Source organism: Nitrosomonas ureae (assembly GCF_900108305.1).
Lineage (GTDB): Bacteria > Pseudomonadota > Gammaproteobacteria > Burkholderiales > Nitrosomonadaceae > Nitrosomonas > Nitrosomonas ureae_B.
Genome location: NZ_FNUX01000017.1, coordinates 1 through 57032, shown reverse-complemented (window position 1 = coordinate 57032; position 57032 = coordinate 1). Strand labels below are relative to the sequence as shown.

Annotated in this window: 60 protein-coding genes and 1 pseudogene (1 of these 61 running past the window's edge); 25 read left to right on the top strand and 36 right to left on the bottom strand. The window is 46.6% G+C overall.

What is annotated here, in order from left to right; genetic code table 11:
- The 5 genes from C4S39_RS10160 to C4S39_RS10135 form a co-directional block, all read right to left on the bottom strand.
- Positions 1-588 carry the 5' end (the start) of a reverse transcriptase domain-containing protein gene (locus tag C4S39_RS10160; protein WP_219817944.1) on the bottom strand. Its footprint begins 2442 nt before the window's first position, so the window shows 588 of its 3030 coding nt (coding positions 1-588); the start codon lies at positions 586-588; its stop codon lies beyond the left edge, outside the window.
- A 51-nt stretch (positions 589-639) separates the two neighbouring features.
- A complete protein-coding gene (locus C4S39_RS10155) occupies positions 640-3825 on the bottom strand; it encodes a type I restriction endonuclease subunit R (protein WP_103966893.1) in 3186 nt (1061 codons plus the stop codon).
- 2 nt (positions 3826-3827) lie between these two features.
- A complete protein-coding gene (locus C4S39_RS10150) occupies positions 3828-5039 on the bottom strand; it encodes a restriction endonuclease subunit S (RefSeq protein ID WP_103966892.1) in 1212 nt (403 codons plus the stop codon).
- A 2-nt stretch (positions 5040-5041) separates the two neighbouring features.
- Positions 5042-6664 carry a class I SAM-dependent DNA methyltransferase gene (locus C4S39_RS10145; RefSeq protein WP_103966891.1) on the bottom strand — a complete coding sequence of 541 codons (1623 nt, stop codon included), beginning with the start codon at positions 6662-6664 and terminating at the stop codon, positions 5042-5044.
- A 610-nt stretch (positions 6665-7274) separates the two neighbouring features.
- Entirely contained in the window at positions 7275-7676 is a 402-nt protein-coding gene (locus tag C4S39_RS10135) for a hypothetical protein (RefSeq protein ID WP_103966890.1), read from the bottom strand.
- Positions 7677-8286: 610 nt separating this feature from the next.
- Between C4S39_RS10135 and C4S39_RS10130 the strand changes: the two genes are divergently transcribed.
- From C4S39_RS10130 to C4S39_RS10120, 3 genes are read left to right on the top strand one after another with little or no spacing between them, the layout of a single operon-like run.
- Complete coding sequence (locus C4S39_RS10130) at positions 8287-8583, top strand: type II toxin-antitoxin system ParD family antitoxin (protein ID WP_013646132.1); 297 nt, start codon at positions 8287-8289, stop codon at positions 8581-8583.
- Positions 8570-8917: a type II toxin-antitoxin system RelE/ParE family toxin gene (locus C4S39_RS10125; protein ID WP_013646133.1), complete on the top strand. Its 348-nt coding sequence runs from the start codon at positions 8570-8572 to the stop codon at positions 8915-8917. Before C4S39_RS10130 ends, C4S39_RS10125 begins: the two co-directional genes overlap by 14 nt.
- 1 nt (position 8918) lies before the next feature.
- Positions 8919-9869 carry a tyrosine-type recombinase/integrase gene (locus C4S39_RS10120; RefSeq protein WP_013646134.1) on the top strand — a complete coding sequence of 317 codons (951 nt, stop codon included), beginning with the start codon at positions 8919-8921 and terminating at the stop codon, positions 9867-9869.
- Between the two features lie 210 nt (positions 9870-10079).
- Here C4S39_RS10120 and merR read toward each other — a convergent pair whose 3' ends face one another.
- Complete coding sequence (merR, locus tag C4S39_RS10115) at positions 10080-10514, bottom strand: Hg(II)-responsive transcriptional regulator (protein ID WP_013646135.1); 435 nt, start codon at positions 10512-10514, stop codon at positions 10080-10082.
- 71 nt (positions 10515-10585) lie between these two features.
- On the opposite strand from merR, the gene merT reads away from it, so the two are divergent.
- From merT to C4S39_RS10085, 5 genes are all read left to right on the top strand, one after another.
- On the top strand, positions 10586-10951 hold the full coding sequence (gene merT / locus C4S39_RS10110) for a mercuric ion transporter MerT (RefSeq protein ID WP_013646136.1): 366 nt from the start codon (positions 10586-10588) through the stop codon (positions 10949-10951).
- 15 nt (positions 10952-10966) lie between these two features.
- Positions 10967-11248 (top strand): mercury resistance system periplasmic binding protein MerP, encoded by a 282-nt coding sequence (gene merP / locus C4S39_RS10105; RefSeq protein WP_013646137.1) that lies wholly within the window; start codon positions 10967-10969, stop codon positions 11246-11248.
- A 27-nt stretch (positions 11249-11275) separates the two neighbouring features.
- Entirely contained in the window at positions 11276-11716 is a 441-nt protein-coding gene (merC, locus tag C4S39_RS10100; protein WP_013646138.1) for an organomercurial transporter MerC, read from the top strand.
- Positions 11713-13398 (top strand): mercury(II) reductase, encoded by a 1686-nt coding sequence (gene merA, locus C4S39_RS10095; RefSeq protein WP_013646139.1) that lies wholly within the window; start codon positions 11713-11715, stop codon positions 13396-13398. The genes merC and merA overlap by 4 nt, the downstream gene beginning before the upstream one ends.
- A 314-nt stretch (positions 13399-13712) precedes the next feature.
- Positions 13713-13931: a carbonic anhydrase gene (locus C4S39_RS10085; RefSeq protein ID WP_083810606.1), complete on the top strand. Its 219-nt coding sequence runs from the start codon at positions 13713-13715 to the stop codon at positions 13929-13931.
- A 166-nt stretch (positions 13932-14097) separates the two neighbouring features.
- Here C4S39_RS10085 and C4S39_RS15525 read toward each other — a convergent pair whose 3' ends face one another.
- The 14 genes from C4S39_RS15525 to C4S39_RS10025 form a co-directional block, all read right to left on the bottom strand.
- Complete coding sequence (locus C4S39_RS15525; protein ID WP_013646140.1) at positions 14098-14220, bottom strand: KfrB domain-containing protein; 123 nt, start codon at positions 14218-14220, stop codon at positions 14098-14100.
- A 112-nt stretch (positions 14221-14332) separates the two neighbouring features.
- Positions 14333-14791, bottom strand: coding sequence for a transglycosylase SLT domain-containing protein (locus tag C4S39_RS10080; protein ID WP_013646141.1), 459 nt, complete (start codon positions 14789-14791; stop codon positions 14333-14335).
- A gap of 28 nt (positions 14792-14819) precedes the next feature.
- The gene (gene trbL / locus C4S39_RS10075) at positions 14820-15911 is read right to left on the bottom strand and encodes a P-type conjugative transfer protein TrbL (RefSeq protein WP_013646142.1); all 1092 of its coding nucleotides are present in this window, start codon (positions 15909-15911) and stop codon (positions 14820-14822) included.
- Between the two features lie 48 nt (positions 15912-15959).
- Complete coding sequence (locus C4S39_RS15340; RefSeq protein WP_013646143.1) at positions 15960-16133, bottom strand: hypothetical protein; 174 nt, start codon at positions 16131-16133, stop codon at positions 15960-15962.
- 23 nt (positions 16134-16156) lie between these two features.
- The gene (gene trbJ / locus C4S39_RS10070; protein WP_103966896.1) at positions 16157-16957 is read right to left on the bottom strand and encodes a P-type conjugative transfer protein TrbJ; all 801 of its coding nucleotides are present in this window, start codon (positions 16955-16957) and stop codon (positions 16157-16159) included.
- Between the two features lie 17 nt (positions 16958-16974).
- Positions 16975-18387, bottom strand: coding sequence for a TrbI/VirB10 family protein (locus tag C4S39_RS10065; protein ID WP_103966889.1), 1413 nt, complete (start codon positions 18385-18387; stop codon positions 16975-16977).
- Positions 18388-18400: 13 nt separating this feature from the next.
- On the bottom strand, positions 18401-18919 hold the full coding sequence (locus C4S39_RS10060) for a conjugal transfer protein TrbH (RefSeq protein WP_258039395.1): 519 nt from the start codon (positions 18917-18919) through the stop codon (positions 18401-18403).
- 2 nt (positions 18920-18921) lie between these two features.
- Entirely contained in the window at positions 18922-19836 is a 915-nt protein-coding gene (gene trbG / locus C4S39_RS10055) for a P-type conjugative transfer protein TrbG (protein WP_181023804.1), read from the bottom strand.
- Positions 19837-19851: 15 nt separating this feature from the next.
- A complete protein-coding gene (locus C4S39_RS10050) occupies positions 19852-20628 on the bottom strand; it encodes a VirB8/TrbF family protein (protein ID WP_103966888.1) in 777 nt (258 codons plus the stop codon).
- Positions 20625-23162, bottom strand: coding sequence for a VirB4 family type IV secretion/conjugal transfer ATPase (locus C4S39_RS10045; protein WP_103966887.1), 2538 nt, complete (start codon positions 23160-23162; stop codon positions 20625-20627). The genes C4S39_RS10050 and C4S39_RS10045 overlap by 4 nt, the downstream gene beginning before the upstream one ends.
- A complete protein-coding gene (locus C4S39_RS10040) occupies positions 23159-23470 on the bottom strand; it encodes a conjugal transfer protein TrbD (protein WP_103966886.1) in 312 nt (103 codons plus the stop codon). Before C4S39_RS10040 ends, C4S39_RS10045 begins: the two co-directional genes overlap by 4 nt.
- A 19-nt stretch (positions 23471-23489) precedes the next feature.
- Positions 23490-23885, bottom strand: coding sequence for a TrbC/VirB2 family protein (locus C4S39_RS10035; protein WP_103966885.1), 396 nt, complete (start codon positions 23883-23885; stop codon positions 23490-23492).
- Between the two features lie 21 nt (positions 23886-23906).
- Entirely contained in the window at positions 23907-24866 is a 960-nt protein-coding gene (gene trbB / locus C4S39_RS10030) for a P-type conjugative transfer ATPase TrbB (RefSeq protein ID WP_103966884.1), read from the bottom strand.
- An 82-nt stretch (positions 24867-24948) separates the two neighbouring features.
- On the bottom strand, positions 24949-25311 hold the full coding sequence (locus tag C4S39_RS10025) for a helix-turn-helix domain-containing protein (protein WP_103966883.1): 363 nt from the start codon (positions 25309-25311) through the stop codon (positions 24949-24951).
- 428 nt (positions 25312-25739) lie between these two features.
- Between C4S39_RS10025 and C4S39_RS10020 the strand changes: the two genes are divergently transcribed.
- A complete protein-coding gene (locus C4S39_RS10020) occupies positions 25740-26804 on the top strand; it encodes a ParB/RepB/Spo0J family partition protein (RefSeq protein ID WP_103966882.1) in 1065 nt (354 codons plus the stop codon).
- Positions 26801-27166 (top strand): KfrB domain-containing protein, encoded by a 366-nt coding sequence (locus C4S39_RS10015; RefSeq protein WP_103966881.1) that lies wholly within the window; start codon positions 26801-26803, stop codon positions 27164-27166. Before C4S39_RS10020 ends, C4S39_RS10015 begins: the two co-directional genes overlap by 4 nt.
- A gap of 27 nt (positions 27167-27193) precedes the next feature.
- Here C4S39_RS10015 and C4S39_RS10010 read toward each other — a convergent pair whose 3' ends face one another.
- The 3 genes from C4S39_RS10010 to C4S39_RS10000 all read right to left on the bottom strand — a co-directional run bounded on the left by C4S39_RS10010 (position 27194) and on the right by C4S39_RS10000 (position 29208).
- Positions 27194-27547: a hypothetical protein gene (locus C4S39_RS10010; RefSeq protein WP_103966880.1), complete on the bottom strand. Its 354-nt coding sequence runs from the start codon at positions 27545-27547 to the stop codon at positions 27194-27196.
- A complete protein-coding gene (locus tag C4S39_RS10005; protein WP_103966879.1) occupies positions 27540-28232 on the bottom strand; it encodes a ParA family protein in 693 nt (230 codons plus the stop codon). Before C4S39_RS10005 ends, C4S39_RS10010 begins: the two co-directional genes overlap by 8 nt.
- 601 nt (positions 28233-28833) lie before the next feature.
- Entirely contained in the window at positions 28834-29208 is a 375-nt protein-coding gene (locus tag C4S39_RS10000) for a YciI family protein (RefSeq protein WP_103966878.1), read from the bottom strand.
- A gap of 618 nt (positions 29209-29826) precedes the next feature.
- On the opposite strand from C4S39_RS10000, the gene C4S39_RS09995 reads away from it, so the two are divergent.
- The gene (locus C4S39_RS09995; RefSeq protein WP_103966877.1) at positions 29827-31011 is read left to right on the top strand and encodes an ATP-binding protein; all 1185 of its coding nucleotides are present in this window, start codon (positions 29827-29829) and stop codon (positions 31009-31011) included.
- Positions 31012-32195: 1184 nt separating this feature from the next.
- Here C4S39_RS09995 and C4S39_RS09990 read toward each other — a convergent pair.
- The 4 genes from C4S39_RS09990 to C4S39_RS09975 form a co-directional block, all read right to left on the bottom strand.
- A complete protein-coding gene (locus C4S39_RS09990; protein ID WP_258039394.1) occupies positions 32196-33203 on the bottom strand; it encodes a hypothetical protein in 1008 nt (335 codons plus the stop codon).
- Positions 33204-33326: 123 nt separating this feature from the next.
- Positions 33327-33770 carry a conjugal transfer protein TraM gene (locus C4S39_RS09985; protein WP_103966875.1) on the bottom strand — a complete coding sequence of 148 codons (444 nt, stop codon included), beginning with the start codon at positions 33768-33770 and terminating at the stop codon, positions 33327-33329.
- A complete protein-coding gene (locus C4S39_RS09980) occupies positions 33767-34498 on the bottom strand; it encodes a nucleotide-binding protein (RefSeq protein ID WP_103966874.1) in 732 nt (243 codons plus the stop codon). Before C4S39_RS09980 ends, C4S39_RS09985 begins: the two co-directional genes overlap by 4 nt.
- The gene (locus tag C4S39_RS09975) at positions 34498-34839 is read right to left on the bottom strand and encodes a TraK family protein (RefSeq protein ID WP_103966873.1); all 342 of its coding nucleotides are present in this window, start codon (positions 34837-34839) and stop codon (positions 34498-34500) included. Before C4S39_RS09975 ends, C4S39_RS09980 begins: the two co-directional genes overlap by 1 nt.
- 369 nt (positions 34840-35208) lie before the next feature.
- On the opposite strand from C4S39_RS09975, the gene C4S39_RS09970 reads away from it, so the two are divergent.
- From C4S39_RS09970 to C4S39_RS09930, 9 genes are all read left to right on the top strand, one after another.
- Positions 35209-35562 carry a plasmid mobilization protein gene (locus tag C4S39_RS09970; protein ID WP_103966872.1) on the top strand — a complete coding sequence of 118 codons (354 nt, stop codon included), beginning with the start codon at positions 35209-35211 and terminating at the stop codon, positions 35560-35562.
- A gap of 15 nt (positions 35563-35577) precedes the next feature.
- Complete coding sequence (gene traI / locus C4S39_RS09965) at positions 35578-37200, top strand: TraI/MobA(P) family conjugative relaxase (RefSeq protein WP_103966871.1); 1623 nt, start codon at positions 35578-35580, stop codon at positions 37198-37200.
- A complete protein-coding gene (locus C4S39_RS09960) occupies positions 37200-39044 on the top strand; it encodes a type IV secretory system conjugative DNA transfer family protein (protein WP_103966870.1) in 1845 nt (614 codons plus the stop codon). Before traI ends, C4S39_RS09960 begins: the two co-directional genes overlap by 1 nt.
- A 29-nt stretch (positions 39045-39073) precedes the next feature.
- Positions 39074-39613, top strand: a complete 540-nt coding sequence (gene traF, locus C4S39_RS09955) for a conjugative transfer signal peptidase TraF (RefSeq protein ID WP_103966869.1) — start codon at positions 39074-39076, stop codon at positions 39611-39613.
- A 25-nt stretch (positions 39614-39638) separates the two neighbouring features.
- The gene (locus C4S39_RS09950) at positions 39639-39857 is read left to right on the top strand and encodes a conjugal transfer protein TraD (protein WP_103966868.1); all 219 of its coding nucleotides are present in this window, start codon (positions 39639-39641) and stop codon (positions 39855-39857) included.
- The gene (locus C4S39_RS09945) at positions 39844-42735 is read left to right on the top strand and encodes a zincin-like metallopeptidase domain-containing protein (RefSeq protein ID WP_103966867.1); all 2892 of its coding nucleotides are present in this window, start codon (positions 39844-39846) and stop codon (positions 42733-42735) included. The genes C4S39_RS09950 and C4S39_RS09945 overlap by 14 nt, the downstream gene beginning before the upstream one ends.
- Positions 42736-42869: 134 nt before the next feature.
- Positions 42870-43250, top strand: coding sequence for a type II toxin-antitoxin system RelE/ParE family toxin (locus C4S39_RS09940; RefSeq protein WP_103966866.1), 381 nt, complete (start codon positions 42870-42872; stop codon positions 43248-43250).
- On the top strand, positions 43237-43551 hold the full coding sequence (locus tag C4S39_RS09935; RefSeq protein ID WP_103966865.1) for a helix-turn-helix domain-containing protein: 315 nt from the start codon (positions 43237-43239) through the stop codon (positions 43549-43551). The genes C4S39_RS09940 and C4S39_RS09935 overlap by 14 nt, the downstream gene beginning before the upstream one ends.
- Before the next feature lie 56 nt (positions 43552-43607).
- On the top strand, positions 43608-44021 hold the full coding sequence (locus C4S39_RS09930) for a hypothetical protein (RefSeq protein WP_103966864.1): 414 nt from the start codon (positions 43608-43610) through the stop codon (positions 44019-44021).
- Positions 44022-44170: 149 nt separating this feature from the next.
- Here the strand turns inward: C4S39_RS09930 and C4S39_RS09925 are convergent, their stop codons facing one another.
- The 4 genes from C4S39_RS09925 to C4S39_RS09910 form a co-directional block, all read right to left on the bottom strand.
- Positions 44171-44896, bottom strand: coding sequence for a DUF2971 domain-containing protein (locus tag C4S39_RS09925; RefSeq protein ID WP_258039393.1), 726 nt, complete (start codon positions 44894-44896; stop codon positions 44171-44173).
- A gap of 188 nt (positions 44897-45084) precedes the next feature.
- Positions 45085-46092 (bottom strand): hypothetical protein, encoded by a 1008-nt coding sequence (locus C4S39_RS09920; protein ID WP_146059762.1) that lies wholly within the window; start codon positions 46090-46092, stop codon positions 45085-45087.
- Positions 46093-46255: 163 nt separating this feature from the next.
- Entirely contained in the window at positions 46256-47350 is a 1095-nt protein-coding gene (locus C4S39_RS09915) for a DUF3800 domain-containing protein (protein WP_181023803.1), read from the bottom strand.
- A gap of 507 nt (positions 47351-47857) precedes the next feature.
- Positions 47858-48190, bottom strand: a complete 333-nt coding sequence (locus tag C4S39_RS09910) for an HU family DNA-binding protein (RefSeq protein ID WP_103966860.1) — start codon at positions 48188-48190, stop codon at positions 47858-47860.
- A gap of 206 nt (positions 48191-48396) precedes the next feature.
- Between C4S39_RS09910 and C4S39_RS15335 the strand changes: the two genes are divergently transcribed.
- The 5 genes from C4S39_RS15335 (at position 48397) to C4S39_RS09890 (ending at position 52119) form a co-directional block, all read left to right on the top strand.
- The gene (locus tag C4S39_RS15335; RefSeq protein WP_181023802.1) at positions 48397-49143 is read left to right on the top strand and encodes a hypothetical protein; all 747 of its coding nucleotides are present in this window, start codon (positions 48397-48399) and stop codon (positions 49141-49143) included.
- 155 nt (positions 49144-49298) lie between these two features.
- On the top strand, positions 49299-49619 hold the full coding sequence (locus C4S39_RS15520; RefSeq protein WP_219817943.1) for a type I restriction-modification system subunit M N-terminal domain-containing protein: 321 nt from the start codon (positions 49299-49301) through the stop codon (positions 49617-49619).
- 2 nt (positions 49620-49621) lie between these two features.
- The gene (locus C4S39_RS15515; RefSeq protein WP_219817942.1) at positions 49622-49894 is read left to right on the top strand and encodes a hypothetical protein; all 273 of its coding nucleotides are present in this window, start codon (positions 49622-49624) and stop codon (positions 49892-49894) included.
- Complete coding sequence (locus C4S39_RS09895; protein ID WP_103966859.1) at positions 49885-51204, top strand: cobyrinate a,c-diamide synthase; 1320 nt, start codon at positions 49885-49887, stop codon at positions 51202-51204. The genes C4S39_RS15515 and C4S39_RS09895 overlap by 10 nt, the downstream gene beginning before the upstream one ends.
- Positions 51205-51213: 9 nt before the next feature.
- A complete protein-coding gene (locus tag C4S39_RS09890; protein WP_103966858.1) occupies positions 51214-52119 on the top strand; it encodes an ABC transporter substrate-binding protein in 906 nt (301 codons plus the stop codon).
- 191 nt (positions 52120-52310) lie between these two features.
- On the opposite strand, the pseudogene C4S39_RS15845 reads toward C4S39_RS09890, so the two are convergent.
- The 5 genes and pseudogenes from C4S39_RS15845 to C4S39_RS09855 all read right to left on the bottom strand — a co-directional run.
- Positions 52311-52825, bottom strand: a pseudogene (locus C4S39_RS15845) (IS3 family transposase); the annotation flags it as partial.
- Positions 52826-53987: 1162 nt separating this feature from the next.
- On the bottom strand, positions 53988-54839 hold the full coding sequence (locus C4S39_RS09870; RefSeq protein ID WP_103966854.1) for a hypothetical protein: 852 nt from the start codon (positions 54837-54839) through the stop codon (positions 53988-53990).
- An 11-nt stretch (positions 54840-54850) separates the two neighbouring features.
- Positions 54851-55516: a helix-turn-helix domain-containing protein gene (locus C4S39_RS09865; RefSeq protein ID WP_103966853.1), complete on the bottom strand. Its 666-nt coding sequence runs from the start codon at positions 55514-55516 to the stop codon at positions 54851-54853.
- A gap of 19 nt (positions 55517-55535) precedes the next feature.
- The gene (locus tag C4S39_RS09860; protein WP_103966852.1) at positions 55536-56339 is read right to left on the bottom strand and encodes a TIGR04255 family protein; all 804 of its coding nucleotides are present in this window, start codon (positions 56337-56339) and stop codon (positions 55536-55538) included.
- Positions 56340-56448: 109 nt separating this feature from the next.
- Positions 56449-56853 carry a hypothetical protein gene (locus tag C4S39_RS09855; RefSeq protein ID WP_103966851.1) on the bottom strand — a complete coding sequence of 135 codons (405 nt, stop codon included), beginning with the start codon at positions 56851-56853 and terminating at the stop codon, positions 56449-56451.
- Positions 56854-57032 lie beyond the last annotated feature (179 nt).

The window sequence follows — 57032 nt, the reverse complement described above, 5'->3', positions numbered from 1 at the left end:
CAAGCCCCTCTCACGCCAAGTGCGATAGGCGGAAAAATAGGGGGCGAAAAGACCAGTTGCGATCAAATTTATCGCTGGCTCACCGACACGCACATCACCGAACTCGCTGTAGGAACGTCGAAGCCTATTTCCGTACGACAGCCGCGGATTGATCACCCCATCGAAGAGGTGACCAACTTTGATGATCCAGAGAGCCGATACGATCTGAAAGTCGACGGTCGGACGAATTACCAACCTTAACTTCGCAGGAGCACGACTTTTTGATTCGCTGAACCGCTGCTCCCAATCAACCAAGGGGTCTAGTGCACGGAAATGTCCATCCGCATCACTGTCCCATGCTGAGGAATCGACTGACTTCGGCAAATACGCGAAGTCCCCAATAAACGCAAGATCAGATGCCCAAACGAAACCAGGCACCAGTAGCAATTGATGCAGACAACTCAAATTCTCGTGGAGGTTCTGCTCATATTCCGTAAAGGCCAGCGCGTGAAAATGGGTATTTTCGTAGTAAGCCTCAACTTTGGCTTTTCGATAAGCAACGTAGAGGTCACCTACGCTAATGAACACCCCGGTTAACCGACCGGTCACGATACGTCTCCTTGCTCCTGTTCAGAACACCAAGGGTTCATTTGGAATGAATTAGGCATACACCCCTGCATTGCGCTCCGGGTAGCTCTCATACACATGCTCGAATACCGCTGAGCATTTCTGGTTGTACAGATCGGGGGTATAGGCGCGAGGCAGACCGGAGTCGAGAGTGTCTTCGATGGTCAGCTTCAACTGCGAGCGCGCCGCAGCTTTCTGTCGCCAGTTCAGGACCAACAGCGCCTTGAACCTGGCCAGCAATTCACGAGCAGCCTTCTTCACCTCGGCCCGTTCCTCAGTTGATAGTTCCGGCGCCGGCCGCGTCAGAATGTCGAAAATGACCAGTTCCTCCTCGCTCATGTTCTCGCGCACATGCCGTTGCTGCTCGTCGTTCAGGCTGTTAGAGATTTGCAACAGTTCCTCGAACAGTTCCTCAATGCTACGGCTGCCGGCGTTGTAGCTTTCGATCAGCGCCTCGAATTTTTTGGCGAAATCGGCGCGGGTGCGGTTCAACTGGATCATCTTTTCAAGTTGGGCGCGGATTGCTGCCTTGAGCACTTCGAGGTCGGTGTTCTTGTGCTTCGATTCCTTGAAGCGTTGCACCAGCGCTTCGAAGTTAATCTTCGATAGATCGAGTGCAGGTGGCCCCTGCTCGCGGATTTCGTGGCCGGTGATGGATTCGTCGAGAAGGCCATTGATCTGCCCCATCACCTGCGAGATGTCCGGTGGGCTCGGGTTGAGCGTGGCGCGGATCGCTTCTGCCAGAGTGGTCAGACAGGCGACTCGGCTGGCGAATTCCAGCGCCGACAGGTCGGGCTTCACGGCGCGGTAGAGCGTGCTGACCAGCCGCCCATGGGCGAAGAAGTCGCGGCGCAGCGGGTCGGGGGAGATCAGCGCGTTCATGCCGTCCTGAATGCGCGACAGGCGCTCCATGCTGCCAGCAGGTGTCGCTTCGATCTCGCCCAGCATCACGCCGTGCGCGGCGCAGAAGGTCGTCGCATCAACCACCGACTTGCGCAGTTCCTCGACCAGTTGCTGCTTATCCTTGACTGGGCTCTTGCCATCCTTGCCCGCCCCATAGATGGCTAGCGCCTTTTCCAGCGAGGCGAAGACGTTGGCGTAATCGACGATGACGCCGCTGTGCTTGCCGGGGAATACGCGGTTGGCGCGGGCGATAGTTTGCATCAGCGTGTGGTTGCGCATCGGCTTGTCGAGATACACCGTTGAGCAGCTCGGCGCGTCGAAGCCGGTCAGCCACATGGCGCAGACGAAGACCAGGCGCAGTGGGTCTTCGGTGTCCTTGAACTTCTCGTCCAGCCCCGGCTGCGATTCGTTCATGCGCTTGCGGTGCGGCTCGATGTCGAGACCCAATGTCTGCATCTGCTGGATTTCGTTCTGCCCCGACGAAACGATCACGGCCATGTCGGTGCTGGTCAGCACGGCTAGCCGCTGTTTCAGCTCGGCCATGCGCAAGTCACATCGCGCCTGTTCGGGCGTCATGCCGCCACCAGGCTGGTAATGCAGTTCGCCCAGTTCGTTCTGTACCCGAACGGTTTCCGCCGCCCAATGCACCTTGACCTTGTCGTGCATGCGCAGCGCGGTGGCCTTGTCGATGGACACCACCATCGCCTTGCCGACGAAGCCCCGGCCGAGGAAGTGCCGCACAATGTCCTGCGCCACGGTTTCCAGCCGGTCGTCGCGGGTGATCAGGTGGTATTGCCGCCCCAGCACTTTCTCAAGCTTGGCCTCTTGATCTGCGTCGAGGTCGGCATCCTCGATCAGACGGTAAATGTCTTCGTTCAAGTCGGGATTAACGAGCTGCAACTCCGGCGTGCGGTTCTCGTAGAACAGCGGCACGGTGGCGCCGTCTTCGATGGACTGCTGGAAGTCGTAGATCGAGACGTAGTCGCCGAAGACTTCCTTGGTGCGCTCTTCGCCGGCGATCAGCGGCGTGCCGGTAAAGGCGAGGAACATCGCCTTGGGCAGCGCGGCGCGCATGTTGAGCGCCAGCGTGTCGTACTGGCTGCGGTGCGCTTCATCGGTCAACACGATCACGTCGGAGCGGTCGCAAAGCAGTTCCGGTGTCTGGAACTTATGTACCAGCGTGAAAACGTAGCGGTGATTGCCGCGAAGCAACTCGCGCAGGTGAGCGCCGCTGGCGGCATGGCATTCGTCGCCCTCGGCCTCGCTCACCGCGCCGGTGGTCTTGAAGGTCTTTGCGATCTGCTCGTCCAGTTCCACGCGGTCAGTGACGACCACGAACGTCCAGTTGCCGGCCAGCTTGCGCAGCACCTTCTGCGCAAAGAACACCATCGAAAAACTCTTGCCGCTACCCTGCGTCTGCCAGAACACGCCGCCGCGCCCGTGGCCCAGCTTACGCGCTTCGAGCATCGAGGCGATGGCGTTATTAACGCCGAGGAACTGGTGGTTCTGGCCGATGATTTTGACCAGCCCGGCCTTGTGCTCGGAAAACAGCGTGAAGTTCTCCACCAGATCGAGTAGGCGGGCGGGGTCGCAGGTGCCGCGCAGCATCACCTCCAACGACACGCGGCGCGGTTCGTCCTCGCGCTCGATGCGTTTCCACTCCACCCAGCGCCCCCAGTCGGCGGTGAGCGAGCCGACGCGGCTATCAGTGCCGTTGCTAGCGATGAGCAGCGCGCTGCTCCAAAACAGCGCCGGAATCTGCTGTTTGTAGTGAGTGAGGTTTTCGTCGAAGGCGGCGCGTGCCGGCACGCCAGGTTTCTTGAGTTCGATCACCACCCAAGGCAGACCATTGACGAAACCGACCAGATCGGGCCGGCAGGTGTAGAGCGCGCCGGTGACACTGAACTGGCTGACCAGGAGGAAGTCGTTGCTCTCCGGGTATTCCCAATCCACCACGCGCAGGCGTTCCGTCTTCTGCCCGCCGTGTTCGCGGTCAGGGACAGACACCGTGATGCCTTCCTTGAGTAGCCGATAGACCTCGCGGTTGGCAGCCTCCGGACTCATCGCCGTGCGGTCGCGAGTCAGTTCATCAATGGCGGTTTGAATTGCCTCCGGCGGCAACTTGCAATTTAATTTGCTCAACGCCGCTTTCAGGCGTTCGACCAGCACCACCTCGCCCTTGGTCTCGCGCCCCAGCGTACCGCCGGCACCGAAGGTTTCTTCCAGCGCCGACACCGTCTGCCAGCCGAGCCTGGCAAACAGACCGATCGCGGGTTGCTCGACCAATTGGTCTTCGGAGTAGGCGTGGGCGCTCATGATCAGGCGGCTTCGACTTCGATCTGGCCCGAGAGCAGGCGCGGAAGCAGGAGGTCGCGGGTGCGGCGGAGCTTTTGGACTTGGCGCTGGAGAATGTGGCTTTGTCTAATCATTGGCTCCACTAGCCGGTTGAACTCCAAATGCAAATCCTCGGGTCCGCAAAAGAACGGGATTCGGTTCATGTTCTCTTGTGTAATCTTCGGCTGCGCAGCACCGGTGATGTATGGGGAGATGTCCACTTCGGAAAGCCCGAGATACAGAAAATGTGTCGAGAATGGAGGCTTACCCCGAAGAACGTGCGTGTGATTGTTCGGCCAAAACTTTTCATTGACCAACTGGAGGACCGGCGTACGCTCCGGAGTAATAACTGAACCGTCTTCTGCCAGTAGCAGGTATTCGCCGTCAAAGATGTAGTCATTGACGTAATCGAAGACCTTGGCGGCGCCGTAGTACGGATACTCACCCTGCAACTGGGAACGCTGCATCTTGGACAGAGGCTTGCGCATGCGATCAAAGTTTTCGGCGATGTCGCCCAACTTCTTCACCTCCCACCCCTGCGGAATCTCGCCGAGGGGGGAAGCGACGCGGGGGTGGTTTTCGTGGCCGAGGAAACGGAAGTGGACGAAACACTCGCGGTAGAGGGCGCGGGCCATAGCCTCCAGAATTTTGATGCGCCGCCGGCTGTTCTCGATGAGTTCGTCGTAGGCCGACAAGATGCTTGCGATGCGTCTTTGGACGGGGAGCGGGGGAAGCGCAAACTCGTAGTCGAGAATTTGCTTTCCGCTGATGTGCGGGACATTCACACCCGTTGTGATAGGAATCACGTATGATTCGAAGCCCGGACCTCCAATAACGAAACGGAGAAAGTCTTGGTCAAGCCTCGGCGTGTTGCTTCTGAGGCGAGAGCACCGTTGGACAAGTAAGGCTTTGGGATCGTCGCTGCGGATATAAGCCCATTTCAGACCGGCAGGAACCCACGGCCGATCCATAGCCACAACAACGTCGCCCAAGCGAAGTTGGTATTTTTCCAAGTTCGGCCAATCGGCGGCCGACCAACGTTTTGAAATCTCCCAGAGGATGCAGCCTTGGCTGACGTTCTCACCCTTTACCAGCGGAATGTCATCGGGCCTGTCGGTGAAATGCTGGCTCTTAAACGCGAAGCCCGCGAGAAGATCAACGCAGTCAGCGAGTTTCACCGTTGGAAACGCAGCCATCCTCACGCTTCCAAAATTCCGGCCACATTCGCGGCGATGGCCTGCTCCAGCTTCCACGCCTGGGCGTTCAGCGATTCCAGTTCCTCGTTCAGGGTTTCGAGCTGCTCCTTGAAGTCCTCGTCGCTGACGTGCTCGCCCGGCGCAACGCCGACATAGCGACCAGGGTTGAGCGACCAGCCCTGCGCCTCGATTTCGGGAAGCGTTGCGGCCTTGCACAGGCCGGGCACGTCACGATAGGTCGGCGTCCCGCCAAAGACTTCCATAAGCTTGGCCGCTGTGTCGCCAGCACCGACTTTCGGGGATTCGAGCGCCTCGCCGCGATAGAGGCGGACGAGGTTGGCGATGAAGCCGATCTGCGCCGGTGTCCACTCGCGGTGGGCACGATCGACCTGCCGGTAGATGTGGCGGGCGTCGATGAAGAGTACGGTGTCGGCGCGCGGGGTCTTGGCCTTGCCCTTGTCGAGGAACCACAGCGTGCAGGGCAGCGTGACGGTGTAGAACATATTGGGGCCGACGGCGACCATGACATCCACCGCCCGCGCTTCGATCAGCTTCTGCCGCAGTTCCTGCTCGGACGAGCGGGCATCGGAGGCCGAGTTGGCCATGACGAAGCCGGCGCGGCCGGTGGCGTTGAGTGACGAGTAGAAGAGCTGAATCCACAGGTAATTGGCGTTATCGGAGCGTGGCAGGCCCAAGGGGAAGCGTCGACCGGCGCCGACCATGTCCTTGAGCCGTTCCTTGTCCACCGCATTGACGTTGAAGGGCGGATTGGCGAGGACGAAGTCGAACTGGTCGATGGCGGTGTGCGGATCGTCATAGTAGCTGTTGATGTTGCCGCCGTGTTTGATGTCGCCTTCCAGTCCATGCACGGCGAGGTTGAGGCGGCACAGTCGGCCGGTTTCGTCGGTCTTTTCGACGCCGCAGATGGCGAGTTCGGCGGCGGGATTCTTCTGATGCTCGGCTACGAAGCGCGCCGACTGCACGAACATGCCTCCGGAGCCGCAGGCCGGGTCGAGAATGCGACCGTGAAAGGGTTCGATGATCTCGGCCAACAGCTTGACGATGCTGCTCGGCGTGTAGAACTCGCCGCCGCCCTGGCCTTCAGTCATAGCGAAGGCGCCGAGGAAGTATTCGTAGATGCGACCGAAGGCGTCGTAGTCGAGCGTGGCCGGAATCTCGGAGACCTTCTTGAGCAGTTCCTTGAGCAGGGTGCTTGTGAACAGGTTGTAGGTCTTGGGCAGCACGCCAGCAAGCTGCTGGTTGTGCTTCTCGATCTCGCGCATTGCGGCGTTTACCTTGGCACCAATGTCAGCAACTTCGGGCAGCGTCAGCAGGTAATCGAAGCGCGCCTCTGGGGCGAGGTAGAGGATGCCTTCGGCGTGGTAGGCAGAGGGTTCATTGACCCGGCTGCCGCGCCGGGATGACGCGCTGGCGCCTTCGAGCTTGCTGCGCTGGATGGCGAAGCGGACTTCGGCAAATCGCAGAAAGATCAGGCCGAGAATGGGGCCGGAGTATTCCTGCGCCTTGAGGCCGGAATTGGCGCGAAACTGGTCAGCGGCATCCCACAGGCGCTTTTCGAGCGAGGTGGTGGCGGCGTCTTTTTCGGTAAGGGCAATCCATTGCATGGTTAGTTGTAGTTCTCGTTCTTAATATTTCTCTTGCGAAAAAAAGGCCGCTTTCGAAGCAAATGCCTCATCTCTTAGGCTGCCCTCTATTTACTGAAGGCAGCGGTCGGTTAAGAAATTCGTGATCCAGCCCTCTGGTATGCGCGTTATATGCCCACCTCGCATACTGCTCCAGGAGCATATTGTTCTCAGACTCAAGCCGCCGATTTTCGGCCTCCAAGCGAGCAATGCGATCCAAAGCGATCTGCGATTGGGGTGACGTAACCCGTTTGGTATCCGTACCCTCACCAGACAATTCATTTTTTTAAGTTCGAAGGCATGGCGTATGCGCTCATGCTTGTAAAGAGCCTACCGAGTGTATCGATTGAACATGCGTAGTTCAATGGCATCAATCAGCAACTCCCAACTTAATTTATCGAACCATCCATCAAGAATCTCGACAATTTGCTTGATTTCATCATCGCCGAGGTTCTTTGATCTTTTTTAGGTTGCTGCTTCGCCATATCAACCTCCCATTGACTCTAGGATTTCCGCCAACAATCCAGCCGGAGGATTGATTGGCTGAGTTGGCGGTAAAGCAATGTGTGATGAATCACTGACCCAGTTTACCCTACGTGGCGGTGCCAGTTGAACGACCGCTCCGTATGTTGGGGTCATCTATAATCGAACACAATTGCGATAGACGCTCTACCGCCGACAGATGGTGTTCCAGCCAGCGATCACCGCCGGCATACCCATCGCTTACCGCATCTTCAGCCTTCCGAAGTAAGTCGCGGGCCTCATCCAGATTCTGGCGAAGACGCATCGTTTTCTCTTCGTCGCCCTTGACACAGACAAGGTCTTCACAATGGATGCTGTCCCGGTACAAATGGCACGGGGACATTGTGTAATTCAGGGCCTCATAGGCATAAATCGAAAAACAAGATGCTGCGATCTTTAATTTTGCATTCGGACGAACGAATTCTTTGAGATCATCACCAAGAAAAGCATTAATGTTATCGATGATATTCATCGTTTATATTCTTTTTATTTAATTTATAGGATTACTGCATTTATCCATTTATGTGCATGAATTGAAACTATACTAAATACGATTATTAACCATATCACCATTCCAGCTCACTATTTATTACGTATTAAAACTGCAAATATTCAAGTTTTGCCGATTTTATTGAGTTATATATCTAAAGAACTCCGAATGTAATGCATTGCTGTCAGGATTTTCAATTAATTTTCTGAAGATTCATGTAAATCAGTCCTTCATAAATAAAGATAGGAAATACACTATTACTTTTGAAAAACCTGAAGGGGTCTTGTCCCCTCAAAAGTCAAGAAAAATGACGGTTTCCATTTGGCGCTACGCTGAATAGACCCTCCGCAATTTTTCTGGATTTTTTTCACCATCGCTCTAGTCGGCAGAGGTTATGCGCGAGGCAAAACGCTTCGCTCAGAACCTCAACACCGAATTAAGGAGAAAAGGCTTTACTTTACTATTGATAAAATATGTTATCAATAGTAAAGTGGTATTGAAAATTAGAAAGATTAAAATATTTTTTGCTTTATTAAATTTCATTGAGTAGGATAATATCCTACCGATCGGAAACATACATAGGGAATAAAAAATGAAGCGCACCGATAAAGCAGAAAAAATCAGTATTACACTCCCACCTGATATGCTGAATATTATTAGGGAAAAAGTGAAAGACGGTGCTTACGCTTCCACAAGTGAGGTTATTCGTGAAGCAATGCGTTTATGGCAAAGACAAGAAGAAGAACATCACGCGAGAATTGCTTCCATTCGAGCGCGTCTGGAACAATCCGCACATAGTGGTGAACCTGTTTTGCTGGATGCGGCGTTTGAAAAGCTCGAGCAGCTTCATCAACAACGCATAAGCGCATCAGGCTATGAAAAGCTATGAGGTGTATTTGACACCTGATGCTATAAAAGACCTGACTGATATTTATGAATATATAGCTGCAAAGAGCGGACTTCCTGAAGTCGCGTGGACATATATAGAAAAATTACGCCAAAAGTGTCATGAACTTAGAAAGGCGCCTCTGATAGGACAACAGCGTAATGACCTACGTAAGAATCTCAGAATTGTTGCCATTAATAAAAACGCAATTGCGGCTTTTGAAGTTATTGAGGATAAAAGAATCGTCACTATTCTTAATATTTTTTATGGTGGCAGAGATTATGAGGCAATTATGGGTAGTGAAACACCGCATAAAAATGATGAGCTAGAGAAATAACATGACAGATCTTATTTCTAAAGGCAATCGCGCACTCACTGCGAAAGAATTTCAGGGTCTGGCTGATATTCCACCTGAGATTGAATGGTTCGCCAATTTAGGTAACGTCGAGACTCGGCGTGCCTATGAAAATGCCTTAAAGGATTTTATGAATTTTACTGGCATTCAGAATCCGGAAGAATTCAGGGTTGTAACTCGTGCCCATATTATCGCCTGGCGCGATGATTTGATGAATCGATCATTAAGTAGTATGAGCATTCGCCACCGTCTGGCGGCACTATCCTCTTTATTTGAATATTTGTGTGAAAAAAACACGGTTACGCATAATCCAGTCAAGGGTGTGAAGCGACCAGCGGTGGAAAGTTATGAAGGAAAAACTCCGGCAATCGGAGATCATCAGGCACGCAAATTGCTCGATGCACCGGATGGTAGCTCACTTAAGGGCAAGCGTGATCGTGCGATACTGGCCACCCTGCTTTATCACGCATTGCGGCGTGATGAGTTGTGCCGGCTGAAGGTTAAGGATTTTAAGCAGGAGCGGCGCGGTGTGCCACACATGAAAATATCCGGCAAAGGAGGCAAGACACGTTATGTACCTTTGCACCCTGCGGCCAGTGGCTTAATCCATGATTATCTCGATGCTGCTGAACATGGCCTGGAAGATACTGGTGCATTATTCCGTTCAACCAGTAATAACCGAGATAAGGAATCACAAAAACCGATTACGCCAGACGGCGTTTATAAGTTGGTACAGAAATACTCTGAAAAGCTGGGGTTCAAAATCGGCGCACATTCATTACGCGCAACAGCGGCCACCAATGCACTGGATCATCAAGCAGATATTGCCAAAGTGCAAGAATGGTTGGGTCATGCCAATATTGCTACTACAAGGATTTATGATCATCGCAGAACCCGGCCAGAGGATAGTCCGACGTTTAAGGTTGTATATTAAGTTTATTCCGGACTCTCTCAAAATTTCTTTGCGACAATTGTGTATCTGGATAAACTGAAGCTCGGCTGTATAAGTAGATATGCTATCGTTGGTGCCGGTTATATCGACAAACGGAAGATTCAATTCGCCCGTAGTCTGATTGAACAGAGCATTATGGGGTCAGCTCACGAAACGGAAAAAATCGTACGCTAAGCCGTAGCCGCCTCTCGACTACGTCACGGCGGCACTATGAGGTTCTTTCTTCCCTTGCAGAGACGCAATCAGCGGGCAGGAAACATTCCCCTTCCGCGCATGGCAGGCGCACACCAGATCAGACAGCACGGCCTCCATGCGCGCCAAGTCAGCCATTTTCTCGCGCACGTCCTTGAGCTTGTGCTCGGCTAGGCTACTGGCTTCCTCGCAATGGGTGCCATCCTCCAGCCGCAGCAGCTCGGCGATTTCATCCAAACTGAAGCCCAGCCGCTGGGCTGATTTCACGAACCGCACCCGCGTTACATCCGCCTCGCCATAGCGGCGGATGCTGCCATAGGGCTTGTCCGGCTCCGACAACAAGCCCTTGCGCTGATAAAACCGGATGGTCTCCACGTTGACCCCGGCTACCTTGGCGAAAACGCCGATGGTCAGATTCTCCAAATTGTTTCCCATTTCGCTTGACTCCGTACATGACTACGGAAGTAAGATTATGCTATTCAATTTAAATTCAAAAGGACAAGCATATGTCTGAACCACAAAAGTCTGAACCACAAAACGGGCGCGGCGCGCTCTTCGCTGGAGGGCTGGCCGCCATCCTAGCCTTGATGTGCTGCCTTGGGCCGCTAGTCCTGGTCGCTTTGGGATTCAGCGGCGCTTGGCTCGGCAACCTGACGGTGCTGGAGCCGTATCGACCGATCTTCATCGGCGCGGCGTTGGTGGCGCTGTTCTTCGCCTGGCGGCGTATCTACCGCCCGGCGCAAGCCTGCAAACCGGGTGAGGTCTGCGCGATTCCCCAAGTGCGAGCTACTTACAAGCTCATTTTCTGGGTCGTGGCCGCGCTGGTTCTGGTCGCGCTCGGATTTCCCTACGTCATGCCATTTTTCTATTAATCACAGGAGTTCATCATGAAAAAACTGTTTGCCTCCCTCGCCCTCGCCCTCGCTGCCGTTGTTGTCCCCGTGTGGGCCGCCACCCAGACCGTCACGCTGTCCGTACCGGGCATGACCTGCGCCGCCTGCCCGATCACCGTCAAGAAGGCGATTTCCAAGGTCGAAGGCGTCAGCAAAGTTGACGTGACCTTCGAGACACGCGAAGCGGTTGTCACCTTCGATGATGCCAAGACCAGCGTGCAGAAGCTGGCCAAGGCAATCGGAGACGCGGGCTATCCGTCCAGCGTCAAGCAGTGAGCCACTGAACCCGAACCTGGGGCGATCATGGGACTGATGACACGCATTGCCGACAAAGCTGGCGCGCTTGGCAGCGTTGTTTCCGCGATGGGATGCGCCGCCTGTTTTCCTGCCCTCGCCAGCTTGGGCGCGGCCATCGGCCTGGGCTTTCTACAGGAATACGAAGGGTTGTTCATCTCCAAGCTGCTGCCGCTGTTCGCAGTCGTGGCTTTGCTGGCGAATGCACTGAGCTGGCTGAGTCATCGGCAATGGCACCGCAGCCTGCTCGGCATGATCGGGCCAGCCATCGTGTTCGCTGGGACTGTCTGGTTGCTTGGTAACTGGTGGACGGCGAACGTGGTCTATGTCGGCTTGGCGTTCATGGTCGGGGGGGCCATTTGGGATTTTGTCTCACCTGCGAACTGCCTCCCCCGCGCGGATAACAGTCTAGGCCGTTGCCAACATAAAAAAATAGGAGTTGTTGCATGACTAATCTAAGAATCACCGGCATGACCTGCGACTCGTGCGCGGCGCACGTCAAGGAAGCGCTGGAAAAGGTCCCCGGCGTGCAGTCGGCGCTGGTGTCCTATCCGAAGGGCACAGCGCAACTCACCACCCTGCCGGGCACGTTACCGGATGCGCTGACTGCCGCCGTGGCCGGACTGGGCTACAAAGCAACGCTCGCCGATGTTCCACCGACGGACAACCGCAGCGGACTGCTCGACAATGTGCGCGGCTGGATGGGGGGCGCTGATAAACGTAGCGACGGCGAACACCCGTTGCAAGTAGCCGTCATTGGCAGCGGTGGAGCCGCGATGGCGGCAGCACTGAAAGCCGTCGAGCAAGGCGCGCACGTCACGCTGATCGAGCGCGGCACCATCGGCGGCACCTGCGTCAATATCGGCTGCGTGCCGTCCAAGATCATGATTCGCGCCGCCCACATCGCCCATCTGCGTCGGGAAAGCCCGTTCGATGGCGGCATGCCACCCACACCGCCGACGATCCTGCGCGAGCGGCTGCTGGCCCAGCAGCAGGCCCGTGTCGATGAGCTGCGTCATGCCAAGTACGAAGGCATCCTGGACGGCAATTCAGCCATCACCGTTCTGCACGGTGAAGCGCGTTTCAAGGACAACCAGAGTCTTGCCGTCCATTTGAACGATGGCGGCGAGCGCGTGGTGGCTTTCGACCGCTGCCTGGTCGCCACGGGTGCCAGTCCGGCCGTGCCGCCGATTCCGGGCCTGAAAGAGTCACCCTACTGGACTTCGACCGAGGCCCTGGTCAGCGACACCATTCCCGAACGCCTGGCCGTGATCGGCTCGTCGGTGGTGGCGCTGGAACTGGCGCAAGCCTTCGCCCGGCTGGGTAGCCAGGTCACGATCCTGGCGCGCAGCACCTTGTTCTTTCGGGAAGACCCGGCCATCGGCGAGGCCGTCACAGCCGCTTTCCGTGCCGAGGGCATCGAGGTGCTGGAACATACACAAGCGAGCCACGTCGCCTATGTGGAAGGGAATTTCGTGCTGACCACCGGGCACGGCGAAGTGCGTGCCGACAAGTTGCTGGTCGCCACCGGCCGGACACCGAACACGCGCAGCCTTCTACTCCCAGCAGCGGGTGTTGGAGTCAATGCGCAGGGTGCCATCGTCATCGACAAGGGAATGCGCACGAGTAACCCGGACATCTACGCGGCCGGCGACTGCACCGACCAGCCTCAGTTCGTCTATGTCGCGGCAGCGGCCGGCACCCGTGCAGCGATCAACATGACTGGCGGAGACGCGGCCCTGGACCTGACCGCGATGCCGGCCGTGGTGTTCACCGATCCGCAAGTGGCGACCGTGGGCTACAGCGAAGCGGAAGCGCACCATGACGGCATCGAGACCGATAGCCGGCTGCTGACGCTGGACAACGTGCCGCGTGCGCTCGCCAATTTCGACACACGCGGCTTCATCAAGCTGGTGGCCGATGCCGGCAGCGGGCGCTTGATCGGTGTGCAGGCGGTGGCTCCGGAAGCGGGCGAGCTGATCCAGACGGCGGTCCTGGCTATTCGCAACCGCATGACAGTGCAGGAACTGGCCGACCAATTGTTCCCCTACCTGACGATGGTCGAAGGGTTGAAGCTCGCGGCGCAGACCTTCAACAAGGACGTGAAGCAGCTTTCCTGCTGCGCCGGATGAGGAAAAAGGAGGTCGCCTACACAGTGTCCCGGCTGGCCCTTGATGCCGGGGTGAGCGTGCATATCGTGCGGTTTACGCATATGATAGTATTTGGAGAGTATCGATTTAAACAAGTAGTTTATGTGGCAATAAATTCAAGCTGAAACACTATGTGGAATTATCGTTTTTGATGCAGTAAGTGAAATAGACAAGCTTTTCTGAAAGAGGGTAAATTTTTCGCCTTTTGAAGTAGCGAATTAAGCTTTCTTAACTGAGAATTTTTAACTCTGATGGTAAAAGATTTTTGATTATCGAATGAACAATTCCCAGGACACATTCAAACAATAGCGACTGCATTATCGCCAGCAATTAGGGCAGCGAAAGATATGCCTGGAACATTGTATGAAAATGCGATAAAGATGAATGTCATTCACGCTGTTGATGAGCTAAAGAATAGCGCACCTATCTTAAGTCGATTTGTGCAGGAGAAAAAAATTAAAATTGTAGGCGGAATATACCATTTAGAAACTGGCAAAGTAGAATTAATATCTTAGGATCAAGATCTTAATGGCACCAAGAAGTTAAAATAGGTTTAAAGGTTAAGCTATGAAGAACACCATTGTCATCCACATGGGTAATTTTTAACTGGAACCAATACCGAGAACTTAAACTGCCAGAGGCATCAATGTATAAACTGGATTAGATCTGAACTGATCTATATCATGCGACAAATCTTTTTTCTTGTTCTTGAGCTTTAGTCTCTATTTTCCATACCCCATTATCTTCGTTCTGAAGGATTTTCTGTCCATTCATAATGATTAATCTTTTCAGTTTATTAATCATAAACTAGATTGCCTTTAATTAAGGCATAGGTAATTAACATCTCCTATGCGTAACATAACTCTGTTATTCACAACCTTTTACACAGAATTTGTGGATAACACATAGAACTGACTCAATCCATATGAATGCTGGGTATTTTATAGTTTTCCGTGATAAAACGATTTTCTAGCCAATCAGCCCATTTAGTGGCTTTGGCAATCAGATCAGCGCGATACTTTGCATTATATTTTGGAGTACGCGAATGATAATTAGCCACTCTTGTCCAGATGTCGCCTTTATCATTTTTGATATGTAGCCGCACACGCCATGCGGCCAGATCATAGGAATAACAACCCCGATTTGCTACATGATCCGACGTGATGCCATATTTGGATAAGTCTTGAAGATACGCGGTATTAAACTGCATTGAGCCAACATCGTGAGTACCGTTACTGTTACGCACCCATTGGCCCGGTTTGCCGCCCTCTTTTTCGGCTATCGCCAGCAAGATATTGGCTGGTATTTCATACTTGATGGCGGCTGTAATTGAGCACACCACTCTTTCCTGCATATCCGGTGGCAAATCCATCATCAATCAAATCGCTTAAATACCTTATCCATTATTTACCCCCTCCTTGCGAAATATTGTTCATACCCGCAGATTCCTGAGCCTGACCCTTTTCAATAGCGCTGCGTAAAGCATCCGGCCCCGCACTTCTTGCCGCTGCTAGCCGACCGGCTGCCAGTGATCCACCATAAGATGCAACGGCTGCCGCCGTACCAGCCGCTGCCATAAAGCCACCGGCGCTATAATTTCCAATTCCGGCGCTCGAGCCTATGCTACTACCCGTTATAATGCCAGCCAGTAACGATGGTAATCTGGAAATCAACACAAAAAATGCAATTGTAAAAATCAGCATAACCGCCAGTTCTTCATAATTCAGAACATTTTTACCCATTTTAGCGTAAAAACTGGATAACAGGTCACTACCAATACCAACAATCAGGAGCATCACAAATAGCTGAATACCGATACTCAGCACCGTTTTAAAGTAGTTAATGGCGATGTCGGATGTCCAACGCGCTCCGCCAAAGCCAAGTAAAAAGATACCCGCATACATCAACACCCAGGATGAAATTAGCAAGAGCAGCATATTGACTGCAATTACAGTCAATATAATCAGAATAATTAATGACATAATGAGACCGATTAAGCTATCTATGGGATCCAGTATATTCAAATTATTCATGGCTTGTTTCCAGATCAAAATGCCAATATCTACAATGCTGGAATGGCTGGAGCCACTTGGCAAACCGGCCGCACTTCTACCTAAATCCTCCATTGATATAATAAGAGTTCCAGCAATATTGTGACCTGATACGGCGTTGGTCAGCAGCCAGAAGTAAAACCCTGTGAAGATAATAAAACGGGTAAACTCGGCAAAGAAATCGCCAATATCGGCTTTACGCAACAACATCATGCCAAATGTCCACACCATCGATATGATCACCAGCGTCCAGAACAAACGCTCGGCTGCAGATTGGATAATGTTCTGCCAGGACTTTACTTTGCCACCAAACTTTTGAATAACCTGATCTAGTACGCTTTGATTAGTTGCCGGATCAATATAAGAAAGCTCTGCAAATGCACTAGCAGAAAAACACATCAGAAACAACATAATCATAAAAGTGGATGGGCTTATTCTGAGCATCTGCATGTCTCCCTGATTAAATTTTAGCCATGAGCTTTTTGCTACTCTTTACTCATCAAAACCTTCAGCATCTCTAACAGACCAATTCTTTCTTTCCGGCATCTCACTTAACTCTTTTCTAGGCTCCTTCAATTTAAGCTGGCCATCGGTTTTTTCGCATCCGGTTAAAACCAAAACTGAAATCGCAATAATGGCAATTATCAACATGTTGATTGTTTTCATGACTCTCTCCTTCGATTAGTGTTTTAAAAAGCGTCTCTTACAGACCAATTTCTACCAACTGGCAATATTTCAGGACTCAATCGCTTGGTTGCTGCCTCACGTGCAGCCTGTTGCATGGCCTTCAGATCTACCTCGGCCTGATTTTTTGTATTGAAAGCATTGTGCTGAGCTATCAGCATTTGACGCATTTGCAACAGCTGATTCGCTTGGTAGGCGGCCAATTGATTGGCATACTGAAAAGCTTCCATTTGCCCTTGAGCTGATTGAGTTTTTTGTTGTAAAAGTTGCAAATGAGCCGCATCCAGAGGAATCTGATTTTGATGCTCACTAAGCCCTCGTAAAAGGGAATCATTAGCATGTTTTTGTGAGTCTGTGCTCGTGTTTTGTCCATCCTGTAATAGTTTCCAGGCGGAATCGTTACATTTTTCCTCTAAAGTGAAGCAAGATGAGCTACGGTAATATTCAACATTGCGAAACCGTTGCATGTAGCTGTCTAGACCTCCATATTGTTGTTCATAATACCGTATGGAATTGGATAAATTGATTAGCTTAGTCATGGTGTATTCTACCTTCGCCCATACATAAGCAGGTGGTGCCAAAGTATTGCGAATCATGTTTTCATACTGCTGCAACTGGGTTCTGTATTGCTCAATTTGCTTTTCAGTTTGATTGATTGCTTCAATCGCTGTAATCGTAGATTGTTTTACATTCGCCATATCTATGACAGCCATTCCACCGGCTTTATTGATTGAGGAATAGCTTAAAATACCCAGGCTTAATACTATTGTGATCCACTGAATAGCTAGATTTTTACTATTTATCATAATCGAATGCTCCGGCATTAATAATCAAACGACTGATAGGGTTTAGAAAACTTCATGTCTTTGGTCACAATAATGTTAAAACGATACCCCGGCCTGATTTCCAATGTTGGTGAGATATTTAGATTCTTGCGAATCAAATTGGCGGTGACCAATCCCAATTGCTGACCCAGCGATTGGCTCATGATGCTACCGGCATTTTGCCGCCCGAACGCCCCACCTGCATCGCGCTGGCTATAAGTTGAACCGGCGACAATGGCTGACATAATCAGGGCTGAACCAAAGATGCGCAGGTAATGGTTATTGACCTGATCTTTAAACCCAGCATAACCCACCCCGTCAGCACCCGGCATGGCACCGATATCCATGGTTTTGCCATCCGGAAAGATGATGCGTTGCCAGGCGACCAACACACGCGCCTGACCAAACTCCACTTCGCTGGAATAAGTACCCACCAGCCTGGAGCCTTGTGGAATCAGGCGCCATTTGCCTATCGGAGAATCATAAATATGCTGGCTTACCTGTGCCATGATCTGGCCCGGCAAACTGGAATTAATACCGGATATCAGCGTTGCCGGTATGACAAATCCAGTTTGCAAGACATACGGTGTGGGAGGTTTTTTGACTTCACTATCCAGATTCCAGCGTGCATCCCCTTTTGCCGAATCAAAACGCGAATAATCTTGAGCCTGTCTGCCAACATCATCATCCAGCAAACGAGGAGCGCCATCGTTCATGAATTCATCACCCCTGCCCGCGCCCATTCCTCCCGCTATACTTGATTCCCCATCCTGTCTCAACCGCGCCAGACGCGCATGATACGCAGCCGTTGGATCCTCACGCAGATTTGCATCGATCTGTTGACGAACTGATGCCAATTTAGCCAACATTTCCTCGCGCGTTTTAGGTGCACCCGTGTTGGTTAAATCCGGGGATGATCCAGTACTTCTGGGTGCAATCACATTCACATTTGTTTTGGCCTTGATCGCTTCTTCCAGTTGCTGGCGTTTCAGCATCCGAATATGCTCGATGTCAGCATGATGCGAGGGATCAGTAACTGCATTCAGGGATGGCGGTAGAGGCGGCCTATCCAGATCCGATGGCCTCTCGATAATGATTCCCTGAATGGGTGATTTTGCAGGTGAATCCGAATTTATAGATTGGGCTTTAGGTTCTATGATGCCGCCGATATAGTCTTTGGCAATGAGCGAAGCAAAGAAATTGCTCGACTGAATATCACTATTAGCATTAGAATCGTATTGGCCTCGCTCAGCTGCGCGATTCATCGCGACGATCATCATAAGCAGCATGAATATCAGCATAATCGCGCCAAAAATGACAATCGGAAGGTTATTAACGCGCCGCACACCGGCGCTTCTTGCGACTACATCCGGCGATGAATCGGGTGATAAGAGTTTTGAATTGGTCGACATCTCCCCTACCCCCTTATTCTTTTCTTACCCAAAGACCGGCTGGATGAACACTGTCTGCCTGTGCCACAAATGCACGTGACAAGCGCGTATCGTCAATCGTAATATTGACATGATACAAATCACCCGACTGGTCAATTATGTAACTCAACGCCAATCCTGTCGATTGACTGGCACCATCTGTCTCATGATTAATAGCGATATCCGGAATGCTGTCGCCCATCAGAATTCTTGAAACAAAAAGAGAATTATCAGAATTGATTCTCTCCTGAACCGCAAACCCTTCGAGACGAAGATTTTCTATCAAGGCATGACCAAACGGGTCATTGACTGTATGACGCAGATTAAATTGCGTGTTTGCAGCCGGATACAGGCGCATTAATTGGGCGGTCACATCATCGGCCATCGCTTTGCTGGTTGCGAGTGACGGATTCTGAATAAAATTACCATAGGGTTGCGTGGCACAACCATTCAACAGAAATAAAACCGACATAAAGATAAAAACAGGGTTGGAGGTAAAAATCATTTTTTGCATAATCAATTCCCCCGCGTAATCATCACCCGGCTCTGATTGCCGCCCACACCCGCTATTAGAATAGCCTTATCGAACACGGTATCCACGATATAGCGATCACCCTGTAATCGGTAATTCACCATAACCGTTTCATCTTCACTAAAAAATCCACCTTCCTTAGTTAAAAGTAGCAAAGTCGGTGCTTCTGTCTGCGCCATGATGGCAGGCATCTGTATGATGGTCTTCTGGCCGTCGTTATAGACACGCAGCGGCTTCCAGGCGGCATCTCCGGCAACTGAATAGGCGAAGTCCAAGTTGCCCAGATATTCTCCGGTTTGCGCTATCGTATTTGAGCGTCTCACATCCATCGCATGACTCTCACGGGTCTTGATGGCATCCCATTTGGCAATCGCATCCTCGGGGTAAGTAAAACCCACTCTCGGCATGAAATCACGCCGATGAGACCGAAGCCGCATATGATACGTTCGCCGGTTGGTGGTTACCACGAGCGATGTCTCCAATCCAACATCCAGGGGTTTAACAATTAAATGCTGCACCTCTAGAGCTCCCTGCCCTGTCACGGCCGGTTCCACCAGCCATCGTGCCTGATCGCCCAGATGGATGGAATTCACCTGTTCTCCCGGCTGCAATTCAATATCGCATACCTGCAATACTGCACAGACGATGCTGGGTTGCTGTGAACCGAACAGAAAACGGATTGATCCATCCGGTCCCGCAACAGGTTTTGTGCCGCTAGGATTGGCTGCCTGCCATTTCTTCGCCAGATCAATGGCCGCGCGCTCCTGTGGCGTGAGCTGCGGGTTTTTATCGGTGAAATACGCATCCGACAAACCAGCAGCATAGCTTGGTGCAACCAGTCCTAGAGAGAAAATCAACATGCCAAGCCAACTGGTACTTAAAGAGAATAACGGTTTCATGATGAGTGACCCCCTTTATGTTTGTTTCGACCAGGAGAAATCCTGGATATAAATACCCAGCGGGTTATTTCGGATCTGTTCTTCTGTTGTGCTTTGGGTTGTCGGCTTGTTATAGACTCTCAATAAAGCACGCATCTTGAAAGGTGGCTCGGTTAAGTGTCCCTGCCGGTCATAGATTTTCTCCAGCCAATCAACCTGCCAGGTCTCCGGTGATTGGGGTATGACCGATATGATTTCAACATTGACGGTTTGTGTTTCAGCACGTTTGAAAGGACTGCTGGCTTCACTACTGTTGAACCATTCATTGGCTTTTGCAGTGGCCGGATCATTATTGGACAGCATGGCATAGGCACGAAAGATGGCGCGACGCTGCAAAGCAATATCTGGCGTCACTATGCGCAAATCATTGATGAATGCTGCAACTGAAGCATGCACTACGCGCTGATCGGCAACAGCAGCAATATCCGCCCGGGAAACCGCCACTGCTTCACCCAGTTTATTGACCTGAACGACATAGGGGATGAATTTGGATTGACTGCCGATAGCAATCACTCCACCCACTCCTGCCAGAGCAATCAATAAACAAAGAAGAGCAAACATTTGCCACATATTGCGCGAAGCCTGAATCCCGCGCATATGGTCATTCCAGGTACGCCGTGCTGACAGATAAGGATTTTCATTTTCACCGCAGCGGCGACCACCTTCCATGAATTCGTAATCCTCACGGATTTGTTTGTTCGAGTTAATTTTTCCGGCAATTCTTAATTTAAATAAATCACTGATTACACTCATCCAGCCACTCCATAGTCAGATAACGTTAACCCTTTAATCGCCAACCACTCGATAACCCACTTGTCACCGTACTTATCATGCAGGTTTTTGATGGTTGCAATCGATTCCTTATCGGTGGATCCTACAAAAGCTAGTGCCAATGGCCCGAGTGACAGGTCATAGAGTCGTCTGCCGTTCTCTGACACAGTGTAATATTGCTTTTTAGGAATGGCAGAAGCCAGAATCTCAATCTGGCGTGAATTGAGGCCCATGCGCCGATAGAGTGCTGCTGCTTCCTCGTCACGCGCGAATACATTGGGTAAAAATATTTTGGTGGCGGTGGATTCAACAATCACATCGAGAATGCCACTGTTTGCGGCGTCCGATAAACTTTGGGTTGCCATCAGTACTAAGCAGTTATTTTTACGCATGACCTTGAGCCATTCGCGGATCTTGGCGCGAAAGACCGGATGACCCAACATCAGCCAAGCTTCATCCAGAATGATGGCGGAAGGCTGACCATGCAGGCTGCGCTCGATGCGGCGAAACAGATACAGCAAGGTCGGCAGTGCGTATTTCTCACCGAGATTCATCAATTCCTCGATCTCGAATGTGGTGAATGATGAGAGACTCAATCCATCCTGTTCGGCATCGAGCAAATGTCCCATCATGCCATCAATGGTGTATTGCCGAAGCGCTTCACGGATGGTTTCATCCTGTATCGTCACCAGAAAATCCGATAAGGTTCTGGAGCCGCTTTGATGCATGTTAGCAATGGCGTGACTGATTTCATTGCGCTGTAACGGGGTGACTGTAATGCCGTTGAGTTCAACCATCAAACAAATCCATTCCAGCGCCCATGCACGATCGCTTTTAGTTTGCAAGAACTGTAATGGGCAGAAAGACAGTGATTCATCATCCCCTGCTACGGTGAAATGCTGACCACCCACAGCCCGGGTCAATGGATACATCGACATTCCCTTGTCAAAGCAATAAATCGATATGCCGGGGTAACGTCTCAATTGTGCGGCAATCAGCGCCAGGTGCGTAGATTTACCGGCTCCTGTCGGGCCGAACATGAAGGTGTGACCTAAATCGCGTACATGCAGATTCAGCCGGAAAGGGGTAGCGCCTTGAGTGACACAGTGCATCAAGGGCGGTGAATTGGGTGGATACATCGGACAAGGTGCTATAGGTTTACCTGTCCAGATGGTATTGACCGGCAACAGATCAGCCAGATTCATGGTATTGATGAGGGGTCTGCGTACATTCTCGACACCGTGGCCGGGTAGGCTCCCCAGATAGGCATCCATCGTATTGATCGTTTCAACCCGTGCAGCAAAGCCCAGATGATTGATTGCTTTCTCGACTCTGCGCCCTGCTTCTTCCAACGCAGTCCGATCTTCCATCATCAACACGACTACGCTGGTATAGTAGCCTTGGCCGACCATGCCGCTATTGGTCTCAGCAATGGCTGACTGCGCATCTTCAGTCATATTGAGCGCGTCCTCATCAATGTTGCTGCTTTGCAGGTTAAACACCTGATCAAGAAACCCACGAATTTTTTGTTTCCATCGCCTGCGGTATCTCTCCAGATGATTGACCGCTTCATGCGTATCCATAAAGATAAACCGCGATGACCAGCGGTACACGCCCGGCAACTCAGATAGGAGATTTAACATGCCGGGTGAGGATTCCAACGGAAAACCCTCAATCGAGACTACCTGAACGAAATTTCGACCAATTTTAGGCACCACCCCGCCCCACATTTCCTGACCACCCAGCAGCGTATCCAGATACATGGGATTGGCAGGTAACACCATTGGATGATCCAAACCGGTAATACATAATTGCAGCCACTGTAGAAAATCATCATGTGTCACCAAAGAACCATCTTCATTGACCTGCTTTTGACTTTTTAAGCGCGACAGATGAAATACGCTGGATAATCTGGATTCAAAATTGGCACATTCACGCTGGAAATATTCCAGCAATCCTTGCGTTCTGGCTTTTTGATCCGGTGCCTGAGTATCGTCATCAAACATCAGTTCGACGAACTTGCGCTGTGCCAGCATCGGCGGTAAGTATGACAGTGATACGATAAAGCAGCTCTCATACATGGTGCCGATACGCTCGAACAGATTGCGCCGTTCCTCATCAATGGCAGCGGTCACAGGATCAGGATAATTGGATAAGGCTTTGTCTGAATACGCTAACGCTGGTTTGCGAATGGCATCCACATGAATCATCCAGCCATTGCCCAAACGAGATAAGGCTTGGTTAATGCGGAATGACACGCGTTCACGCTCAGTATCGGTGCTGCTGGCGGTATCATCGCCGCAGAATATCCATGCGGCCATTAATGCACCGTTCTTGCCGACAATCACGCCATCTTCCACCACTGCCGCATATACCAGCAAATCGGCAAAACCCATTTCTTTTGATCGATGTTGATCCAGCCTTAATTCTTTGCCAGCATCACGAATACGCAGAAACAGCATCAGAAGCAGCAAAGCACCACACATTGCGATGAGGATGATCATTGCGGCAATCATGCGTGCTGTTTCTCCTGTGTGAGCGTATTGTCATAAAAAGGGGTGCTGCGCGCAGGATAGTATTTCTTGTATTGAATCTGACGTAAGTAAACATGACGCAGTTGCGGATCATTTTTAGCCATCAGTCGCAGTGCAAACAGCGCAAAAAACCACAGCCCTATGCCAAAGATCGTTGCCTTGATTTCCATCGCAACAAAGATGGATGTGGCTGCAATCAGGATAGAAAACATAACGAGTTCGCGGTCACCGCCCATAAACAAGTTGGGCCGATTACCCGATTGACGGATAGGTATGGTTCGAAGTGCCATGAGTTTGCCTCCTGTTTGACTAACTTTGAGGGATAGCTTCTTCTAACGCTACAATTGTCCCTGACGCTTCACCCGGAATAACCGCACCCTGGAATAGATTGGTCATCACATTGTTGGCTCCAACGAGTAACGCCATCACCAATACGATAAAAATCAAGGTGCGGAAAAAAGCATTGAGTTCGCCACCAAAGATCAAAATGCCGCCTGCAACCACAATGCCAACAATAGACAAGGTAAACGCAACGGGGCCGGTAACGGAGTTTCTGAGACTCACCAGCCAGGTTTCATAGGGAAGTGCTCCACCTGCGCCAACGGTTGCTTGGGCTTGATCAGCAAACGATAGCAATAAAAACAAGACGGCGAATGAATAGAAACAACTGAATGGAGAGACACCCTTGGTACTGATTAACTTCATTGATTGAATCCTATGACATATTTACAGCTTTTTAATTTGATAATTTCCTCTTTTAAAACCTTGTACTTCAATGATTTGTTGGATTTGTCTGCCATGTGGTGCGCGCGTGATATGCACCACCATATCAACCGCCTCTGCGATCAAAGGCATGATCTCTTTAGGTGCTGAAGGATTACGTGAAATCAGGGATTCCAGGCGGGTGAGTCCTGACATTGCATCATTGGCATGCAATGTAGCGGCACCGCCCTCATGACCCGTGTTCCAGGCATCGAGCAAATCCAGGGCTTCTGCACCTCTTACCTCACCTACCAGAATGCGATCCGGACGCATACGCAATGTTGTTTTTAACAACTGCGTCATGTTGACATCGAGTGTGGTGTGATACTGGACGAAATTCTCGGCAGCGCATTGAATCTCGCCGGTGTCCTCCAGGATAAAGATGCGCTCATCCGGGTCACTCCGAACCATTTCATTGATGATGGCGTTGATCAAAGTTGTTTTACCTGACCCGGTACCACCAATGACTAAAATATTGCGGTGCTTGCGCACAGCCTCTTTAATGACATCACAGTGTCTTGGCGACAGCACGCCAGATTCTACATACTGCTCAAGCGTAAAAATATTGATGGCTTTTTTACGGATGGCAAAAGTGGGCGCTGTAACAATGGGGGGTAATTGACCGGCAAAGCGTGAGTTATCGAGTGGAAACTCACCTTCAATGATTGGATTGAATCGATTGATTTCCTTGCCGTGGAAACCCGCTACCGTTTTAATGACAGCCTCAGCCTGGGCAGCCTGGATATTTCCGATATGTTGTATCTTTTGACCAAGCTTCTCCTGCCAAATCCGGCCATCGGCATTGACCATGATTTCAACCGTCTGAGGATCTTGCAGTGCAGACAGTATTTCCCGTGCATCGCGCTCCAGCTTGCTTTTAGCCCGATCTTTAACGGTTGTGATGTTAGGTGAGTGGTCGGACATTGTTATATCGGTGCAGCAATAAATAAATATTGCTTACAACGATATAATAATAATTAATACTATGCAATATATTTTTATTGTTTCATTTTATTTTCCTCATGATCTCGCGGTTTTCGCGATCCCATTGCGCGACCTGGAATGCCTGAAACTCACTCAATACAGCGCCCTTCCAGACAAATCCCTTAGCCAGATGTCCAGCACTGCCATCTGCTAATAAGGCTCGCTCTGCTGTACTCATATCCGAATTGTCGAACAATAGCGGCAGCGGCGTATCCAGCGCCTTGGCAATCGCTTCTATGACTCTGAGCGATGGATTGGCTTTATCATTGGTCAGTTCAGTAATAAAAGAGATTGAAATACCCGCTTTTTCTGCCAGCTCAGCTTTTGTTATTTTCTTCTCGCGCAGAATTCTTAAAATGTTTGTTGTTAGAATTAAATTATACATATCGTAAATTGCGGCTCCCTTAACCGTTAAGTATTTGTCTTTTGGTTTAATTCATAATCATTTTTAATATACATAATTGTATTAAGGTTATAATGCATGTTCATGGATAAAATATACAATTCCCCGGTCAAATAAATATTTATAACAGATAGAATATCGCCTGGTTGCGATGTTTTTGGCGTCTATGATTCTTAGCTGTGTTTCCAGGCTAGTTCATAACAAGATCAATGGTTTAACTTTGGAGGGTATTTTATCAAATGTTTATGTCTATTCCTTTTCTTGCTTTGAGCAAGTCATTTTTATCTGAAAAGATACATTCCCCATTCACTTAAATTGAGAAGAATTATAGTAATGAAATATTGCCCTTAATTTTCACAGAATTCTATAACTCAGGAAATTACTTCTAAAACAAAGTAATAATTAAATCAATGACAAGTAAGAAAACTTTATCCGATGAGAGGAATAAAGCGCCTGATGTGTTGGGCGCGAGTCAGATTTCACTTGATTTAATTATGGAAGATGCAGCTCAACCTAGAAAAACTTTTGATGCGGCTTCACTCGCAGAATTAACAGAAACGATTAAACTGCGAGGTGTAAAAACCCCTATATCAGTGCGTCCCAATCCAGACAAACCCGGAACCTATATTATCAATCATGGCGCCAGAAGATATCGCGCCAGTAAAAATGCAGGACTTAGATCAATACCCGCCTATATTGATGCCGATTACAGTTTGGCGGATCAGGTAGTTGAAAACTTGCAACGGGATAATCTGACATCACGCGAAATCGTTGATTATATCGGGCGTGAGATTGCTGCTGGTAAAACCCATGAACAAATAGGCAAATTCATTGGCAAATCGGCTTCCTATGTGTCATTACATGCAGCGGCCATGGATTTACCCGATCCTATTGCCGAGCTGTTTAATTCCGGAAATTTGACAGATATAGCAGCCATATTTAATCTTAAAAAGATATTCAAAAACTATCCATTGGAACTGGTCGATTGGTTGAAATACAGCCGACCAGAAGACATTACCCGCACTAAAATACAGCAGTTTAGAAAATTCCTGGAATCAAAGGATGATGAAAAAGGAATTGTGGATGAATTAACCCGCCAAGCCCCCTACCCCTCTACAGACAGTCTTGAGATCAAAGCAGAAAAGAAAGAACGCAGCCATAAATCCCCTGCCGATCAATTGCTGGTCTATATTTATATACGTCTAAAGAAAAGAACGCATCAACCAAAAGACATCATGAGAAAACTATCTGATGCGCAAAAGACAATGATTATCGATGCGCTTAAAGTCTACTTTATTGCCGGTCGAAAGTGTAAGGATCTTTTTCACTCTATCTTATATTCATTGAAAGACGGCGACTTTGATGGAACAGGTCGCGGTGCTTTTAACCTGACCGCCTTCTTTTTTGGTGTAAACAAGAAAGAATTTGACTTGGAAATGATCATTCAAGAAGTCTATCTCAATTTATCCAAATGAAACAACGTCTCTTAGTCATGAACGGGCAGAAAATCCTTCAGAATTTTAATGAAAATGAATGGAAAACTACCGGATTAATTAAGAAAGCTGAGGAAGGTATCAAGCCAGGTATCTATAATATTTATTTGGCAAAAAAAGCTGAAACGGAAAATAAAGCCTATGAAGGTTTAATTCTCTTTATCGACAAGCAAGAAGGTGTTGTTTATCAACAAGTAAGAAAAGACTTTATAGCGCACAAACTGGAATCCTTTAGCTCTCCCCCACCCATTGGTAAGAATGTTTCTATTCAGTACGACAATCATGAGAAATTGAATCTGATTAAAGTAGATGCTGTTAGCAATAAAAAAATGCACAAAATATAATCACAAATAAAAACTATTCTATTGTATTTATTTTATGATCTCCTTATAACCTTGCAATAAGTCTTTTAAATCATTTTTTTCAATCAGCGCCAAAAGTGCTTGTTCAAAAGTTGTATGATCGTGAACCCCTAACTGTTCACCAATATCCTGAAATAATTCTTTTATTCCATCTCGACACTTTAAATTTAATTGATTTTTAAAAGGTGATTGTGGTTTTCTTCTCCTCTGACTTTTATTTTTCCTACTTACAAAACCTGATTGCTCTGCCACTTTTTCAAGAGTTTTTATTTCTGTTTCCCTATTTTTCTCTTTTTTAACTGGTATAAATTCTGATATATCAAGATCATCACTTAAATTTAAATGTGCACGTTCTTTAGTCATGATTTTGGCCTCTTTCTCTCTTTATACCCTTGATTCTTTCGATAACTTCAACCGCCAGAGCATGGGCATTTGCAATTGCTTTTTCAATACCAGATACTTGTCTTGGATCTAAATCATTGACCGTACCACCGAAAGACCTAATGGCTCTAAATGCTTCTCTATCGATCAGGCTAGTTTTAAAAATATCAACTCCTGCATCACGAAATTCATTCATGATATGTTTTAAAGTACGTGGCGTAATTGCTGGATTTGTGCGCGTCATAAGTACAGCAAAAGGAATTGAGCGACTTAATACCTTTGCCTGCCGATTAACTAATTTAATGGTTTTTGCTGCTTCGTCTGCATCATCTTGTGAACCTTGACATAGCGTGATTACTAAATCTGCACGGCTTATTGCGCTAGCAACCGCCATACTTGCCGTTCCTTCTAAATCTACAAGAACAAAAGCTGTTTGTTCTTGAGCATTATCTATATCATCTATAATCGTTTCTTCAGTCGATTTTTCAACAAGCTTTATATTCGATGGACAACCATCTTTCATAGCCCATTTTGCACTATGTTGGTTTGGGTCAGCATCAATTAATGTAACACTTGTATTATGTTGTGCAAGTTCTGATGCCAGAACAATAGCTGCGGTGGTTTTCCCTGCTCCACCTTTAGATGATGCAAAAACAATTATCGGCATGTTATGCCCTTCCTTTTTATAAACGATAGCTATCTAGCTAGCTTAAATAGAATGATAGTCAGATAGCTATCTTAGTATTAACCACTATCCTACGGATAAAGCATTAGATACATGTTATCATAGATAGCTAACAAGCTATCTAATATTATTTATAGCTGGATAGCTATCTTTATAGAAGATAATTTCCTAAGCCTCTTAACAAGAATTAATCATCTCAGGATTGTTAAAAATCGCTAAATATAGTTAGCTATCATGCTATCTAATATTACAAGGATATCCAGATAGCTATCTTATTATTAATCATTATTGGTAGGATAACCCCAGATGCATATTACTATAGATAATATACCTATGAACATATATAGATAGCTTGTTAGCTATCTATATAAAAATCAACTCAATAACTTCACGGCTTTTAATTTTTATATTCATATAACAAGCATAATGTTGATAGCTATCTAGGTAGCTTAAATTGAATGATATCTGGATAGCTATCTTTAGAGGATATCATTTCATGAATCTCTTAATAAAGTTTAATCATCCCAGCGTAGAGCCTCAGTTTTAAAATGGTGAGGCAAGATTCAATTCCCGATGTGCGGATTCATTCTAAATCAGACATCTCGTATAGCGGGCGGATTTCGATCTCGCTCGGTCCCGGCATGGGATTGGGGCAGCGCTTCACCCAGGCGACCGCCTCGTCCATATCCTTGACTTCCCAGAGCCAGAAACCGGTGACCAGCTCGCGCGGGTGGGGGAAAGGCCCGTCAATAACTGTACGGTTGGGTCCATCGAACGCAATACGCTTGCCCTGCGAAGATGGCGTAAGGCCGTCACAGTTTCCGTCCTTCATAATGCCTGCCGTAACCAGCTCGTCATTAAATCTGCCCATGGCCTCCATCATCTCCCTCGTCTCGGCCGTCGGGACAAAGCCCTTTTCGCTGTCTTCGGTAGCCTTCACTAACACCATCACACGCATCGTCTGTCTCCTTATTAGAGTCGGCTCACCAGCCTAGTATACAAAGGATGATTATTTTAGGTTCCTGAAAATTTATTAGATGGTTAAGACGCAGGGCACTATTGGCGGCTGAAAACCGTCACGTTACTTTCAACTGAAACACTACCCATCTCATTTTTGTTAAAAAATAACTTAACATAGTTAGCTATCCAGCTATCTATAATAGATAAGATATCAAGATAGCTATCTTAATATTTTTAAATGCAAGAAATTAATATGTAAAATCGAATGGGGGATTCCTGACCTAGCTATTACTAGTTATAGAGACAATATATGTGACAACTCCGCCATTTTTTCAAGTGGCGGAGCTGGTATATCACCGTTTGCAGTCATCGGCATCCCTGCCTGTACTGCATAATTACTATAACCTAATTTAGAAAAACATGTGAACCGAATAAATATCCGGCTTCATATGACGAAATCGGAAGGAGTATCCGTGTATAAATGGGAAAAGAGGGGAGGGGGATTTATAACAATATCAGTGACATACTGTTTGAAACAACATAAACATCCACTAATCACTACATACTTCAGAGCAATAACTATGCAATTTTAATATTTAATGTTATATATGCGCAGATGATAAAAAGGCATCTTGAAGATAAAATTCGTTCTGCTCTGGCAACCAATTCGTCTGTGGCTCTTATGGGGCCACGTCAAGTAGGAAAAACGACGCTTGCTATTAATATTGCGGATACTATTCCATCTGTTTATCTTGATCTTGAAAACCGAATTGATCTTCAGAAAGCACAGGACATTGAAGCCTTTCACAAAGAAAACAGCGATAAGCTGATTATTCTAGACGAAGTACAACGATTACCGGATATTTTTGCGCCGATCCGTGGATTAATTGATCAACAACGAAGAAAAGGAAACAGGGTAGGGCAGTTTCTGTTTTTAGGATCAGCCTCAATTGATCTGCTGAAACAATCCAGCGAAACTTTGGCCGGGCGTATTTCTTATATCGAAATGTTTCCGGTTAATGTCCTGGAATATACAAAAAGTGCTCAACATTCCGAAGCAGTAAATGATCTCTGGTTGAAGGGTGGTTTTCCTGACAGTCTGTTGACCAGTAATGACGAAACCAGCTTGAACTGGCGCTACGATTTTATCAGAACCTACCTTGAACGGGATATTCCGCAGTTGGGACCAAGAATTCCTGCAGAAACATTAGAAAGATTCTGGACGATGCTGGCGCATAGCCAGGGAACAAATATTAATGCCTCAAAGCTTGCATCCAATATCGAAGTTTCAAGCGTAACAGTGGCTCGTTATATTGATCTTCTGGTTGATCTACTTCTAATTCGTAAAATACATCCTTATACGGCCAATATTAAAAAGCGCCTTGTCAAATCGCCTAGAATCTATGTGCGTGATAGTGGCATCACTCATGCACTGTTGAATATCGGTTCTTATAATGATCTACTAGGTCATCCGGTCGTCGGAAAAAGCTGGGAAGGGTTTGTTATAGAAAATATAGCATCTGTTTTACCTCCTCGCGTAAGGTCATATTACTATCGAACGGCAGGCGGGGCTGAGATTGATCTTGTCCTGGAATTTGGTGTTAATGAAAGATGGGCAATAGAAATTAAAAAAGGCACATCTCTTAGCTTAGGACGTGGATTTCATGAGGCTTGCGAAGATATTAAGCCGCAAAAAAAGTTTGTCATTTATGCTGGAAAGGATAGATTTCCATTACCGCATGATATTACGGCCATCGCCATATATGATTTTATGGATATTCTGAAAGGAAAAAGGGAATAATGAAATTTGGCTGCTATCCATAGTCTGCACTATAGATTTGATATATCTAGGTAGAGATTGCCTTTTGCTGCAAGGGGGCGTTTTGAAATCACTAAAACCCCTTTTACCTCGCAGTGTTTGCGTTGAAAAGTAAATATATTACAAGTCATTGAATATAATTGTTCATTTATACATGTACATCACTGTTTTTTAAATATCCTCGGGGTTTGGGGCAGACAGCCCCAATATTTTTGTGAGTGAAACGATCTTGATTAGTAGATTATCATTCAGTTGTTTAATAAAGTGTATTAAACGAGCTCAGTTGTGTTATATCGATCAAAGGTACGGAATGGGTTCATTTATTTATTCGGCGCGCTTGTGATGCGATCTAAGGCAAACTAGGTGTATTCTGAATTGATTATTCTTCATTATTCTTTATCTTTGTAAGGCTCTGTACTTTGGTGGTTTAATTAAATCGTTTAAAATGTTATCCACATGTCCACAGGTATGATTAATTAAAGACTAATATAAAAAAGATTAAAAGAAGAAAAGAATAGGGTTTTTTTGGATATTTATTTTCTTAATATAATCATAAAGATATCGAACATTTATATATTCAAACTGTGAGTTATAACTACTACTTGTAGTTATCTGTGAGGTGTACCTTCTACATTTTGGCTTATCTGTGAGTTATACCTTCTACGTTGCGTGTACTAAACCTTCTACCTTTTTAATGATGTGTGAGTTATACCTTCTATCCTTTTATAAAAATTCAATAAAATTAAGCTAAAAATTAGCTACAAAAAATTGAAAAGTTTTAAAGGTGAGTTATACCTTCTACTAAATGTGAGTTATACCTACTACTTATTAATTGAAGTGTGAGTTGCGCCTGCTACTTTGTGTGGGTTATACCTACTACTTTATATGGTTTTATCCACAAGATTTGAGTTTAAGTTCTTGATTTGGTTTTTTGTGTTGTTGATGTGTGAGATAAACCTTCTACATTCTTGCTGATGTGTGAGTTATACCTGCTACGTTATGCGGGTTTATTGATAGATGTTGGGTTTGCATCAATAATTTGTTTTTTTTATGTTCTATTAATACATTTATTTGTGACTTTTTAGAATTCTAATGTGAGTCACACCTTCTACTTTTTATCAGATATGTGAGTTATACCTACTAGTTTACATGAGTTTATCCAGATATTATGCCTTTGTATCAATGACTTGTTTTTCTGTGTCATTGACACGTTTATTGGCGGCTTTTTGTTCGCTTATAAATTGATTAGAAGGAAAAATTGTATATTTCACATCAGTTATTGCACGGCTTTCTTTACGTTCGTCTGTTTCATAGCTCGCTATGATATTTTTTTCTTTTAATTCGTCTAATGCTGAAAGCACTTTTCTTCTGTTATCAATTTCTCTGCTCTGCTGCAATAATCCGCTATTTTTCAAATCTGAAAACATGAAATGATAATTATTGATAAGATTGGCGTGCCGGTAACGATTGATTAATTTCTTATAAATAAAGCGAGAGAGTTGTTCATCGCAGCTCATCAGACGATCATAGTTAAATTGTCTGTATTCAAGGCGATTTATTGCATGGCTGATAAACAGAGGTAATCTGCCAATATGGTGAGCGTCGGTATCAGCTAGATATTCCTCACGGCCAACGGTTACCAAATCTTGTAGTATAGCTCCACTCCAAACTTCTTTTTTATCCTTGAACAAGGAAATGTTACATTTATTCATGACTTCGATAGCGTGTTTTATCTCATTCCGACTTCGGGTGCGTCCTCTTGATTTAAGCTCCCGATGTATCATGCTTAAAGAAAAACGAACCCAGGTTTCAGCTTTATTGACATCATGAATGCCATAATTTTGAATTGTAAGATATTTCTTTAAAGCTTCCTCGACGAGTTCTTCAGTAACACTCGGAAAGAAGGCTTTGTAGCCTCCGTCTTTTTGTTCAATTAGAGCAGGTTGAATCTTAACGCTGCAGGAAATGCCATCATATGAGAATTCCATTTTATATGGGTCAGCATGCCCTGTCTTTGTGCGTAATTTTTCAACTTGTTTAGGTGTGAAAAAATATTTCGGAATACTTTCCCATATTTCAACGGTATTTGAAACCTCACTTTTGTCATTGGTGACAAACTGCGAGAACAGATCAAGCTGAAGGCTTTTGATGTACTTTTCTGGAGGTTTTTTCACTAGCTTATATCGTGTATGAGAGATCGTACATTTATTTACAGACGCATGCGTAATTGTACTATTAATTTTCTGTGTGTTACTCATATCAAAACCTCTGAAATATTTTCCCGGATAAGATAAGTCCTAGAAAACAAGTACCATAACCAGGACAGCAATGAAGAACAGGCCTGTGGCCAATAAATTGATGATGGCTGCTTGCCTGGTATTTCTGACTATCGTTGCTATCTCTTTTATTTTCTCGTTAAAACCCGATTCTATTTTTTGATCGATTGACTCAAAACAGGAATTAATTATTTGTTCGGTTAACAGATTGGTGTTGCGAGAGCTTGCCTGTAGCAGCGAATTGGCTTTATTTTCCGTAGCTTGTGACCATTGATTGATATTTTCTTCCAAGGTCGAGCGAAAATTATTTAAAAGCACCTGGTGCGCTTTAATATTTTCCTCAAGCAAGATTTCATTGAGTGTGTGAATCATTAATATCGGATCATCATCCGTGAGGGCAATGCCGTGTTTGGCAGCGACTCTCTCAATGATCTTATTGAAATGATCCAGATCAGTCGTTGTCATGCTAGAACAGCGGCTACATTCTCAATGTTGGTGAAAAGCTGTTTCCTGATAATATTTAGCCGCTGACGCACCATGATGGGCAGGGATTTGCTCTCCAGAGCTTCACTGAAGGTTAATTTGGATTGTAATATTTCACTTAAATCCTTGCCGAAAGTGTCCGCTTTATAATTAGGGATTCTGATAATGGCTGAAACGCGGCTTTTGTTATCCAGATAAGTTTTCATTTCCTCGAATCTTTTTCCATCCATTTCTATTTCTCCCCAATAAGGGTTCAACCAAACAACAAACAGCGTATCAATTGGAAAGGATTCGATTAAATTCGCAAATCCTGTAAGGGTGTCGAGTAGCGCCTGGCTGCCTGTAATGACTGTATGAATAACCAGTTCATGGCCCATGTCTGGAAGCAGGGCAGGGATCTGGTTGCTGATGAGATAGTGCGACATGGGCACAAAGGTACTGGCACCGTTGTCAATAATGACGTCACTTTCCGATTTGGCGATGAGTTCAATCAAGTCGTCAAATTTTCTCGGATCAATTTCATCGCCGGACATCACATTAATCTTTCGCACGTTTAGCTTTTTGAATCCGTGGAATGTCGCATTCACGGGATCTGTATCAACACAAATCAGTTTTTTACCTTTGGCCAGCTTGTGCTGAGCCAGCGTTGATGCGATGAAAGATTTACCGACACCGCCTTTGCCTTGCAAAATCATATGTATTTTAGCCATCAGATTAACTCCTCTTTATCAATTGACGAACGATAGTTAAAGCCATGGTTATCCGGTTCCCGAGAAATGCCGGCTACCGGCTGCCCGTGCTTCTTCCTTGCAGATAAATCATCCGGTTTAGCAAAAATGTGCCTTTTGACAAGATTCCTGAACCAGAGATAGGAACAACCTATTTTTTTCTCATCTTTTAGCGTCGACCATATTTGTCGCATTGACCATCCGTCATGAAGTGCCTGGCTGATTTCTGTTTTCAGGGCCAGGAAAGCAGGTTCATATAAATTCCTGCGACCTGGATTCTTCTGCTCTCTCATAGAGATTCGTTCGGATAACGATGGGCTCATGACAAATTCCTGACTGTTATTTGGCGTAAAAATTATCAAATTAATTACAGTATCTTTTAGGTATTCATTTACTTCCTGTTTAGTCTAATTTGACTTACAACTGTTTGTATTTGATGCATATAAAGACAAGCTACAGACACTCTTTAGTACTATTTAAATATTATTATATCCATATATTATACATTTGCAATGTATTTGTTTAATGATAATATTATTCGTGTAAACAAACTCTACCGGGCAAGATATGTGAAGTTAGCTAACTTTTAAAAAAGTTAACTCACATCACACGGATCTTATTCGCACATGACTGTGCTCAACGAATCTTGCTCTGCGAGGCTATCAACGCCAGAATAATTTTTGAGGTGCGTCATGGTTCAAAAGCGGCTATTACATTTTCGAGTGCCTGTAACGTTGGATGAAGAGCAGGAAATCAGAACAAAAGCCCGTGATACGGGTTTGTCAGTGGCCAAATACATGCGTCAGGTGAGTCTAGGATACTTTGTGCCGAGCGCCATCGATAATCAGCAAGTAGAGAAATTATTAAGAATTAACGGCGATTTGGGCAGGGTAGGGGGGTTGTTAAAGATGTGGTTGACCAATGATGTCCGGCTAAAAATAACCAGCAAGGCAGAAATTGAAGCGACTCTGGTTGCCATACGCACAACGCAAAACGCTATGCTGGATGCGATCCTGGAACTCAGAAACAAAAAGACAAATACTTAACGGTTAATTATTGCGATGATCGCTAAAATCATACCCATCAAAACAGTGCGTAAAAGCAACTATTCTGCGCTGATACAGTATCTGACCGATCCTCAAGACAAGAGTGAGCGTGTCAGTCAAATCTTGGTATCAAACTGTTATTCAGATGATCAGACAGCAGCGCTGATAGAAATACAAAACACACAGGAAATGAACACTCGCGCCAAATCAGATAAAACCTGCCATTTGGTGCTGAGTTTCCCTGAAGGAGAGCGTTTATCCTTTGCCGATCTGAATGCAATTGAAGAGCGATTTTGTGATGTGCTGGGTTTTACTGGCCATCAACGATTCAGCGTAGTTCACGATGACACCAATAACCTGCACATACATATCGCGATCAACAAGATACATCCTAGAAACTTAACAATTCACAATCCCTATTATGATTACATCAAAGTAGCGAATCTTTGTGAGCAGATCGAACAGGAATATGGTTTAACAAAAGTTAACCATGAAACAGTGAGCGATAAAGCGTCAAGAGTGGCGCAGGAAATTGAAACCAGAACCGGTGTGGAAAGTTTGCTTGGCTGGATCAAGCGAGAGGCACTCACTGAAATCAAGCACGCGGACAACTGGCAGGATTTACATCAGGTTCTGGCAAGACATGGCCTTGTAATTAAAGAGCATGGCAACGGGTTTGTACTGGTTGCCAATAATAATGTGGCCGTTAAAGCCAGTTCGGTTGATCGCTCTCTCTCCAAAGGGAATTTAACTCAAAGACTGGGTGCATTTATACCTAGTGAGCATTCTGATCAACCTTCGCGTTCGGACACAAAACAATACCAGCCAAGACCGCTGCAAAACCGAATAGATACTTCAAAGCTTTATGCGCGATACCAGCAAGAACAGAGCGATTCAGCCAGACAGCGCACAAACCAATGGGTTATGTTGCGCCAAAATAGAGATCGATTAATAAAACGCGCCAAACAGGAAGCAAAACTCAAGCGCAATCTCATTAAAAGCATCAAAGCTGGGAGATTAGCTAAAAAAGCGCTATATGCAACCGCATATCGGCAGTTCAAAACAACGATCGGAGTCATTAGAGGCGATTACCAAAAAGCCTACCAGCACTCTAAAACCCGTCATTCCAGAATGGGGTGGCTGGATTGGTTAGCATTTGAGGCCAAAAATGGTAATGCTGAAGCATTGGCTGTTTTGCGATCCAGAAGATCCGGTCAATTTAAGGGTAACCAGATAACGGCCAAGCAAAACAATGATGGTTTCAGCACCGATGGTCACTTCAAGAATAATTTTGTTGAATCGATCACCAAAATCGGCACAGTCACTTATAAAGCAGGATCAACCACCATACGCGATGACGGTAAACGGCTCATCGTCCTGCCAGATACATCGCGCGAAGCCTTGGCGGATATTTTACAAGTGGCCTTGAAGAAGTACGGTAGCCACCTGGCAATCAATGGAACTGAATCGTTTCGTCTTCAGATAGCACAGGTTGCGGTACAAAACCAAATGCGCATCACTTTTGATGACAAGCGGCTTGAACAATACCGCCAGCAGTTAATGAAACAGCACAGAGTAAATAGCGCGCAATCGGTAGGTCGGCAACGATCCACTTCAACATCCAGAAGGAGTCTTTGATGAATAAGAACAGTCTGTTATCTCAAAACAATAGGAATGTTAAGAAGGATAGGTTCATCGTTCGACTATTATCCGTTGCGTGTCTGATCGGAGGATTACAGGTAGCTACCCAGTATTTTGCTTACAAATTCAATTATCAACCGCAATTAGGCACGCACCTTTTTCACATTTATGAGCCCTGGTCAATTCTGCTATGGGCAAATAAATGGTATTCCCAGTATTCAGGCATCATCGATCTGGCGGCAGGTTTCGGCATTTTATTTTCAAGCATCGGTTTGATATTGGTGCTGGTCATTAAAATGGTGCTGGCTAATTCATCCAGAACTAATCAGGGGTTACATGGCTCGGCCAGATGGGCGAATAAGCAGGACATTGTCGCTGCAGGGTTGCTGTCAACAGGCAAGAATAGTAAAAGTAACAAGAGCGACGCCGTTTATGTCGGCGGCTGGCGGGATAATTCCGGCAAAACCCACTATCTGAAACACAGCGGCCCGGAACATGTGCTGTGTTACGCCCCAACTCGTTCTGGCAAGGGTGTGAGTCTAGTGATACCCACTTTGCTTTCTTGGACTCAGAGCGCGGTCATTACTGATCTCAAAGGTGAGTTATGGGCATTGACTGCCGGTTGGAGAAAGCATCATGCTAAAAACAAGGTGTTGCGCTTTGACCCGGCATCTTTGAAGAGCGCGCATTGGAATCCGCTGGATGAAATCCAGATTGGCAGCGGCATGGAAGTCGCCGATGTTCAAAACTTGACCACCTTAATCGTGGATCCGGATGGCAAGGGATTACAAACCCACTGGCAGAAGACCAGCCAGGCACTTCTTGTGGGTGTGATTTTGCATGTATTGTATAAATCGGAGCGAGAAGGAACTCCGGCCAACTTATCGACTGTCGATTCAATGCTATCTGATCCAGATCGCGATATCAGGGAGCTTTGGATGGAAATGGCCATGCAGGATTATCTGGATGGCAAGAGTCATCCAGTGATTGCAGCCAGTGCGCGCGATATGCTGGATCGCCCGGAAGAAGAAGCCGGTTCCGTGTTGTCGACAGCCAAATCGTATTTGTCCTTGTATCGCGATCCGATAGTCACGAGCAATATCAGCACATCGGACTTTACAATCCGTGACCTCATGCACCATGACAGTCCGGTCAGTTTGTATATCGTGTCTCACCCCAATGACAAGTCGCGGTTGCGTCCTTTAATCCGCATTCTGATCAATATGATCATCAGAAAGCTGGCGGATAGAATAACGTTTAAAGGTGGTCAACCAACTGCGCATTACAAACACAAGCTGTTATTGATGCTGGACGAATTCCCAAGTCTTGGAAAACTTGAAATCTTTCAGGAATCACTCGCATTTATCGCAGGCTATGGCATCAAAGCCTATCTGATCTGTCAGGACTTGAATCAGCTTAAAAGCCGTGAGACCGGCTACGGGCATGATGAAGCGATCACTTCCAATTGTCACATCCAGACCGCATTTGCACCTAACCGGCTTGAAACGGCGGAGCATCTATCCAAACTGACCGGACAGACAACAGTCATCAAGGAGCAGATCACCACCAGTGGCCGCCGGTCATCGATGATGCATGGACATGTCACCCGTACCCTGCAGGAGACGCAGCGTGCGTTATTAACACCGGATGAGTGTATGCGACTGCCCGGCCCCATGAAAGATGCTGAAGGCAAGATCACCAAGCCAGGCGACATGATTATTTATGTAGCCGGTTTTCCCGCGATCTATGGCACGCAGCCTTTGTACTTTCAGGATGAAACCTTTACTGCACGGGCACAAGTAAATCCCCCGAGCTTAAGCGACAAATTAACCGCACTGTGAGATACCTCGAACGCATGAGAATCAATTTCATGAAAAAACCAATCAAAATCCTAGCTGTATTTGTTCTAGCAGTGAGCGTTAGCCTTTTTGTGCTGAGTATTGGTGCAAAAATCAGCGGGATTTATATCAATACCACGCCAAGTTTGCCTGTAGGTTTCTACAAAGTCGTTGATGAACCAATTGCAAACGGCGCTTATGTTGCTTTCTGCCCACCGAAAAATGAGGTTTTTGATATGGCAATGGATAGATCCTACATCAATCAAGGCAATTGCCCTGGTGGCTATGGTTTGTTGTTGAAACGTGTGTTTGCACTATCCGGAGACAGTGTTTCCATTGATCAGGCTGGCATCTTTGTGAATGGTGAATATTTACCCAACAGCGCCCAGTTAAAGACCGATGCTGAGGGTCAACAATTGCCGCAATACCGGATGGAAGCTGTGCTGGGTGATGCTGAATACCTGCTTTTGTCAGACGTGAACCCCCAATCCTTTGATGCGCGCTATTTCGGACTGATTGCGCGTGATCAGATTCAACAGGTTGTTCGTCCGATTTTTACCTGGAGTCATTAATTAAAAATTAAAAGGAGTCAAAGCCATGCATAGACCACCGATTGATGTTGAAACCAACAATCCTGACATACAAGAAGTCATAACGGACAAGCTACTCGATGCTGAGATACCGGGCTTCCAGGCTGAATTTGATCCTGTTGAAGCGCAAATGCTAGGCGCATTCACGGAAGACGCCTTGAGTGAACAAGATGCGCTAGATAGCACGATTGATCATATAGCGGAGGTTGAAGATGAAAGAGGCTAAGAAGGCTTTTCATGAACAAGTCGCCGAGAATCTGATTGAGCAACTTAAAAAAAGTGTAGCCCCCTGGCAAAAGCCTTGGAAACCTGGTGATCTGCTTGCTGCATTACCTGTCAATCCAACAACCGGAAAACGCTATCGGGGAATTAACAGCCTGAACCTGATGAGCCGTGCGCATACCGATCCGCGTTGGTTAACGTACAAGCAAGCGGTAAGTCTTGGCGCGCAGGTGCGTAAAGGTGAAAAAAGCACGCTCGTGCAATACTGGAAATTTACCGAGGAGCGCATCAAAGAAGATGATAACGGGAATCCTGTTTTAAATAGCAATGGTCAGCCCATTAAAGAGCAGGTCAGGCTTGAGCGTCCCAGAGTGTTTTATGCCGCCGTATTTAATGCTGAACAAGTGGATAATCTGCCAGAACTTGACATTAAATCCCCCGACTGGGACCCATTGGAGCGCGCAGAACATATCTTACAGTCATCCAATGCCGTGATTCGTCATGGTGACGCAGACAATGCATTTTACCGGCCATCAACAGACAGTATCCACTTGCCCCACAAGCACCAGTTTCCGACCCCGGATCGGTACTACGCAACAGCCCTGCATGAACTGGGCCACTGGACAGGCCATGAATTGCGTTTAAACCGTGACCTATCGCATCCATTCGGTAGCGAAGGCTATGCCAAAGAAGAATTGCGCGCCGAGATTGCCAGCATGTTATTGAGCGGTGAATTGGGTATTGGTCATGATCCAGGACAGCATGTGGCTTATGTGAGTTCATGGATCAAAGCGCTGCAGGAAGACCCCACCGAAATTTTTCGTGCCGCTGCTGATGCTGAAAAAATCCAGGATTATGTACTGGCATTCTCACACCAACAGGAAATTGGACAGAAAATTGATGCGCAGGAGGCAATCAGGATGGATCAAATCAAGCAAAACAACGCTACCTATTTACAGGATCTCTCCCCTGATCTGGCCACCATCGCGTCCCGTAATATCAAACTATTTCAGGATCTGACACAGACTATGCCGATCCAGGATCAGGATGCCATCATTCTGGTAGCCGATGCGCTTAAGTTTTTGAGGGGCGGCGGCATTGATAATCTGGAGTTTGAAGAAGTATCTGAAGAAAAACTGGACTTTGGAATTCCGGCTGACTGGAATGGACAATTGCAGATTCAGGGTAATGTGATTCAAACCGAGGAAAATGAAATTGAGTCTATAGTATCTGCTCAAATGCTGAATTGTGAACCGCAATTCTGGGGCGTGTATATGCAGCGCGATGACCAGACTTTCCAATGGGTGAAAGACTGTGAATCCAAACAAGAAGCGCAGGAATTGACGGATCTGCTTGCACTCATCGATGCCGCTGCAGAAAAGAATGAACATGAAAAGGCCGCTAAGCTTGCCCAAATCCATGAAAATCGCATCCGAAGTGACACGCTGAGTGCGGAAGAAGCGGTGTCAGAAACCAAGGTCGAGCAAAATGCCCAAATTCATCAGAACCAACAAACCACTAGGCGAGCGAGCCAACAAAACGAGGGCAATGCTCGTCAATATTTATTTGTTCCTTATCGTGATAAGGATTTGGCAAAGGCTGCGGGGGCTCGTTGGGACAAAAAGGTTAGATCCTGGTATGTAGGACCAAAAGCAGATATTCAGACATTACAACGTTGGTTGCCGGAGAATGTTTCCGGACAGCAGGAACCGGCTATCGATCCGCACATAGAATTTGCTGACTTGCTGCGCGCTCAAGGTTGTCGGGTTGATGGCAATCATCCGGTGATGGATGGTAGCAAACACAGAATTAAAGTTATCGGTGACAAGTCCGGTGAGAAATCAGGTTTTTATGTAGCGCATCTGGATGGGCATCCTGCCGGATATTTCAAGAATAATCGAACCGGTATAGAGACTCGCTGGAAAGCCAAGGGGTATTCGTTAACGGATGAGCAGAAAGCAGAGCTTGTGCTACAGGCCACTATCAAGCAACAAAACAGAAGAGCCGAACAACTGGCGCTGCACATCAAGGTTGCTGATGCCCTTCAAGAATTGTTGGCGATAGCCCCTGCTGCCGGTTCAGATCATCCTTACTTACTGGATAAGCACGCAAGACCAGGAGATCTGAGAATCGTGCCACAGAATGCGGATGATTTGCCCAATGATTCAATCATCAGAATTGGTCAGAACTGGCAGGAAGTCAAAGCGCTGCGCGAAGAACATCCTGACAATTTGGTATTTACCGCCGGTGATTTGTTGCTGGCCGCACAAGATATTCATGGACAAATCTGGAGTGTGCAAACGATACAGGCGAGTGGTGCAAAGCTTTTTGCAGCGGGTAGCAGAAAGGAGAATAACTTTCATATCGTGGGAAATAACGGTCAGGGACTGGAAGCAGCCATCAATACAGCACCTGTCATCGTGATTGCTGAAGGGTATGCCACCGCAGACACGCTATCCCAGGCGCTGGGTTATCCTGTCATCGCCGCATTTGATTCGGGCAATTTATCCAAAGTCGCGCAGGATTTGCATGAAAAGTATCCGCAAAAGCCCATCATTATTGCCGGAGATGATGATCATCACCTGGAGTCAACTCTTGGCAAAAACCCCGGCAAGGAAAAAGCATTGGAAGCAGCGGCATTGGTGAATGGTGTTGCGGTATTTCCGGTTTTTGCACCTAATGAGCAGGTATCAAAGAGATTAAATGATTTTAATGATCTGGCCAATAAAAGCGTGCTGGGGATTGATGCCGTCAAACGTCAGGTCGGATCGGTTGTTGAAAAAGTATCTCAGCAGGTTAAACAGGTCAGTTTAGCGAAGTTACAAACCCGTGTTGAACCAAAGCGGCAGGAAATCAAGCAAAAACGGGCATTGGTCAGGTAATATAAATCCGCTGCTATTTCTTTAGGTGACATCCTCATTGGAATATACGAAGGCATTCAAAATGATTTGTGTTATAGGTTTCGGCTTGCTAGATATATCACTGAGTGCTATATTATATTGAAGGCAGATACAGGATGATAATTTACAAGACACGATGGTTTGATCGTTGGGCAAACAAACAAGGATTGACCTCGCCTAGTCTTTGCGCCGCTGTGCGTGAGATGACTGAGGGACTGTATGATGCCGACCTCGGCAATGGGCTGCTGAAAAAACGAATTGCGCGACCAGGGCAAGGAAAGAGAAGCGGCTTTCGCACATTGGTCGCCACCAACAAAGAAAACCGTTGGATATTCTTATTTGGCTTCCCAAAGAACGAACGTAGCAACATCGACAAAGATGAAGAGGTAGCCCTAAAGCTGTTGGCTGCTCACCTGCTGTCACTGACAACACAGGCACTCGATCAAGCACAACATGCGGGAGAATTAATGGAGGTTAATTGCGATGCGCAAGACTAAATCAACCATTCTTGAGGCTGTACATGAAACGGCCAAGGGTTTACATAAGGCTGGTGTGCTTGATCAAGTTACGCTGCGTGAATTCGATCGATTGTGCTTGCCGCCTATTGAACCGTTGGGACCGGAGCAGATAAAACAAATTCGCGAAGCCACACGAGTCAGTCAGGCCGTATTTGCTGCCATACTAAATACCAGTGTTTCGACAGTACAAAAATGGGAAATCGGACAGAAACGGCCAACAGGTACCGCTCTTAAGTTGCTACATCTTGTGCAAAAGCGCGGTCTGGAAGCTGTCGTCTGAATGGATTAATTTCCTTCTCTTGCAGCAATCTATGTACTTACGCAGCAGAGGCACCTATGTGCGGTGGTATTGAATACCAGGATCAGAAGATTTATTTCCCGCAACCGGATGCACGCTTGCCTGTGCGGCTACGAGATGGCAATGTTACCTGGATAACGTGGGGCAGACGCAAGGATGAAGCCATCGGTAAATTTCCGAATGGCGGCTGGGCACGGTTGAATTCCATCAAAAGTGGCAAATGGAAACCCTGGCACCCAAGACCGGTTTTAATTGCTGCTGAACAGTTCATGGAAAAAGACCATGACAATCAATCCCACTGGATAGAACTGGATAAGCGAATGACGATTCAAGGATTATTGGCAGAAAGAGACAAAGAAACTAGGATTTATGTGGTGACTATCGACGCACCACCTGAATATGCCTGGATACATGACCGCTGGCCGAGATTGGTACGATTGGCGGATCAATAATTAGTCTCTATTCAATCTGTAATATTAATTGGCTGGATTCGGCCATTTAGAACCAGTCGCAACGACTTCGTAAATGGCTGATCAAAATCGGAAAGCAGCCATTCAACGCCTAAGTTAACCGGCATGTGCATTGAACCGCCAGTTAGCCATTACCAACTGTTGAATGGAATTTCAGACAAACGTACGCCCACGTCAAGGAAGCCGCCTTCTTTCAGAAACTCTTGGACTGAGGATGCGCACCGCTGTTGGTTCGGGTTCGGGCCGACAATAACCTCTTTGAGCACACCCCTTTTTGCCTCACTAAGAACAAGAAGTTCGATGTACGGGGCTAAGTATGACTTGGCCGCACGAAAATTTCGTGGGATTTCTGGGTTATGAGCGACTATGCGCCACTCTGCCTCCTCATGAAAACCTTGGTTCTTGAAAAGTGGTGCTACTTCAATAATCTGTTTTTGTAGCCATTCAAGCGCTATTTTAGCTTCAGGTTTGGCAGCACCTTCGCTTGTGAAGAGGCGATAGTCGATTTCTGCATCAACCTGCTCCTTCGGAGATAACTGATTGTACTTCTGCCGCGTTATATGTGGCTTCGGAAATCTTTCAAGGCACTGCTTCACTAGTGAACTGATGAAATTTTCTTGATCTGTATGCTGATAAATGCATCGCTCAAGGCGATACCCCCGATCAAGGCAGAACTTCCTTAATGCGTCAATATCAAAACCAAGGCACAAGCCTGCACCTGGAGGGCTGTATCCGCGCCACTGACTCAATAGATCTGGCTTTTCGCTGAATGAGGCAATAAAAAGGTTGTCTGGGCGCACTTGCTCCATGGCATGTCGTACTGCCCAGCCAAATGCAGCAAGGTAGTCGTCTTCCATGAAGATAGATCCGGCAAAATGCTTTGCATGATCCAATCCATGAAAGAACTCGCTCGAATCATTCTGGTATGATGTGTGAGTAGCCCATATGCTTGAGCTCTGTAGTATACCGATGAAACCATTAAGGCTTGTATAGTGGTAAAGCATCTTTACTTGTGAAGGCTAACGATTGATGGGTTGTGCCATAGTTAATGACCAAGGCCAAAGTCTGTGTATCCCTCTGGCACCTTTCCATACAGTGCAAGACCAATTAGTCCCATCAAGCCCGGAATCGCGGGCCCCTTTTGATGTTGAAAGATTAAGCGCCTCAGGCGTCGTTTGTATTCCGCGGAAACAACCGATTTGAAGAACAGACTATTTTTCGGAAGATGGCCTTCAGATAGCAGGCTGAGGCTGACAGGAAACTCTGAGGGCCCTAAACTGGCGCCATTGGGGAAAATTATTCTGGGTAGGAATCCGACGAGACCTGTGCCTTGTTTGTCCCATAGGTTCGTATCTAAGAAACCTTCCCTCGGCAGGACTATGGAGACGGATCTAGGCCCGATGGCAGTGCTACGTTTCGACGCCTGTTCTATTTGTTTTGATGCCATACGAGAAACATTGAAAGCATCAGCACCGGCGATAACTAAATTACGGAACCGCTCTTTTTCAGAGCTTCGGACCGTTGTGTCTGTCCCCCCGAATATGACTTCTGGTGTCTCAGCTACCTTGAAGTAGAAATGAACACCGTCAAAGTGATATTCCCATTCAAGTTCAGTCTTTGAAGACCACGGGGCATCGAGTCGAAATGTTGATATTACCCCGATGAACGGCCAGGGGACTGCTTTGTGATAACCGATGATGTGGAGCTCGATAATCGAATTCTCCATTCGATGTATTCGCCGGAGCCTCTCAAGCGCGGCCAAGAGATCAATTGTGAGATTTAGCGAAAGAGAGCCGAATGCCAATGACGAGCTGCATGATTTGGCAAGAGACTCGGAGATGATGTCGTACACCTTCACGATCTTGCCGGAGTCTGACCATCTCGCTAGCCCTGTGTAGGAAATATCGGCAGTAAGGCCATCGGAGTGAAAGACGATGTGCTTGTTGAATTTTTCGTCAATCGAGGTAAATCGCTTTCCAGATTGAACGCTTATGCGCATATCGGAGCACGACAATGCATAGTCATGGCCGGCGACGGTAATTAGCAAGGTCACAGGATTAGTATGCCTAGCGCCAAAGATAAATGGCAACAATGCGAAGCATTATTGTCCGCGTTGAATGAATAGTTGGGCTGGTGAATGATGCTAGTGCCGTTGACATGCTTCAGTCTCCGTTAGATAAGAATGGAAAAAATTGCGCAAGCGCCTGTGCGCATAATCAGTATCCACCGATGCCAAAGAGAATATCTGCCATATGATGAGAGGCAACCAGATTTATGCCTATTCCTCTCGATCTATTGCTGTGCAGGACTAGTGCATCAAATGATTCTTTCGCGGCGCGGGGCGGGGATTCACCTTTCAGTTGTGTCCAGTAGTGCCGCATAACCATACCGGAAAGTAGGTCGGCGACTTGGATGCCCGGATCGTCGTGGGAAACGGTGAAAAACAAATCTGCGCGCTCATGAAATTTGTAATCAGCAAAAGGAGGCGAATAGCCGCTCTTTGTTGAGTCGAAGCTCTCCACTTGTTTTTTTGATTCTTTAATTATCTCATCAAAATGAGCCTGCTCATCATGGATGATTCTGCAAGATGCCAATTCTCCGCCTTGATAGCGGTTTATTCTGGCGTACAAATTTGTGAAGCATGAAAAATTAGGTAGCATCCAAACTACTTGCCCTCGCTTCCCTTCATCCGGGATGGGGAGGAATTGTTTGTTTGCGTCCGCTCCCTCCATTTCAATTATGTTTTCAAAGTCATCTTTACTTTCATCTACGCACCACGCAAGTTTTTCTGCTATTTCGTGATCTTGACTTTCGATCTCTTTTTTAAATAGGTCAAAGAATTTTGAGACGCTGTCATTTGAAGGCGTCTTAAGCGTTTGCAGGAAGGCGAAGAATGTTGCATTTGGAATGCGGTGATATATGAAGTCTGAGAATATATTCTTTAGGTAGACAGTTTCTTCTGATTCTTTCGTGTTGAAGTATGGCGGCCAAACAAAATAGTTTGTTATATTGATCGCGAGTAGGTATTTTTTGTCAACGACTTCAATGAAAAATGGGGCCCCATTCGATGTGAGGTAATTTGTTACCTCAAGAAGAAAGTCTGGCTTCTTCTTGTATATGTTACTCAATTTTAGCTCTTGAGAGTGTACGTTGTATTTTTTTCTTAAAGTTCCCAACTTGGCGGACAACGCTAAGGTGTCAGAGATCCCGATAGCAGCCAAGCTAAAAACGGGTTGGCCGCCAAAGTCCATATCTGGGCCAGAGAGGCTTAAATCTCCAGTATTGCCGCTTTCGTCTATGTAGTAATTCATCTTTGATTTCATGCCTAGGGTTATTGCCGCGTCTAACATAGTTAAAAGAGGCCTAACGTAATGTATACGACATCAGTTGTCCAATATTCCAATGGATTTGTCGTATAACTCCAGTTGTTTATGTTTGAATAATTGACTTTATGGATTCCCATGAATTCAACACCCTAGGTGGGGTTGATAAACACGACATTCAGCCGGAAACCAAAAAGAGAATACATCTTCTAAGTAACCAAATACCAGTCAATCAAAGAATTGCTCGATATGACTGCTTCGGGTCGAATTCAGTCAATCAATGTCGATTGAATAAAGACTAATATTTGAAGCTGTCAATTCAAGTGTGAGCTACTACAGATTAATAGTCGTTCAAATTTTATTTTGAATGATCGATGAAATAACTGTAGGCATTAACAGAACCTACAGTATAATTTTCTTTCATATAACCTTCTCCAGGGAATTGTTATACTTGATGATTCCCTGGTCCTTCCCATCAAAATTTACCTGATCTTATTATTTCTTTTTTTCAGTCTTTTTAGGTTTTGCTGATTTGGCTGCATTGGTTTTCTTAACAGCGGCCGCAGCATCAGACAGGGCTTTACCTGGCTTGAATTTAACGACCTTTTTGGCAGGGATTGTGATGGTTTCGCCGGTCGCTGGATTGCGGCCTTCACGACCTGCACGTTCTGTTACTGAAAAAGTACCAAACCCCACTAACTGAACATCGTTGCCGCTTGCCATGGTTTCTTGAATAACTTCAAGCAATCCGTTCAACATGGCAGTTGTTTCAGTTTTTGTGGTTTTAGAGCGAGTAGCAATGGCTTCAATCAGTTCAGTCTTGTTCATGAGGGCACCTTATTAGTGGTTTAAGAAGTGGATGGTAATCTAGCAGGATATAGCTATAAATCAATAATTTTCAATAATTTTATGTATTTATCGCCTAAAAACCTACTTTATTCGCAAATATAAGACACAGTAGGATTTCAATTCTCAATGAATTGCTTTTCTGTTCGCTATAAGTCTATGCTTACATTTTCTATTTAGACGGGATTATGTGGTCACATTTTTTCGTTACAATTATTTTGTTTGCTTCATTATCGGTCAATGCAACCACTGTTTATGACCGGATAGCGCAAGGTATGACGCCAAATAGCATGACACTGATCGGTGAATCTCACCAGCGCCCAGAGTCTATTGTTTTCTTTGATTCACTGATCACGCATCACCTGCAACAAAATAAATGCTTGACAGTCGCGCTTGAAATTTCCAGCGGTCAACAATCATTGATTGATGAAATTCAGCAAGGCCAAGCAACCGTTGCAAATATGAATATAGCATCGCCAATTGATCATCCACCTTTGCGAAAACTGATCCAAGATCTGGCTGAGATGAGAATTAATGGCAAGTGCCTGAAACTGGTTGCTGTGGATGCGGATTTTAAACCCGGTGTTGAACGTGATCAGTGGATAGCAAAAAAGTTGATAAAGCTATCAGGTGAGGCGCCAGTTTTAGCATTACTCGGTAGTCTGCACACTTTGAAAAAAGTTGATTGGAAGTACGAAGAGTTAAAAGAAGAAATCTATGCTGCTGGGATTCTTGTATCCAGTGGATATGACGTAAAATCCTATCCGCAAGTCTGGACGGAACGTGCCTGCAATACTCGGACTCGACTAATTCGCGCAGACCAGCCGGAAGCTACCAAACTACTCAATAGCAAGCTGATTGCCTCGCTTAATGCTTTTGAAATAAAGAAAGCAACTGATGCTATTGACGGTATTATTCTTTGGGAGTGTAGTTAGTAATAAAGAATTAACCCCTTCTTTATACAACGAGAAGAGTAATCGCACAGCCCTTTGTTATTTTCTATTTCAGTATTTTCATGTTACCTATACCATTATGGGTAAATAGAATACAAATCAGCAGCAAAAATAATAAAAATCAGAATTAAGGACGTATGAATCATCATTCTCTCTCAGCCTTCATTTGGTCGGTCGTCGATCTGTTGCGTGGCGATTACAAACAATCCGATTATGGCAAGATTACCCTGCCATTTACTGTGTTGCGCCGTTTGGATTGCGTTTTGGAATCTACCAAAGCCGCTTTGCTGGCAGAACATGAAGAGAAGTTGAAACTCGGCTTAAATGCCGATCATTTCCTGCTCCGTAAAACCGGGCAGAGTTTCTTCAACACCTCGCCCCTGGATATGAAAAAGCTGATGGGCGACCAAGACCATATCAGGAAAACCTGTTTTCCTATATCCAAGGGTTTTCGGTAGCGGTGCGGGATATTTTCGAGCGCTTTGAGTTTTATGCCCAGATAGACAAATTCGCTAAATCCGGCCTACTGTATCAAGTTACCGCCAATGTGGATTTACACCCTGATAAAATCACTGACAGCCAAATGGGGCTGGTGTTTGAAGAACTCATCCGCAAGTTTGCCGAGATTTCCAATGAAACCGCTGGGGAACACTTTACCCCTCGCATCTGTAACGCCACCAGAAACAACACATTTTTAAGCTGTATTTTGTCGAGTAAATATGCATGGCAATGATGGTATTGATCGGCGCGCCTGCCAGTGGTCAAGGGAAAACAACGGTCGCCGCCGGTATTGCGCGCGCGTTCGTACAGCAAGGCAAGCGAGTACGCGTATTCAAAGCCGGACCTGATTTTATAGATCCATTTTGGCTAACGAATGCCAGTGACGCGCCAGTCTACCAACTAGATACCTGGATGGTAGGCGAAGAAGGATGCCAAGCATTGCTCGCGGATGCCGCGCAAGTAGCTGATATAATATTGGTTGAAGGCGTGATGGGGTTGCACGACGGCACACCCTCCAGCGCCGATCTCGCCTGCTTACTTGACTTGCCAGTGCTGCTGTTAATTGATGCATGCGCAATGGCACAGACATTTGGTGCCCTAGTATACGGCCTTGCTAACTATGACACGCGACTGAACTGTGTTGGCGTGATTGCCAATCGTGTTAACAGCGATGGTCACGCACAGTTATTGATAGATAGTTTGCGCGGCGATGTGCGCTGGATGGGAAGAGTCGCCTCTGACCCCAATATGGTGTTACCAGAAAGACATTTGGGACTGGTGATGTTTGATCAGCATCAGGAAACAATGCAAAAGCTCGACTGCATTGCTCGACAAGTATCGCTGCATCTTGAATTGGCGCTACCATCCGTTGTGCCATTGGCGGTATCACAGCCAAAGCCTGAAAAATATTTGCACGGTATTCGCATTGGTATAGCACGGGATGCGGCCTTTTGCTTTTTGTACCAAGCGAATCTTGATCTATTGTTCGCCATGGGAGCCGAGTTGGTATTTTTTTCACCTTGCCAAGGTGATCGACTGCCGAATATAGACAGCGTTTATTTACCGGGAGGTTACCCAGAGCTGCATTTATCAGTTCTTGAAAAAAACGTATTACTTAAACAGGATTTACATGCACATGTTAATGCAGGAAAACCCCTTCTCGCTGAATGCGGAGGCTTGCTATATCTGTGTTCATCCTTGCAATTTATGGCTGGCAGTATTGGTCACATGGCAGGTATTATAAATGCGACGGCTGTTGTTCACGAATCACTGACAGCGATTGGTTCGCAACAGGGTGCCTTTCCAAACGGAATATTGCGCGGCCATACTTTTCACCATGCATCAATACAATGGCATGAACAGCCGACCCGACATGCACAAGGAAGAACGGGGAATAAGGGCGAGGCAATTCTGGAGCGCCAGTACCTGACTGCCTCGTTTGTGCATTGGTATTTTCCTTCATGCCCGCAAGCAGCGGCCGCATTATTTCTACCAAGCAATACATTGATCCATCAAAATATTTCCACATCTACAACAGAGTGATGATAATAAATGAAAGCGTGTTCTTTTCTACCTGCGGCAACCCACATGATGCAACACATGGGGCTAGATGAATTCTTGCATGGCGTTACTTTTGAGTGTCCCTCAGATCGGCCAAAAGTGATTCGCTCACACATTGAAGGAAATACCTATACCAGCGCAGAAATAGAGCAAGTAGTTTCAGAGTCCATACAACAAGGTAAAAGCTTATATTACGTAGACGAAAACCTGTTGTTAGAGATCGCCCCCGATGTCATTTTTACGCAGGATGTGTGTGATGTCTGCCAAATCGATACCAGTGATGCTGCACGCGCCATTTTCAAACTTCCTAAGCAACCCTTAGTAGTGCCGCTTACGCCACGACGACTCAATGATGTATATGACAACGCCATCAACATTGCTCGTGCACTAGGGCGAGAAGATGCCGCACACGCTTTATTAGCACAACTAAAAAAACGTACTGACTATATTATCGACACGCTACGCGCTCATCGTGCGCCACTAAAGCGGGTGATGGTGATGGAATGGATCGACCCCATCTATAACTGCGGCCACTGGATTCCCGATCAAATTGCTCAGGCAGGCGGCGTGGACATGCTGGCAAATCCGGCGGGGTATTCTATTGTTACGCCGTGGGAAAAAGTTGCGCTTTACGATCCTGAAGTGTTAGTCATCGCCCCGTGTGGGTTTGATATTGAAAAATCCACACAAGCAATATCTCAACTGAACACTCGCGAAGGATGGAAAAAATTATTGGCTGTCAAGAATAATGCGGTTTATATTGCAGATGCCAACTTGTTTACCTGTCCGAGCACTTATTTAGTTGATGGCATCGAATTGTTAGCTTCTTTATTTCACCCGGCGTTATTTTCCTTTGAAGAACGCTTCGCCAAACATCACATTCATCTAAAAGTGTAAACATACCGCCTAGACGCAGAATCAGGATGGAATCAACATTCAAGTTCTGGAAATAAACAACCGTGGCAAGACCACGGAGAATCGCAAATTGAATGTTTTGAGTCATCAGCCGATAAAAGTTTATCCCAAAACGAACCCATAACGCCAGGTTGTGAAGTGGCACCATTAACCTGTACAACCTGAAAGCAAAGTTACAAATTTAAGCTCTGACAAGGCGGGTAAATCAAGCTCAGGCAGCTTGATGAATGCCAATAAACTTCATTCGGTGTTTGGTTATCAAGATTCTGATGAAAACGCTCCTGATTATACCAATCAAACCACTGAGTCAGGTTTTGCCTTACCTCCTTCAAGTGTTACTGAATGCTCTGGTGTATAAGAGCTCATACTTGACTGTACGCCATAGCCGTTCGATAAAAATATTATCATGATAGCGGCCTTTGCCATCCATGCTGATCTGAATGCCGTGGTTTTTCAGGATACAAATCCATGCTTCTGCGGTAAATTGAGCGCCTTGATCGGTGTTGAATATCTCCGGGCAACCGTAGTCCTGGATGGCAGCTTCCAGTGCTTGGATACAAAAATCGGCATCCAGTGTGTTGGATAAACGCCAGCTCAGCACTTTGCGAGAGTGCCAATCCATGATGGCAACGAGATAACCAAAACCTTTCTCCATCGGTACATACGTGATATCCGCCGCCCACACTTGAACTTTAAGGGTGGAGTGACTGCGACTTTAGTTGAAAACAGCTTTCTCCTTATGTGAACCATACCGATACAGATCTCGAACTCGTGACGTAAAACCCCAGTAAATCATCGAAGAATTTATTCATGTTGATACATGACAAGGAACCACCTAGTGACGCTTCTGGCAGGGAGATTGTATAGAGCTGTTAAAATCTATCCTCATATTATCAAAGATAAAGTTTTAATAAAAGAAGGGATATATTGCCAAAGTATTATGATAAATAGAGAAGCTAAATCGAAAAGTTGGCACTTTGGTAAGACAAAAAAATGTTAAAATTCAAAGATGAGATGGATAACAGCCACACACATCGCAAACTAGGCAAATACACAACAACGGGACTGCCAAGAAATTCTATCGGAGTTGGTAGGACGACTCATCTTGAAATATTGGTGAGTAGCGGAATCGACCCAAATCAGCCTGTCGATTTAGCCAAATGCTGTCATTGGAGGTGCGTCATCAATGGCATTCTCCACTCGCTGAATCGAGCGGTTTCCACCGCCTACCAATGCTGAGAATCAACCACTTGATTCGTCCGAGCGTAATTCATTGATTTGTATTGTCAAAAAAATATGAATTTGCGGACTCTGCACTTGCATGACGGGTAGAGGAGGAGAGAATAAAGGCGCAAAGAGAGAAAAAATGTGCCAATTTGTGGGATTTAGCGAAACCTCGAAGTCCGCAAAAACCCTCAAGAATCCCCGCGAACACCCGAGAGTAGGTGAAAAAAAACCAATGAAGGGTTGGTCTTTGGTGTTGGTGGAGATTAGGGGAGATGAACACTGGTACGCAAGATTACTAACAAGTGCGGAAAGCTCAGGATTCCTTTGAGTTAATGACAGCCGACGCAAAGTGATTGGCAATATACTATATATAATTTGATCAATGAAATATAAACAGATGAGAAGCTGTGTGATTAATTAGGTGCCATATTAAGCTAAATAAACAGTCAAATATGGCAAATTATTATCCCAGCAAAGCAAACTTCACTTATGACTTGGACACCTTTTTGAGCAAGAGGCCTATCCAATACCGCAGGCGCGAAGGCAAGCTGTAGTAAAAATAAATCCAATAGTGTAACAAGTCGCTGAGCTACACATTAACATATTGCTTTGCTGAAAAAATACTAGAGTGTGATCATGGGTTGTGGTGGATCGGTCTGAAGACTCATGTGCTCCAAACGCCATTGCTTGAGCATTTCTCTCTGAGCAACAGTTATCGCGCTGTCTGACATCGGGTCGCAATACTGAAGACATATATTTAGCCATCCGACTTTTGGCGAATGAAACGCTGTCTCGAAAAGGTCTTCTAATTCTTTCGCTGCTTTCGTGGCAGCGATTGCCGCGATCGGCTCATCCTGAGAGCTGTCATATAAGACGATGATTCCAAGCTGATAAAGATCTTCCGGGGTTTTACGTTCAACGTCCTTGCCTTCGTCAAGATCGAATAATAGCGCTCGGATATGTTCCCCTCCGGCATCTAGAATGCTTTCGATTTTCTTAAGGAAAGTTTTTCTTCCTGGAATAGTTGCTGCTCTCAGACGATATTCAAAGGCCTCGGGAAATGCAGCTCGATGGTAGCGGGATGCGAGCCATCTCTGGAGAATCCCGACACCACGTCCATCTAGCCACATATCTTGGCGTGGATGGGTCGCAAACAAATTCGACTTGGCTATTGATTGTTTTGTAGTTGCTAATAACTCAATCGTGACTGGCCCGTTCTCCGTTAGGTACTCGATATGAAGTCGTCGAGCCGTCTTGCCGTATGAATCCCCGCCCAGCTCATCGATACGCCGACCGATAATCACTTCAGAATCTGGTGCTTTGTCAACTCCTGCGGCTAGATCACAATCGTGAGAAATAACAACAACAAAAGGCTGATCCGTATTTTCTGAATTCTGTAGATTGAGTGCTTTCGCCGCTTCATCGGTTAGGACATCGCCTTGACGCCATAAAAGTTGCCGATCGGTGACTGCCATTTACTGATCACTTACACGTCTTCATTGACATGTGGCGTACCAAAGTCGATGTCGGTTAAGGGAGGATTGGGTCGCCCTGCAAGTCTAGCAGCCAGGTGTTGACGTTGCTGCGATTCGCGCGACAGCGTGTCAACGAGCATCCGCGCCAATTCGATAGCTTTGCCATCTTGTTTTAGAGATTCCAAAATTGACTGCCCACCTCCAATCTTCCGGCGAAGTATCTGAGGGGTGACATCAATTCCCGACTCTAGGAAGACATCGGCTACCTGCGCTAATTCGGAGAGCAGCTGAGCATTCCTAGCGGATAGAGGCCCTCCTTTAATCCATTCATGGACAGCCTGCCGCGACACGCCAAGAACTCTGGCGAGTTCTGAGACCGAGATTTTTGTGACTTCACGTATATGTGAGATATCTCGAGCAGAAGCGCTAACTGGAGCGGCGGTAACTTTACGTTCTCCATTAATTTCGATCTGGTTGATGTGCCAATTTGCTGTGGCGGCACTAGCATGTAAATAGGTAGGGGATAATAATCCAAACGTCCCGGCAACGCAGTAGGTCAGGATGCGTCCACGCAAATTGTTTGATTGGATGGTTTTAAGAGAATAGTCATCTTCCTTAGCAAAGGTAGTCCGAATTGTTGATCGTGGTAATCCGTCAACTTGATAGGTTGCATACATAATTTATCTCCCGGTTTTGTCAGTCATTCCAAGCTGACACAGCAAGTGGCATTACTGTTGCCTCAAATGCAACACCAACACCTTCTCGCAGTATTTTCAGCTGAGATTTTATGTGTTCGAGATCAAAAGAATAGCGTCCTTCGATCGAGGCATCAGTGTCGATGATTGCATGAATACCGTTGATTTTACCAAAGCGGTCAATAATTTTTACACCTATAGGTTGAAGATCCATCGGGAATCCAAGTGGCCCCCCTTGAATAATCGTTCTTGCTAAGACGTTACATTCGGCAGCCTGTATATGTGTTTCAGAGAACGAGTGGGACACTCGAACATCACTAGGCAGTCGACTACTCAGTCCCAAGACGCCGGGGGCTAGAAAATCTGGCAAACCATCTTCACCTTCAGGAGGAACGACTGCATCAAGATATCGTAGACCAATCCGTTCTGTATGGGCTAGCGTCACACATTCGTGCACAATAGCCAAGCCTCGCATGAATTCATCAGAAAACGTCTCAAACGTATCGTATTCGGTCGTATGAAAGGACAAAGCATTCTGCTCGACAATGAATCCTTTTGTACTGTCCGTGCTGAAAAACATCAGCCTCTCAACCTGCTCAACGACGGGATTGTGCGGCTGCGAGGGATCTCCCATCTGTGCGGTCAGTGTGAATGCCATAGAAACACTCTTTTTAAAGTCGGGGTAGCCAGCTTTCCGCATACGATCTTGTATGTCGGGCGCGTATGAACCCAAGCGCAGGACGGGATTATGCCGAACTTGCGCAATGGTGAAATACACCGGTGCGTTCTTCATTTTTTGTCCCATAGCACTCCCCAATTGACATCAGATTTGACAGTTTACACTTTGATTGACAGATTGAGAAGTTATTAGTTCGCATAGCAATCATGCTATGTTCACACGAAATGCAAAGAACTTAGATGTGTGAATTATCTTCCGGGTAACCAATGCTGAAAATCAAACACTTAATTAGTCCGTTCATAATTGATTGATTTATATCATCTAAAAAACACAAACTTGCGGATTTCGCACTTGCAAGACGGGTAGGGGTGGAGAGAATAATGGGCAAAGAGAAAAAATAAGAGAATTTGTGGGATTTCTTGAAACCTTGAAGTCCGCAAGAATCCTCAAGAATTCCCGCGAACACGCGAGAGTAGGCGAAAAAAACCAACCGGATGAAGGGTTGGTTTTTGATGTTGGGGTGGGTGGAAACCGGTATCAAACCTGTTCTCATCAACGCCAAAGCATCTTCGCTTGTGAAGGCTAACGATTGATAGGTTGTGCCATAGTTAATGACCAAGGCCAAAGTCTGTGTATCCATCTGGCACCTTTCCATACAGTGCAAGACCAATTAGTCCCATCAAGCCCGGAATCGCTGGCCTCTTTTGATGTTGAAAGATTAAGCGTAAGCGTCCAACCCCACCACCTATTATTGCTTCAATTTAAGTGATTGAATGAATTCCGGCGCAAATGGCAACAACTCGTCAATGCGGCTGTTAG

Excerpts from the sequence above, each read along its gene's own strand:
- C4S39_RS10155 (WP_103966893.1), bottom strand. The coding sequence starts at position 3,825 with ATGAGCGCCCACGCCTACTCCGAAGACCAATTGGTCGAGCAACCCGCG.
- C4S39_RS10150 (WP_103966892.1), bottom strand. The coding sequence starts at position 5,039 with ATGGCTGCGTTTCCAACGGTGAAACTCGCTGACTGCGTTGATCTTCTC.
- C4S39_RS10145 (WP_103966891.1), bottom strand. The coding sequence starts at position 6,664 with ATGCAATGGATTGCCCTTACCGAAAAAGACGCCGCCACCACCTCGCTC.
- C4S39_RS10135 (WP_103966890.1), bottom strand. The coding sequence starts at position 7,676 with ATGAATATCATCGATAACATTAATGCTTTTCTTGGTGATGATCTCAAA.
- C4S39_RS10130 (WP_013646132.1), top strand. The coding sequence starts at position 8,287 with ATGAAGCGCACCGATAAAGCAGAAAAAATCAGTATTACACTCCCACCT.
- C4S39_RS10125 (WP_013646133.1), top strand. The coding sequence starts at position 8,570 with ATGAAAAGCTATGAGGTGTATTTGACACCTGATGCTATAAAAGACCTG.
- C4S39_RS10120 (WP_013646134.1), top strand. The coding sequence starts at position 8,919 with ATGACAGATCTTATTTCTAAAGGCAATCGCGCACTCACTGCGAAAGAA.
- merR (WP_013646135.1), bottom strand. The coding sequence starts at position 10,514 with ATGGGAAACAATTTGGAGAATCTGACCATCGGCGTTTTCGCCAAGGTA.
- merT (WP_013646136.1), top strand. The coding sequence starts at position 10,586 with ATGTCTGAACCACAAAAGTCTGAACCACAAAACGGGCGCGGCGCGCTC.
- merP (WP_013646137.1), top strand. The coding sequence starts at position 10,967 with ATGAAAAAACTGTTTGCCTCCCTCGCCCTCGCCCTCGCTGCCGTTGTT.
- merC (WP_013646138.1), top strand. The coding sequence starts at position 11,276 with ATGGGACTGATGACACGCATTGCCGACAAAGCTGGCGCGCTTGGCAGC.
- merA (WP_013646139.1), top strand. The coding sequence starts at position 11,713 with ATGACTAATCTAAGAATCACCGGCATGACCTGCGACTCGTGCGCGGCG.
- C4S39_RS15525 (WP_013646140.1), bottom strand. The coding sequence starts at position 14,220 with ATGATTAATAAACTGAAAAGATTAATCATTATGAATGGACAGAAAATC.
- C4S39_RS10080 (WP_013646141.1), bottom strand. The coding sequence starts at position 14,791 with ATGATGGATTTGCCACCGGATATGCAGGAAAGAGTGGTGTGCTCAATT.
- trbL (WP_013646142.1), bottom strand. The coding sequence starts at position 15,911 with ATGCTCAGAATAAGCCCATCCACTTTTATGATTATGTTGTTTCTGATG.
- C4S39_RS15340 (WP_013646143.1), bottom strand. The coding sequence starts at position 16,133 with ATGAAAACAATCAACATGTTGATAATTGCCATTATTGCGATTTCAGTT.
- trbJ (WP_103966896.1), bottom strand. The coding sequence starts at position 16,957 with ATGATAAATAGTAAAAATCTAGCTATTCAGTGGATCACAATAGTATTA.
- C4S39_RS10065 (WP_103966889.1), bottom strand. The coding sequence starts at position 18,387 with ATGTCGACCAATTCAAAACTCTTATCACCCGATTCATCGCCGGATGTA.
- C4S39_RS10060 (WP_258039395.1), bottom strand. The coding sequence starts at position 18,919 with ATGCAAAAAATGATTTTTACCTCCAACCCTGTTTTTATCTTTATGTCG.
- trbG (WP_181023804.1), bottom strand. The coding sequence starts at position 19,836 with ATGAAACCGTTATTCTCTTTAAGTACCAGTTGGCTTGGCATGTTGATT.
- C4S39_RS10050 (WP_103966888.1), bottom strand. The coding sequence starts at position 20,628 with ATGAGTGTAATCAGTGATTTATTTAAATTAAGAATTGCCGGAAAAATT.
- C4S39_RS10045 (WP_103966887.1), bottom strand. The coding sequence starts at position 23,162 with ATGATTGCCGCAATGATCATCCTCATCGCAATGTGTGGTGCTTTGCTG.
- C4S39_RS10040 (WP_103966886.1), bottom strand. The coding sequence starts at position 23,470 with ATGGCACTTCGAACCATACCTATCCGTCAATCGGGTAATCGGCCCAAC.
- C4S39_RS10035 (WP_103966885.1), bottom strand. The coding sequence starts at position 23,885 with ATGAAGTTAATCAGTACCAAGGGTGTCTCTCCATTCAGTTGTTTCTAT.
- trbB (WP_103966884.1), bottom strand. The coding sequence starts at position 24,866 with ATGTCCGACCACTCACCTAACATCACAACCGTTAAAGATCGGGCTAAA.
- C4S39_RS10025 (WP_103966883.1), bottom strand. The coding sequence starts at position 25,311 with ATGTATAATTTAATTCTAACAACAAACATTTTAAGAATTCTGCGCGAG.
- C4S39_RS10020 (WP_103966882.1), top strand. The coding sequence starts at position 25,740 with ATGACAAGTAAGAAAACTTTATCCGATGAGAGGAATAAAGCGCCTGAT.
- C4S39_RS10015 (WP_103966881.1), top strand. The coding sequence starts at position 26,801 with ATGAAACAACGTCTCTTAGTCATGAACGGGCAGAAAATCCTTCAGAAT.
- C4S39_RS10010 (WP_103966880.1), bottom strand. The coding sequence starts at position 27,547 with ATGACTAAAGAACGTGCACATTTAAATTTAAGTGATGATCTTGATATA.
- C4S39_RS10005 (WP_103966879.1), bottom strand. The coding sequence starts at position 28,232 with ATGCCGATAATTGTTTTTGCATCATCTAAAGGTGGAGCAGGGAAAACC.
- C4S39_RS10000 (WP_103966878.1), bottom strand. The coding sequence starts at position 29,208 with ATGCGTGTGATGGTGTTAGTGAAGGCTACCGAAGACAGCGAAAAGGGC.
- C4S39_RS09995 (WP_103966877.1), top strand. The coding sequence starts at position 29,827 with ATGATAAAAAGGCATCTTGAAGATAAAATTCGTTCTGCTCTGGCAACC.
- C4S39_RS09985 (WP_103966875.1), bottom strand. The coding sequence starts at position 33,770 with ATGACAACGACTGATCTGGATCATTTCAATAAGATCATTGAGAGAGTC.
- C4S39_RS09980 (WP_103966874.1), bottom strand. The coding sequence starts at position 34,498 with ATGGCTAAAATACATATGATTTTGCAAGGCAAAGGCGGTGTCGGTAAA.
- C4S39_RS09975 (WP_103966873.1), bottom strand. The coding sequence starts at position 34,839 with ATGAGCCCATCGTTATCCGAACGAATCTCTATGAGAGAGCAGAAGAAT.
- C4S39_RS09970 (WP_103966872.1), top strand. The coding sequence starts at position 35,209 with ATGGTTCAAAAGCGGCTATTACATTTTCGAGTGCCTGTAACGTTGGAT.
- traI (WP_103966871.1), top strand. The coding sequence starts at position 35,578 with ATGATCGCTAAAATCATACCCATCAAAACAGTGCGTAAAAGCAACTAT.
- C4S39_RS09960 (WP_103966870.1), top strand. The coding sequence starts at position 37,200 with ATGAATAAGAACAGTCTGTTATCTCAAAACAATAGGAATGTTAAGAAG.
- traF (WP_103966869.1), top strand. The coding sequence starts at position 39,074 with ATGAAAAAACCAATCAAAATCCTAGCTGTATTTGTTCTAGCAGTGAGC.
- C4S39_RS09950 (WP_103966868.1), top strand. The coding sequence starts at position 39,639 with ATGCATAGACCACCGATTGATGTTGAAACCAACAATCCTGACATACAA.
- C4S39_RS09945 (WP_103966867.1), top strand. The coding sequence starts at position 39,844 with ATGAAAGAGGCTAAGAAGGCTTTTCATGAACAAGTCGCCGAGAATCTG.
- C4S39_RS09940 (WP_103966866.1), top strand. The coding sequence starts at position 42,870 with ATGATAATTTACAAGACACGATGGTTTGATCGTTGGGCAAACAAACAA.
- C4S39_RS09935 (WP_103966865.1), top strand. The coding sequence starts at position 43,237 with ATGCGCAAGACTAAATCAACCATTCTTGAGGCTGTACATGAAACGGCC.
- C4S39_RS09930 (WP_103966864.1), top strand. The coding sequence starts at position 43,608 with ATGTGCGGTGGTATTGAATACCAGGATCAGAAGATTTATTTCCCGCAA.
- C4S39_RS09925 (WP_258039393.1), bottom strand. The coding sequence starts at position 44,896 with ATGGAAGACGACTACCTTGCTGCATTTGGCTGGGCAGTACGACATGCC.
- C4S39_RS09915 (WP_181023803.1), bottom strand. The coding sequence starts at position 47,350 with ATGAATTACTACATAGACGAAAGCGGCAATACTGGAGATTTAAGCCTC.
- C4S39_RS09910 (WP_103966860.1), bottom strand. The coding sequence starts at position 48,190 with ATGAACAAGACTGAACTGATTGAAGCCATTGCTACTCGCTCTAAAACC.
- C4S39_RS15335 (WP_181023802.1), top strand. The coding sequence starts at position 48,397 with ATGTGGTCACATTTTTTCGTTACAATTATTTTGTTTGCTTCATTATCG.
- C4S39_RS15520 (WP_219817943.1), top strand. The coding sequence starts at position 49,299 with ATGAATCATCATTCTCTCTCAGCCTTCATTTGGTCGGTCGTCGATCTG.
- C4S39_RS09895 (WP_103966859.1), top strand. The coding sequence starts at position 49,885 with ATGGCAATGATGGTATTGATCGGCGCGCCTGCCAGTGGTCAAGGGAAA.
- C4S39_RS09890 (WP_103966858.1), top strand. The coding sequence starts at position 51,214 with ATGAAAGCGTGTTCTTTTCTACCTGCGGCAACCCACATGATGCAACAC.
- C4S39_RS09870 (WP_103966854.1), bottom strand. The coding sequence starts at position 54,839 with ATGGCAGTCACCGATCGGCAACTTTTATGGCGTCAAGGCGATGTCCTA.
- C4S39_RS09865 (WP_103966853.1), bottom strand. The coding sequence starts at position 55,516 with ATGTATGCAACCTATCAAGTTGACGGATTACCACGATCAACAATTCGG.
- C4S39_RS09860 (WP_103966852.1), bottom strand. The coding sequence starts at position 56,339 with ATGGGACAAAAAATGAAGAACGCACCGGTGTATTTCACCATTGCGCAA.
- C4S39_RS09855 (WP_103966851.1), bottom strand. The coding sequence starts at position 56,853 with ATGGATACACAGACTTTGGCCTTGGTCATTAACTATGGCACAACCTAT.